Source organism: Roseovarius sp. (genome assembly GCF_048262375.1).
Classification (GTDB): domain Bacteria; phylum Pseudomonadota; class Alphaproteobacteria; order Rhodobacterales; family Rhodobacteraceae; genus Roseovarius.
Window position 1 is genome coordinate 443,100 of record NZ_JBLXFE010000001.1, and the last position, 55,293, is coordinate 498,392.

Below are 55,293 nucleotides of genomic sequence, written 5' to 3' on the forward strand. Positions count from 1 at the left end.
GACGCCATAGCGGCCGCCGCTCTGCGTGATGTAGTAATCCACCGGCACCTCCTTGCCATCGGGGCCAAGGAGGGTTGCGCACATCACATAGACCTGATCCATTTTGAGGATGATCTCGTGGTTTTCGGTGGGGTAGAATTTACTCAACTGTCCGGTGGTCAGATCGAGATGCGGTAGCGCGCCATCCATCATCGAGCGGCTCAGGCTGCGTTGCAGCGCCGCCTGAAGCTGGGTTCTGACCTCTGTCAGGGATTGGGCCTGTGCGCCCGTGCCCTGACAGAGGCCAAGCGCCAGCAGGGCGATGAGGGCTAATCGAGTCATGCGGCGTCTCCGTCATCTGGCAGGATGCGCCCATCCAACCGCATGTCGGTTACCAAAGAGTTGATCCGTGCGCGGCTCATGAATCACTTCCATGTGATCGGATGCAGAACGGCACACGCTTGTGACTTGGCTCTGGCAGGGTAGGGTACAGGCAAATCCCAATCTGTTGCAGGAGCATGTGATGCGTCTTCTTGGTGTGGTCTTGGCTCTGTCGGTGCTCTGCGGGGCGGTCCCGGCCTTGGCTTGTGGGCCCGATACCGATTGCCAGCTTGGCGACCGGCATTACCGGATTGCGATGCCGGAGGGGCAAGTGAGCGGGCCGGTCGGGGCGGTGGTGTTTGCCCATGGCTATCGCGGGTCGGCGGCGGCGGTGATGCTGAACAAGAGCCTGCGCCGGGTCGTGTCAGATATGGGGCTGGCGCTGATCGCACTCAAATCTGCCGATGACGATTGGGTAATTCCCTATGCGCCGCGCCATATGGACAGTGATGGGTCAGAGGAATTTCGGTATGTCGAGGCGGTGATTGAGGATGTCTCGGCGCGCTTTCCGATTGATACCAAGCGGTTGATGGCGGCGGGATTTTCCGCCGGGGGCATGATGGTGTGGAACCTTGCCTGCACCATGCCAGAGCGGTTTGCCGGTTTTGCCGCGATTGCCGGCACGTTCTGGATGAAGCCGCCCGAGACCTGCGCCACGCCTGCCGCGAGCCTTGTGCATATTCACGGTACGGCCGACCCGACGGTGCCTCTGGCCGGACGGCCCATTCTGGAAACCCATCAGGGCGATGTCGCAGAAGCGCTTGATATGTATCAGGCGCTGGGCAGGTTCAGCCCGAGTGGCGAGATGGCGTTCGAGGATCTCAAATGTCAGAGCCGTCGCAATCCCAAGGGGGAGGTGCTTGATTCCTGCCTGCATCCGGGCGGGCATACGTTTCGTAGCAGTTACCTGAGGTTCGCATGGGAATTGCTGCATGCAGCGGGACAGCTCTGAGGCAGCGGCTCAGCCCTTGATCTTGTGCATGTCGGGGTCATAGAGCGGTTTGAGCGACGCCACCGCCGGGAAACGCTGACCCGCCACCTCGATCGACCAGTCGCCCTTGGCCACGATCGCGGGCGTCAGGGGCTGGTCAAGTTGCACAAAGCCAAGTCCGACCGCGGCGCCGAGGCTGTGACCATAGCCCCCGACCTGAAGATAGCCGACAGGATCCGGCCCGAGATAAATGATCTCGTTGCCATGGAGCAGCGGTTCGGGGTCGCGGAGCATGAATTGCAGCATCCGGGTTTGCGGCGTGCCCCGCGCCTTGATCGCGGCGAGAGCATCACGGCCAATGAAACCACCGGGTTTGTCCAGCTTAACGGCAAAGCCCAAGCCCGCCTCGATCGGGTTGTCGGTATTGTCGAGGTCAATGCCAAAGTCGCGATAGGCCTTTTCCAGCCGCAGCGAGTTGAGCGTTTGCATGCCCGCGTTGCGCAGGCCCAGATCCTGACCGGCCTGCATCAGCAGGTCATAGGTCTGCACCGCCTGCGTGGCGGGGACGTGCAACTCCCACCCCAACTCGCCGATGAAGGTCACGCGCATCGCCAGCACCACGGCGTAGCCGAGGTCGATCTCGCGCGCAGTCATGAAGGGGAAGGCGTCGTTCGAGAGGTCCGCATGGGACACGCGCGACAGCAGATCGCGTGCCTTGGGGCCGTGCACGTTGATCTGGGTGCGGCCCGCAGTGACATCGGTGATGGTGACGAATTCATCCGCGCCGATATGGCGGTGCAGGCGCATTTCGGTATGGCCGTGCGAGTTTTCGCCGACCACAACCATGAATTTGTCGCGCGCCAATCGGGTGACAGTCAGGTCTGCCTCGAACCCGCCGCGTTCGTTGGTCCAGGCGGTATAGACCACGCGGTCGGGCGCGACATCGACTTCATTACATGACAGGCGTGACAGCAGCGCGCAGGCGTCGCGCCCCTGCACCAGAAAACAGGACATCGACGACATGTCCATCAGCACCACATCTTCGCGCGCGGCGCGGTGTTCGGCGGCGTGCCAGTCAAACCAGTTCTGGCGGAACCAGCTGTACCGCTCAATCCGGGCCTCTTCGGGTGTGGGGGCGAACCAGTCGGGCTGTTCCCAGCCGTTGCCTTCGGTGAAATAGGCCCCCGCCGCCCTGAGCCGGTCGTAGAGCACCGAGCGTTTGACGTTGCGCGCGGTCTTGGGGCTTTCGTTGTGGAAATGCTGGCCAAAGAGCTTGCCCAGCAATTCCGGTGTGCGGTCGCGGCGAAAGGCAGGGGTGGCGTAGGATTTCGAGAAACGGTTGACGTTGATCGCGGTCACATCGAGGGGTGGTAGCCCGTCCACGATCCAGTGGGCCAGCACCATGCCGGTGCCCGCGCCATTAAGGATGCCCAGAGAATTCATGCCGCAGGCGACCCAGCAATTGCGCAGTTCGGGCGTGGGGCCGACAAGGGGGGCAAGGTCTGGGGTAAAGCTTTCAGGTCCGCAAAAGAGTTTTTTCACGCCATACTTCAAGGCCTTGGGCACCCGGGTAAAGGCCTGTTCGAAGACAGGGCCGACGCGATCCCAATCCGGGTCAATCTCTCCGAACTGAAAACTGTCGGGGATGCCGCCGAGATTCCACGCAGCCGCCTCTGGCTCGAACAGACCCAGCATCATGCCGCCCACTTCCTCGCGGTAATAAGTGTAGGTCGAAGGGTCTTCGAGCACCGGCAGGTTGCGGGGCAGGCCGGGGATTGTTTCGGTGATGAGGTAATAATGTTCGGCGGCCTGCAGCGGCAGGTTGAGGCCCGCGCGCGCACCAAGCTGGCGGGACCACATGCCGCCGCAGAGGACCACGTTCTCGGCGGTGATGGTCTGCCCGTCAGCGGTGCGTACACCGGTGGCGGTGCCGTTGCGGGTCAGGATATCGGCGACCTGCACAGCTTCGAAGATACGCACGCCGCAGTTGCGCGCGCCCTTGGCCAGCGACATGGTCAGATCGACCGGATTGGCGCGGCCGTCCTCGGGAATGTAGAAGGCGGCCTTGACGTCGCTCAGATCGCCGATGGGAAACAGCACCTGCGCCTCGCGGGGTGAAATCTCGTGGCAGTTGATACCGAAGCGGCGCATGAAGGGCGCAACGCGACGCATTTCGTGCACGCGCTCTTCATTAGTGGCGATCTGGAGATAGCCGACATCGCGAAAGCCGGTCGAGATGCCGGTTTCCGCCTCGAGCCGGGCGTAGAGGTCGCGGCCGTGGGTGTAGATTTCGCACTCGACCTCGGATTTGAGCAGACCCGCCACGATCAGCCCCGCCGCATGCCATGTGGTGCCCGAGGTGAGTTGCCCCTGTTCCAGCACCACCACATCGGTTTGGCCGAGTTTGGCGAGGTGATAGGCGGTGTTGATCCCGATGGAGCCGCCGCCGATGATGACAGTCTGGGCATGGCGGGGCAGGGACTTGGACATAGTGCGCTCCGGTTGGTTTGGGATCATGTCAGGCGTAGCAAAACCGGGAGATCGACGCAATCCACTGAATGAGCATTCAGTAAGTGCGAGGGCGTAATGATCATGTGAAATTGGCCAGAGCTTGTTGTTTTGGCGTATGCTTGCCGCTTCGGTCTGACTGGGGTCGCATGGTGGCGCGCCGTCACCCCAGATTGAGCATTACGCAGCTTGGAGGCTCTGGATCTTGCGCTGGCCTCGTCCCGCATCGGATCGAGATATCGACGGTGACGGTGACGGTGACGGTTGTGCAATCAGGCCCTTTGACCCCATCCCATCCGGGGGCCAAATCGCACTGATTGCAACCGCTCAGGCGTCGAACCAATATCCATCGGGATCGCCGGGGTAGACGCCGAGATTGCGCCCGTGCCCTTGATAGCCCATCAGGCGGCGCACCGCGTCGGGGTATCTATCCGCCTTGGATTTCGGCACCGAGAGGTACATGTTTTCTTCCTGACGCAGCCAGCCCAGCGAGTAGGTGGTGATCAACCCCTTGAGCGGGCGCAGGTCTTGCGAGCCGGGCACGACGCGCCATTATCGGTGGTGAAATCATCCAGCGCCCACATGGTGGAAATCTGGAATTCCACCCCCGGAATGCGGATCGGATAGAAATCATCGTCGCGGTGCAGCACCTGCGCCTTTTCACCCTGCAGGATCTCGATCGCGGTTGATGATCCGATGCGGTAATTGATGCAATAGCGTTTCAACACGCGGTCGGCCACTTCTATGGCTACCGGATGCGCGAGGATTTCTGCTGCGGCCTCTGAAAGCTTGTGGATGCTGCCCGGACGGCGTGTCTTGTCGCCGTTGAAATCATTTGAAAACTTATGCCCCTGCACATCGAACGGGCCGCGCAGATCACAGGTGATGCGATCCAGCAGCGCAGCCCTGCCACGGTCTCGACCACCACGCCGCCATCGCGGAGCAAGGTGTCTGCGATGGTGCCGGGATCGGTATCCGCCTGCAGGCGCGCGACTTCAACCAGTGTATTCGGCGCTCAGCTGGCTCAGCCCCGCCTCCATGATATCGAACATTTCATCTATCTCATCTGTTGTGATGATCAGCGGCGGTGAGAACACCGCCATATTGCCAAACGGACGCAGCAAGAGGCCCTGCGCCTCGCAGAGGGCATCAAGCTTGACCCCGAATTGCAGGTGTTTGGCATAGGTTTCCTCGCTCAGGTCGGGTCGGCATTCGAGACAGCCCAAGAGACCCATGCCGCGCGCATCGCCGACGATTTCGAAGGTTTCGCCGATGTGGCGCAGGCGGGATTGAAAATGCGGAGTGACGCGGCGGACATGGTCCAGAATGTCTTCGCGTTCCATGATTTCGATGTTCTTGAGCGCGGCCGCGCAGGCCACCGGATGGCCGCAATAGGTGTACCCGTTGTAGAATACATCGTCGCCTTGCCCCCCGGCCAAGTGCTCCATGAGTGCATCGGACAAAATACAGGCCCCAAGCGGCACATAGCCCGAGGTCAGCCCCTTGGCGCAGGTGATGATGTCAGGGGTAATGCCGAACACATCCTGTGAGGCGAACCAATGGCCCAACCGGCCAAAGCCGGTCACGACCTCATCCGAGATATAGAGAATGTCGTGGCGGCGACAGATTTCATGGGTGCGTTGATGATAGCCGGGCGGAGGGACGATAACGCCGCCGGAACACAGAATCGGTTCCGCAATGAAGGCGCCGATATGCTCGGGGCCGATCTCGGCGATCATCTGTTCAAAGTCAGCGATTTTTGCATCGCACCAAGCCGCCATGCCCATGTCTTTGGGGCGGTGGTAGGGGTTCACATCGGGCAGAAACCGGACCAGATTATCCGCCTTGTCAAAGCGGGTCTTGAAGCGTTCCTTGCCGGTCATGGTTGCAGCGAGATAGGTGGAGCCGTGATAGGCCTTTTCCCGCGAGAGCACGATTTTCTTGTCCGGGCGGCCAAGGCGGTTGTTGAGGAACTGCATCGCGCGGATGGCCGTGTCCACAGCGGTGGACCCGCCAGCGGTGAAATGCACGGTGTTGAGATCGCCCGGCGTCATTTCGGCCAGTTTGCGCGCCAGCAGCGCGGCAGGTTCGGTGGTAAAGGACCAGGGCGAGGCGTAGGGCATCGCCATGGCCTGCGCCGCGATGGCCTCTGCCATTTCCGCGCGGCCATAGCCGATCTGCACGCACCACATGCCGCCCGGCCCGTCGATATAACGCTTGCCCTCACTGTCCCAGATATGAATGCCCTGCGCCGTGTTTACCCGCATGAAATCGGTCTTGCGCCAGTCGCGGATGTTGGTCCAGGGATGCAGGTTGTGATCTCGGTCCCATGTGTTCAGGTCATTGGGGGCGGGGGCGTTGGACTGCTTGTTCATTCTCTTCTCCGTCAGAATTCAGGTCGTATCATGTCGCGCCGGGTGGGGTGGTTCGGGCGCGCGGGGGGCGTTGTGATCCGAACAACAGGCAAAATAATCGCCATCGCGGGTAAAGCTTGCACCGCCCTCATAGGGGATGACTTGCAGGCCGTATTTTGGCAGATCGAGATCGCGCACAATCTCGCGGCGCAAGAGCGAGCAGACATAAGAACAGTTGGAATAGGTCCAGCCTGCGTGTAACGAGTGGCTGACCGCTGCGCCGCCGATCCAGCCATTCTTTTCCACCACCAGAACCTGACGGCGCGCGCGCGCCAGATAAGCGCCTGCTGTCAGGCCATTATGGCCTGCGCCGACAATTATTGCATCGAATGAGGGCTGGGGCCGCATGGGTTTGCTCCTATGCCTGATCCTAGTCACGTCGGATTTTACCGTAAAGTTTTTTTGAGCGCTCAAATAAATTTTTTGTACTGACGTTGCCTGCGGCCTGTGGCATTGATGGGAAAACCAGCGGGCACAGGGCCGGATGTGAGCGAGGCAACCAGCAGAAAACCCAGAAAAGAGCGCAAGGAGAATGCCGAGCGGCGACGCAGGCAACTCTTGGATGCCGCGCGGCGGTCTATTCTGACGCATGGTCTGGCCAAGACCACATTGGCAACGGTGGCGGATGAGGCGGGGCTGTCACAGGGCGTGGCGGTGTTCTATTTCGAATCCAAGAGCGGTTTGCTCACGCAGACGCTGCGTGATCTGTATGAGGGATATGAGACCCTCTGGATGCAGGCGTTGGAGCGGGCAAGTACGGCCCCTCTCGAGCGCCTGATTGCTCTGCTCGAGGCGGATTTCAGCGCCGATGCTTGTGGTGCGGATGTGCTGCCACTTTGGTTTGCGTTTTGGGGTGAGCTTCGCTTTACCGGGCAATATGCCGAGGTCGCGGCAGAATTTGATTCAAGGCGGCACGCGGTGCTGTCAGACATCTGGGCGCAACTTTTGCCCAAGGCGCGCTCTGCCGAGGCCGATCAACTGGCGGAGTGGATGGAATCGCTCACCGATGGCTATTGGCAGCGCCTGCACCTGGCACCCGGCAGCTACGACCGGCAACGAGCGCTCAGCGCCAGCAAGGTCTGTCTGGGGCGATTGGTGCCGGGCTTACGCTTGACCGGCGATGCTGCGAGTCATTGAGAAGAGTGCGCCCTGTCAAGCCCGTTGCTGCCGACAGATCACGCGGGGGGCTGTTGCAGGTGGATACGCCCGCCGGGCTATATGAGGCGCCACGGTCCCGCGCAGTGGCGAGCTTTATCGGTAACATGAACTTCTTTCGTGGCACGGTCTGGCGTAACGGTTCCGCCATGGCCGCGATTGAGGCTGAGGGGCTTGGTATCCTTCCGATGCCGGTGGTGCAGGTCGCAATGCCTGACGGCGCTCCGGTGCAGATTGCGTTGCGTCCTGAAAAATTTAGCCTGTCGCGGGTCAGACCGGATAGCGCCCATGCGGTTGAGGGTCATTTGCGCACGGCCGCCTATCTGGGGGAGCGCAGCCATTATTATCTGAGCATGCCGGGCAAGGCAGACCCGATTGCGGTGTCGACCCAGAACACCAACCGTCCCTTTGCGGCGCAGGATGAGCCGAACGGTTAGGCGCTCTGGTTCTCTTGGTCGTCAGATGCCATTGTCATTCTGGATGCCGATGAAACAAAGGAGAAACGGTCCATCCGCGCTGTGGATGCGGCCCTGTAACCATAATGAATGAGATTGAAACGCACGCCAAGACCGGTGCCGGGAAACCTCGGCGCACCGAACCCAAGGAGGTCCGGCGCAGTCAGTTGATCGAAGCCACGATCAATTCCATCGCCAAATACGGCATTGCCGGCACAACCATGTCGACCGTTACCGAATTCGCGGGACTGTCGATCGGGCTGGTCAATTTCCATTTCAAGAGCAAGCAAAACCTGCTGGAAGAAACCCTGATGTTTCTGGCGCGTGAGCACCATGACCAATGGCGGCGGGCCTATGAGGATGCCGGGCTTTCGGCGCGCGACAAACTCTTGGCGATTGCCGAGTCGCATTTCCACCCGAGGATCTGCACGCGCAAGAAACTGGCAGTCTGGTATGCGTTTTTCGGCGAGGCGGGTCGGCGCTCGGTCTATCGCGCACTGGTGGATGACATCGACAAGGAGCGTGTTGCCCTGTCCATAAGCCTCTGCCGCGAGATCGCTGAGGAGGGGCAGTATCAGGGACCGTCGGCCGATACGATCGCGCACACGCTCGAAGGGCTCTACGATGGGCTCTGGCTCAATATCCTGATCTACCCCGAGACCTTCAGCCGCGATGTGGCAAGGGCCAAGGTGCTTGCCTATTTGGCCCTCGCGTTCCCGAAGCATTTCGTGATGCCGCAGGGATAGGCTTGTTCAGACAGGCAAGAACGCAGGCGTGTCACCTCTGTGACCAAATGGAACCGATGAAATGAGCAGAGACCCGCGCTACGACCTTCTGTTCGAGCCTGTCCGGATCGGACCCGTGACCGCGCTCAATCGGTTCTATCAGGTACCCCATTGCACCGGCATGAGATGGAAGAGGTCCCGCGCCCTTGCCGCGATGCGCGGGATCAGCGGCTTTGACGAGCAATCAACCCGTCTGCCCTGTGTCTATGGCGGCACGGACATGACGATAGCCGCAACACATTTGGTGATGGTCAGTGCGCGCCGTCCCAATGGCGCGCTCTATCCGGATCTGCGGGCCCTGCCAGAGCCGCTGCCGTTCAGCCTGAGGCGGATCGGAGATTGCGAGGCCCCGGCGATCATCGCGGCGGCGGTTCATGCCGGGCACCGTTATGCGCGCGAACTGGATACGGTGGTCGATCCCGACCTGCCGATGTAACACGACCGGATTGACATGGGCGCGCCCGGCGATGCGGTGTAAAGAACAGGAGGACAGCAAACATGACCAGACCGGATCAAACCTATCTCGACACACTCTTGCTCTATTACGAGGAAGAGATTGAAGGAGAGGCGTATTTTGCCGAACTGGCCCGCATCTTTTCGGCCCCAGAGCAGAGCAAACGTCTTACTCTTTTGGCCGAGGTCGAGCGGCACGCAGCCCAAGGCGTGGCGCCGCTCATTGCCCGCTATGGTCTGACACCGCGCTCGGATGCCATCTTGACCCAAAGCGGTCACGGGCAGGCGCAGCGCGCGCCCGCGACATGGGCGAGCCTGCTCGATGAAATGAACCGGACCTATCCCGGCTATCTCGCGGCCTTCGAGGCGCTTGAGGCGATTGGCCCGGCTGAGGATCAGGCCCGGCTCCGGTTCCTTACGCAACATGAGGTTGCGGCGCTCGATTATCTTGCGCTGGAAAACGAGGGCGTGGCCGATTCCTATGCGCCGCTCGAGCGTTATCTTGCCTCTGCCCCCGCGCCAGCATGAGCGTCCGCTTGCTGTTCGTACTTGTGCTGTGCTCTGCCTCTGGCGTCGCGTCAGAGTAAGGCAGAGCACGACGAGCCCAGAGGAAGGGATGCAAAAGGCTCTGACGCCAGCCGGTCAGACCCGGCCCGCTAGGCGCCCCTCGGGGCTGGCATGGTGCCGTGCAGAGAGTTCCTTCTGGCATAAGAGCGGTGTGGCGGCGCTGTGCCCCCTCGTTTCATCCTGTGTTTCGCGGTGTATCAACCGTTCAGGTCCACAGACGGGTTGTTCTGCGTGCGCCCTGCCGCTCTTTAGCAAGGAACAGTGCGATAGGTGCCATCGCCGTTGGCGTAGGCGCATTGGTTTTTGGCCGTGTTGCGGGCTATGAGTGTACCGGCTGCTGCACCTGCAAGGGCGGACACAACGGTCCAGCCCGCGCTGACATCGAAGGCCGACGCGATCGCCGCGCCGCCCAAAGCTCCGATCGCACCCCCCGTCATTTCCCGGTCGCTGACGCCTTGCATACAGCCTGACAGGCTAAGGCTGGCGATGCTGGCGATGATGAGACTGCGTTTCATGAGGGTCTCCCTTCTGTTGCGTTAGAACCATAAATATAACACGACAGAGGGACCGTGGTTCCAAAAAAGGAGTCAGTGTCGGCGTGTGACTGCCGATCAGAGCATCGGTGGTGGGGGGCTGCGCCGCGCGCCCGACAGGGCGTTGCCGGCAATGGCGGCCAACAGGATCGTGCCGCCGATCAGGGTATTGAGAGTCGCGGTTTCGTTCAAGAGCAACCAAACCCAGACCGGGCCAAGCACAACCTCGGCCAAAGACAAGAGCGTCAGCTCGGCGGCGGGCACGGTTTTCGATCCGATGGTGTAGAGGATCAACCCCAAGCCTACCTGAAATACACCCATGCCCAGTGAAATTCCCATATCGTCGGGCGAGATGCTGAGGGACAGGCCGAGCCAGAGACAGGTCGCGGCCATCAGCGCCATGCCGAAGAGACCAGAGAGAAAGACGGCGGGCATCATGTCGGTCGCCTTGCCCCAACGCAATGTGATCGTAAATGTGGCAAAGCCCACCGCAGAGCCGATGGCGGCAAGATTGCCCAAGAGAGCAGCCCCCGCGAATTTGTCCCAGACCATGACCGCAATCCCACTGCCTGCGACGCCAATGGCAATCCACGTTTGTGGGCGGACATATTCGCCAAGAACCACGCGACCAAGGATGGCGGCCAAGAGAGGAGAACAGGCAAAGAGCATCATCGCATTGGCGACCGATGTGGTCTGGATGGCAAAGATCGCGCCGGTATAGGCCGCGACCAGCGACAGCCCGCCAATCACCCCCGGCCAGCCCATGCAAAGGGCCAGCCGCAGCGGATCCCGCCCACTGCGCAAGCGGATCAGCCCATAGAGCATCAAAGTCATTGAGGCAGAGCGGTAGAACAGGATTTGCCAGACCTGTGCCTCGTCGATCAGGCGAATTCCAAGGCCGACAGTGGACCAGACCAGACCGGCGAGAAAAACAAGCACATAGCCGCGCAGGTCGCGTTCGGTTCGGGTCAGGACGTTGGTCATTGGGCGCTTTCTTCCTCGGGGATCTGCGGCAGCAAGGGGCTGCCGGGGGCAAAGATCGCCTCGGCGGTGACCGGCAGCTCGTTGCTGTGGCGCGCGGCGCGCAACTCGCGCCAGCCAAGATAAAGACCGGAGGCAATGATCAGTGTCATGCCCGCGAGGACGTTCAGCGCCGGAATTTCATCCCAGAGCACATAGGCGAGGATCGCGGCAAAGGGCAGGTAGGTATAGTCGAACGGGGCCACGAGGCTTGCGTTGGCGATCTGGTACGCCCGCGAGACCAGCGAATAGGCCGCCATGCCGACGGCCCCCAAGAGGGCAAGGCGAGGCAGATCGTCAAACGCCTGAGGCGGCAATTCCCACCGCAGGTGATGGGTTGCGGGGGTGATCTCGATAATTTGATTGACCAGCCAGCCCATCGGCAGGATCAGCAGACCTGCAAAGGTCAAGGTGTATAGCCCCACCGTCAGCGTGCTCTCACGGTCACCGATCTGACGGGCGATGATCTGTGATATGGCGTAGGTGACGGCGCACAGGAGCGGCAGGATCGCTACCCAAGAGAAATTCTCTCCCGCTGGGTTCATCGCAATCAGCACGCCGATAAAGCCCACGACAAGTGCCGCGCTGCGATGTGGTCCGATGGTTTCGCGCAGAAAGAACGAGGCGAAAAGCGCGGTGATGAGCGGTGCGGAGAAAAAGATCGTGCTGACCTCGGCCAGCCCCATGAAGGGAAAGGCGGCGTAGAACATCGAAAAGCCTGAGGCGAAGAGAAAGGCGCGCAAGAGGTGCAGTGGCCAAAGTGGCGTGAGCAGGCGATGCGGCGCGCCCAGCCATAAAATCAACGGCGTCATCACCAGCAGCGTCACGATGGAGCGCACGAAAATCAGCAGCCAGACCGGATAGACGGTGAGCAGCGTTTTCATCATAGCGTCCTGCCCGACGAAGAGCAGCATGCCGATCTCGACGCAGAGAATGCCCTGAATCGCGCGCGAGGGCGCAGGGGCGGGATGTGCCGAAAGCGTGGCCATGAGAATCCAATTCTGTGAATCTGGCGCGGGCGCCGTAGACCCTCAGGCTGCGGAGATCAAAAGCGGCTGTCGCGTCTTTTTGCGACGCAGGGTGGTAAAAAACAGAGACGGGCTTTGGGTCGAGGTGACAGCAGGGCGGGACGGATAGAGGGCGCACGCGCCGTGATGGTTGTGTCGCCATTCGGTCTCGGGTAGGAACGTAAGAATATTGCGCACTGCGTCAGGTTCGTGGAATAAACGGCTTGTAAACTTATAGACAAGTCCCGCGCGGCTGTTGTAAAAAAATTCTCACACTCACTGCCTGTCCCTCCGGGAAAAGGACGCTCCAGATGCCGGACCGGCTCATGATCGGCACCAGAATTCGCGAGAGGCGGGTGCTGAACGGTATCCGGCAATCGGATCTGGCGCAGCGGGCCGGGATATCGCCGTCTTATCTAAACCTGATTGAGCACAATCATCGCCGGATCGGTGGCAAAACCCTGCTCAAGCTGGCAGAGGCGTTGAAAGTCGAGCCTTCGCAATTGACCCAAGGCGCTGAGGCCACGCTGATTTCGGGTCTGCGCGAGTCGGCTGGAAAGTCCGAGAGTGATGGCCCCGAGATCGACCGGATTGAGGAGTTCGCTGGACGGTTTCCGGGGTGGGCGGGCCTGCTGAGTGGTCTGCACCGCCGCACACAGGCATTGGAGCGTACCATCGAAACGCTGACTGATCGTCTGGCACATGACCCGTTTCTGGCAGATTCGTTGCATGAAGTGATCTCGGCGGTGACGGCGATTCGGTCGACATCATCAATCTTGGTCGAAACCGAGGCGATCGAGCCGGAATGGCAGGCGCGGTTCCATCGCAACATCAATGAGGACAGCGCGCGGTTGACCGAGGGCGCACAGGCGCTGGTGCGCTATCTGGAGGCGGCGCCGAATACCGAGGCAGAGTTGACCTCGCCGCAGGATGAAATGCATGCCTTTCTGACGGCGCGCGGCTATCATCTGGCCGAGTTGGAGCGCGAAATGGCAGGGCCACGCGATGTGGCGCGGCTGATTGAGGCGGCCGCGGTACAGGGTATGTCCGGCCCCGCGCAGAGCCTGACGCGCGAGGTACTCTTGCGCTATATGGAGGATGCGCAGGCGTTGCCCCTGCGGGCGTTTCTGGCGCGGGTGGCCACACTTGGGCCGCGCCCCGACCGTCTGGCCGAAGCGACGGGGGCGGATATGGCGCGGGTGTTCCGGCGTCTGGCGAGCCTGCCAGAAGAAGAGGTCGGCCCGGTGGGTCTTGTGATCTGCGATGCCTCGGGTACGCTGACGTTTCGCAAGCCGATTACCGGCTTTGCCATGCCCCGTATGGCGGGGGCCTGCACGCTCTGGCCGCTCTATCAGGTGCTTAGTCAGCCGCAGGTGCCAATCCGCTTCAGGCTGCGGCAGGCGGGGCGCGGCGCCGAGGTGGTCGAGGCCTTTGCTGTGGCGGCGCAGGCGGTTCCAGCCGGGTTTGACCGCCCGCCATTGATGCAGGCGCTGATGCTGCTTCTGCCCGATCCGGGCGAGGCAGGCGGTGCGCTGCGTCAGATGGGGGTCAGTTGCCGGATTTGTCCGTTGCCGGATTGTGTGGCGCGGCGTGAGCCGTCGATTGTCGCGGAGGGGATGTGACGGGATGGATAAAAAAATCAGGCGCGCGGCAGGATCGCGTGCGCAACGGAGGGGAGGCCGGTTGCATGAGTAAGAGGGTTCTGGTGATCGAGGACGAGCCGAACATCATCGAAGCTGTCAGCTTTATCCTCTCGCGGGATGGCTGGGAGGTGAAGACCCACGCGAATGGCCATGACGCGATGGAGGCTGTGCGCGCCCGCGCGCCGGATCTGATCATTCTGGACGTGATGTTGCCGGGCAAGAGTGGCTTTGACATTTTGCAGGAAATTCGTGCTGATGCGGTTTATGCCCGCACGCCGGTCTTGATGCTGACGGCGCGGGGGCAGACCAAGGATCGCGAGATGGCAGAGCGCGCCGGAGCCAGCCAATATATGACCAAGCCGTTTTCAAATGCTGATGTGCTTGCAGCGGTGCGGGCGCTGGTGGTGCCATGAGCCCCGAACGCAGCCCGCTGTTTCTGGCGCGCCGCACCTACCGTTTGCGGCGGTTGTCGGATGCGGCGCGAATGCTGCCCATCGCCGGAGCCGTGTTGTTTTGCGTGCCGCTTCTGTGGAGGACCGACGCGGTGCGCACCACGAGTGCGATGTTCTACATCTTTGGCCTGTGGGTCCTGCTGGCGGTGATTGCGGGCGTGATTTCGACCCGGTTGCTCCCCACCGGCACCGAGGCCGATCCGCCGGGATCGCAGGAGCGCTAGATGACGATCCTCAATGTCCTCATTCTTGTTTGCGTTCTTTATGTGGTGTTTCTCTTTACCGTAGCCTTTGCCGCAGATCGCGCGGCACTGCGCGGGCGCGGCAGCTGGCTCCGGTCGCCCTATATCTATACGCTGTCGCTGTCGATCTACTGCACCGCCTGGACGTTTTATGGAGCGGTGGGATTTGCCGCGCGCTCGGGGCTGGAGTTCGTGACGATCTATCTGGGGCCGACGCTGATCATGGTTGGCTGGTGGTGGACCCTGCGCAAGATGGTGCGGGTGGGCCGCAGTCAGCGGATCACTTCGATCGCGGACCTGATTTCCTCGCGCTATGGCAAATCCAACCTCTTGGCGGTGATCGTGACCGTTCTCGCAGTGATTGGCACGACGCCCTATATCGCGCTGCAATTGCAATCGGTGACGCTGTCGTTTGCCGCCTTTGCCGAAACCGATCCCACCGCCGCGACTTTGCCCGACATGCAGTCCACCGCGCTTTGGGTGGCGGGGGGCCTGGCGCTTTTTACCATTCTCTTTGGAACCCGCAATCTTGATGCGAATGAGCGCCATCATGGCGTGGTTATGGCTATCGCGCTTGAGGCGGTGGTCAAACTTTGCGCGCTGATAGCAGTGGGGATTTTCGTGGTCTGGGGACTGTCTGGTGGGGTTGCGGCGACGCTTGATCGGATCGACGCCTCGGCCATCGCGCGTTTCGAAGTTTCGGGCAGTCGCTGGGTTGGCCTGACGATGCTGTCGGCGGTGGCGTTTTTGTGCCTGCCCCGGATGTTTCAGGTGATGGTGGTCGAGAATGAGGACGAGGATCACCTGCGCACCGCCGCTTGGGCGTTCCCGACCTATCTGATGCTGATGAGCCTGTTTGTGGTGCCGATTGCGGCGGTGGGGCTTGAGATGATGCCGGAGGGGGCCAACCCGGATCTGTTCGTTTTGACGCTGCCCTTGATGGATGGGCGCGACGGTTTGGCGATCCTGTCGTTTCTGGGCGGGTTTTCCAGCGCGACGTCGATGGTCATTGTTGCGGCGATTGCGCTCTCAACCATGGTGTCAAACCATGTAGTGATGCCGCTCTGGCTGCATTTCTCGGGCAGTGCCGCGATGGTGTCCGGGGACGTGCGGCATGTGGCGCTTTTGGCGCGGCGGCTGAGCATCGCGGGGGTGGTGCTGTTAGGGTATGTGTATTTCCGCCTGTCGGGGGGTGGTACGGCGCTGGCGGCGATCGGGCTGATCGCCTTTGCCGGGGTGGCGCAGTTCATGCCGGCGCTCATGGGGGGCCTCTTTTGGCGGGGCGCGACACGCACGGGGGCCTTGGCTGGGCTTTGCGTCGGGGCTGCGGTCTGGATTTATTGCCTCTTTCTGCCCAGTTTTGGCCCTTCTGTGGTGATGCCACAGGCTGTGTTCGACAACGGGCTGTTTGGTCTGAGCTGGCTACGGCCCCGCGCGCTCTTTGGGGCTGATGGGATGGACCCGGTCGTGCATGCCGTGATGTGGTCGCTGTTGCTCAATACCGGGGCCTTTGTGCTGGGATCGTTGCTCAGCTTTCCGCAACCGGTTGAGCGGTTGCAGGGCGCGCAATTCGTCAATGTCTTTGATCATTCCGGCACGCCCGGCGGCTGGACAGGCGGCATGGCGCAGAGCGAAGATCTGTTGATCATGGCGCAGCGCATCATGGGGGCCACCGAGGCGCAGGCGCTCTTTGCCGAGGCGGCTAAACGCCAAGGGCTGGCGGGATATCTGCCAGAGCCAAGCCCCGGTTTCCTCCAAGAGCTGGAGCGCGAATTATCGGGCTCGGTTGGGGCCGCGACCGCGCATGCGATGATCAGCCAGATTGTGGGGGGAGCAGCCGTTTCAGTCGAGGATCTGATGGCGGTGGCCGATGAAACTGCGCAGATCATGGAATATTCCAGCCAGCTTGAGGCCAAATCGCAGGAACTGGCGCGCACCGCGCGGCAGTTGCGGCAGGCCAATGAAAAGCTGACGCAGCTTTCGGTGCAGAAAGACGGGTTTTTGAGCCAGATCAGCCATGAGCTGCGCACGCCGATGACCTCGATCCGCGCATTTTCCGAGATCCTGCGCGACACCGGCGATCTGACGCCAGAGGAGCAGAACAAATATGCCTCGGTCATTCATGATGAGGCGGTGCGTTTGACCCGCCTGTTGGATGATCTTCTGGATCTGAGTGTGCTGGAGAACGGGCAAGTCGTCTTGCATGTTCAAACCGGATCGCTGGCAGATTTGCTGGACCGGGCAGAGCGGGCGGCAGGGGTGCAGGGGGGCGCGCTGCGGGTGGTGCGCGACCGTGCCGCCGAAGCGGTGGAACTGACCACCGATCTGGACCGGCTGGCGCAAGTGTTCATCAACCTCATTGCCAATGCCCGCAAGTATTGTGACGGGCAACCGCCGGTGCTCACGATCCGCACCGGGACATTGGACGGGCAATTGGTGATCGATTTTACCGACAACGGTTCGGGCATTCCGCCTGCGCAACAGGCGGTGATCTTTGAAAAGTTTTCGCGCATCGGGCAGACCAAGGCTGGCGGGGCGGGGCTTGGGCTTGCGATTTGCCGCGAGATCATGGCGCGGCTTGGCGGCTCTGTTAGCTATTTGCCGGGGCAAAAAGGCGCTGCGTTTCGTCTGACCCTGCCGAAGACCGAGCGCATGGCCGCGCAATAAACCTGTGATTTTTTGATCGCATTAAAGAAAATGGTAACCAAGCCTGTCCTAGGGTTCAGGCACGAGCTTCAGAAAGGGGCGATGGCGCAAGGCATGGGATCGCAGGATCACAATTCGGTCATTCGGCGCATGGCGCAAGTGGCGCGGGATGGGTTTGAGAGCCGTGAAATGTCACCGGCCAAGGCGCTGCGGCTGGCGCTTGGGCGAGCGGTGGATACGCTTTTTGATCTTGGGGTGACGGTGGCCACGGTGGAACAACTGCGGTTTCCATTGGCTGAGGTTGGCCTCAGTCTGAACGACGAGGGGCTCTTGGTGCTCTTGGATGGGCCGGGCGGGGCGCGGGGCGCGCTCTGCCTTGATCCGCAATTTCTGGCCGGGCTTATCGAGGTGCAGACCACCGGCGCTGTGCGGCCCGGTGTGGTGCGACCGCGCGCCGCTACGCGCACGGATGCGGCGATGGTCGCGCCGCTGATCGACGCTGTCCTGACAGAATTTGACAGTCAGATGAGCAGAGGCATCGAGGGTTATGTGCCGCGCGGGTTCAGTTTCGGCGATATGGTTGAAGACCTGCGCGGTCTGTCGCTGGCGCTGGTGGCACCGGATTTCGATCTTTTGCGCCTTACGGTCGATCTGGGGCCAGGGGCCAAGACTGGGCGGCTCGACCTTGTACTGCCGGTTGAGCTGCCGCCCGCGTGCGCGGCGACGGCCAGGGGTGCGTCCGCGGAGGGGGCGGCGCGGCTGGGGGAGGTGGTGATCAGTGCGCCGGTGGTTCTTGATGCGGTGATGGCGCGGCTGCGATTGCCTTTGCGCGATGTCTGGGTGTTCAAGCCCGGCGATCTGGTGCCGATCCCGCGGGAGTCGTTGGGCGAGATGCAGCTTTTGGGCACAAAGGGACATGTGGTGGCCCTAGCGAAGCTTGGGCAAATGAACGGCTGGCGCGCATTGCGCCTGACCTCAGGGGGCACGCCGGAGATGTCGGATTTGACAGAGGGGGTGGCGCAGCCAGATCCAGCACCTTCGCCTGTTCACCCCAAGCAGGGGGCGGGTGTTGATCTCGTACCCCATGATGGAGCGCCGCAGAATCGGGTGGCGGTGTGAGACGGCGTGTTGGTGCGGGTCCGAGCGCCAAGGTTGACCTGCATCAATGACCAAAAGTTAATGCGCTGATACGGTAATTCAAACAAAGGAGAGTTCAAATGCTGGAGACAGAAAGATATCGCTCGGCGTTGATGGCGCGCTTGGGAGAGTTGGACAAACGTCTGCATGCGATTGAAGGAGAGTTGGATTCTGCCAAATCCAAGGATTGGGACGATGCCGCAGTCGAACGTGAGGGCGACGAGGTGCTGGAGCATCTGGGCCAGCATGGGCAGGATGAGATTGTGCGAATCCGGGCGGCGCTCGATCGCATCCGCAAGGGGACCTATGGCACATGTGCCAAGTGCGACGAGCCGATTTCTGCCGACCGCTTGGATATTCTGCCTGAAACACCACTCTGCCGAGCCTGCGCCGCGCGCGAATCCTGAGTGCGGTCATGCGTCTGTTACGGAGATCATATATCCTCGATCTGCGGCAAAAAGCACGCTAAGGTTGCATGGCCACCAGGGAGGACTATCATGACCAACACTCGCAACGAGCTTGACCGCCTGCAGCATCAGATTGGGCAGGCGAACCCCGAGACGCGCCACAAAATGGAGCCGCAATTGCGCCGTATGATCGAGCGGATGCGCCTTGAACAGCTGGAGGTTTCGGATCAGACAAAGCGCCTGCATGAGACGCTGCTCGCTGAGGCCATTGAGGCGCAGTTCGACAACATGCCGGTCTGAACACACCGCTTTTTCCGTCAGAAGCTTGCGCACGGGGATTTTCTTCGTAGTAGTATAGCGTTGTAAGATCTGACAGGTGGGGGCAGTGTGACTGGGCAAGTTCGCCAGGCAATACAAGACGGGGTGGCGGTGCTGCGACTGGACCGGCCCGTGGCCAACGCCCTTGCCGCCGATCTGCGCGCCGATCTGGCGGACGCTCTGACTGCAGCTGCAGCGTCTGAAGAAATACATGCGGTGGTTCTTGCGGGTGCCGGGGCAGGCTTTTCTTCGGGTGTGGACCTGACTGAATACGACGGCCGCTTGGTGGAACCGTGGATTGATGGGCTCTGTCATCTGATTGAAGAGTTTCCCAAGCCAGTGGTGGTGGCGTTGCACGGCGCTACGTTCGGTGCCGGTCTGGCACTTGCGCTGGCGGCCCATGCGCGCGTGGCACAGAACGAGGCGCGGCTGGCCTCGCCGGAGATTTCACTTGGCATGGTGCCCGGCGGTGGCGTGACCCAGCGGTTGCCGCGCCTTTTAGGCGCGCAAATCGCGTTGGAGTTGATGCTGGCGGGGCAGACCGTGCGGGCCTCGGATCCGCGCCTGCGTCGCCTGTTTTCCCAAATTACACCAGATGACCCGGTGCCCGTCGCCGTTGATCTCGCGCAGCGTCTGGCCGATCAGGGCCAGTGGTCGCGCAGTTGCGAGACCATGCGCGGGCTGTCCGACCCGGCTGGATTTCAGCGGTCCATCGCGGCGGTCGCGGCGCGGCTGAAGGGACAAGGCGGGGCCGCGATCGATATCTTGCGTGCGGTCGAGGCGGCGCAACTCTTGCCGTTCGAACAAGGGCTGGCATTTGAGGCCGCGCTGTTTGAGGATCGATTGCGCAGTCCCGAGGCGCAGGCTCAGCGGCATATCTATGCTGCAGAGCGCCGGGCAGCGGGTATGCCGGAACAGGCGCAGGGGGCGGCGCGCGAGATGGCGCAGGTCGGCCTTTTGGGAGCGGGGCTTGGCGATATCGCTCTCCTGCTGCTGGAGGGGGGCAAGACGGTGCGCGGCGATGCGCCGGACTTGTCCGCCAATGTGGCGCGCGCGCTTGAGGCGATGATGACACAGGGCAAGATTGACGCGACCACCAGTGCCGCGCGTTTGGCACGGTTGCAGGCGGAGGCCGGCGCGGTCGATCTGGTGTTGAACGCGCGGGGCTCCGAGGTGGAAGGCACGGCGCTTGATGTGCCTCTCGATACTGGGCGTGGATTGGCTGGGGCACGGCTGGGGCTGCGGCTTTACCGTCCGGCGCAGAATTTGCGACTGGCAGAGATTGCAGTATCCGAGGCAGCTGACCCCAGCGATGTCGTCAGCCTTGCGCGGGTTTGTTCCGGGGTGGGTGTAACGGCGGTGCGCGCGGCGCAGCCTGCGGCGGGGCCGGGGCTGGGGCATGTGATGATGGGTGCAGTTTGTCTGGCCGGGCTGGAGATGGTGCGCCTTGGGATATCACCGCAACGGGTGGATCAAGCGGCGCAGCGGTTGGGGTTCCGGGCTGGACCCTTCCTGATGATGGATGTCGAGGGGTTGCCGGTGGTGGCTGCACGGCTGCGTGCGGTGGCGGCGTGGTTGGGTTGTCCGGCCCCCGGTGCAGATGATCCGCTGGCCGAGCGGCTGGCCAAAGGGGCTGTGGGGCGCGCGGTTGGGCGCGGCTTTTATGACCATCCCAGCGAGGGGCCACGCCCGCCCAAGGGCATGGCCGCACCCGCGCGCGATCCGGCTGAAGTACTTGGGTCTGTGCCGCTGCGCCACGCGCTGCATGCCGCGCTGGTGGGGGCAGCGATGCAGCTTCTTATGCGAGGGGCTGTGCAGCGCGCCTCTGATCTCGATGTAGTGATGGTGCGCGGCTATGGCTATGAACGGTCGCGCGGCGGCCCGCTCTGTGCGGCGGATCAGCGGGGCATGCTGTCGGTGCTGCAAGACATCAAGTCGCTGAGCACGATGGCCTTGCCGCTTTGGCAAGTGCAGCCGATGCTGCTGGAGATGGTCAAGAACGGTGAGGGATTCTTTGGCCGCAGGGCGGTCGGGTAGGACCTTCAGCTCAGAAGGATTCCGATGACCACCATCATTAGTCCGATGACCGACAGAAAGAGCGCGCCAGTGTTGAGCGGCACGACCTTTTGCACGGCCGCGCGCAGCTCGGTTTCCGAAAGACCTGCCTTGCGGGCCTTCCAGACCTTGAGGATGCACCAGATCAACGCCGCCAGACCGGCAAGCGACAGGGCAGCCCCCAACCAGATCACGATCTCCATTTCCTGCTCCTCTTTGCATCAACGCCCCGGCGCTAGAGCAATTTTTCGAGCATTGCAAGCTGTGCGGCAGATCGCACTTGCACCGCATTCGGCACGGCGCTAGTCAGAAACCCCAACCGACCGGAGAACAGGCCATGGATGATATGAATTCCGACAGCAACTACCGCGTCACAGCCGATGAGTTGCGCCAGTTCATCGAGCGGTTCGAGCGGCTCGAAGCCGAGAAGAAAGACATTGCCGATCAACAAAAAGAGGTCATGGCCGAGGCCAAGGGGCGCGGCTATGACACCAAGGTCATGCGCAAGGTGATCGCACTGCGCAAGCGCGACAAGGACGATATCGCCGAAGAAGAAGCGGTGCTAGAGATGTACAAGGAAGCGCTTGGAATGGCGTGAGCCACCGAGTCAACCCGACATCGTAAGTATTGAAAAAAGGTGCGCCCATGGCGTGCCTTTCTTCGTTTTGCCAGAAGTTTGGACCGAGAAAAGAGGTCGGGAACCCTTCGGTTCAGGTATCACCCAAGACCCGGAGCATCATCGACTTGCACCGGTTCCACAGGCAATTTGCCGTTCAACGCAATGCTGATATGTGGTGAACGCAGTGACCAAAATCGATCAGATCGAAACGATGATCCTCGATATTCCAACCATCCGGGGCCATGTCCTGTCGATGGCCACGATGCGGGTGCAGGCCGCCGTTCTGGTACGGGTACGGTTTTCGGATGGCTCTGAGGGGGTGGGCGAAGGCACCACCATTGGCGGGCTGACCTATGGGCCGGAGAGCCCCGAGAGCATTCAATCCGCCATCGATACCTATATTGCGCCTGCGCTGGTAGGGCGGGCGGCGGATGATGTAAACGGCGCGCTGCAGTTGATCGACCATCTGGTCAAGGGCAACCGGATTGCCAAGGCGGCGGTTGAAATCGCGCTCTGGGACGGGTTGGGACGACGCTTGGGCCTACCGGTGTCGCAGTTGTTTGGCGGTGCTGTGCATCGCCGCCTGCCGGTGGCCTGGACATTGGCCTCGGGCAATTCCGACACCGATATTGCCGAGGCGCAAGAAATGATTGCGACCCGCCGCCACAATATTTTCAAGCTCAAGATCGGCAAGCGTGAGGTCGCCAAGGATGTGGCGCATGTGGCGCGGATCAAGGCCGCGTTAGGCGATGCCGCCAGCATCCGCGTCGATGTCAATCAGGCATGGTCGTTGCAGGATGCGCGCTGGGGTCTCAAAGGCTTGCAGGATGTCGGCTGCGAGTTGGTCGAACAGCCGGTACGCGCGCGCTATCTCAACGCGCTGCGGGAATTGACGCGTGACCATGAGATTGCCGTGATGGCCGATGAGGCGCTGAACGGCCCTGAGGATGCCGTGAGCATCGTGGCCAAGGGTGCCGCAGATGTGTTCGCCGTCAAGGTCGCACAATCGGGCGGGATCAAACGCGCGTCCGAAGTGGTGGCGATTGGGCAGGCGGCGGGGCTGGGTCTCTATGCCGGAACCATGCTGGAAACCGGCCTGGGTACAGCCGCAGCACTGCAACTCTTTGCCGGGGTTGAGGACTTGCGCTGGGGGTCCGAGCTCTTTGGTCCACTGCTTTTGACCGAGGATATTCTGGCCACCCCGATCCGCTACGCCGATTTCGCTGTTGAGGTGCCGCAGGGCGCGGGGCTGGGCGTGACGCTCGACCCTGACAAAATCGACTTTTTTCGCCGTGATCGCGCGCGGAATCTGAAAACCGTGGCCGGCGAATAGCCGACCCAAGACCCAAGACATTTCCGGAGGAGGAACGACGATGTTTACCCAATCCAATCTTGATGAGCTGGAAGGCCGTCTCGACGGTATCGTGCAGGAGGATGCCGAGGCGGGGATTTTCCGCGCCCGCCGCGATATGTTCACCGACGAAGAACTGTTTGAGCTGGAGATCAAGCATGTCTTTGAGGGCAACTGGATCTACATGGCGCATGAGAGCCAGATCCCCAATCCCGGCGATTATTTCACCCTGCATATGGGCCGCACTCCGGTTGTGATCACCCGCGACAAGGACGGTCAGCTCAACGCGCTGGTCAATGCCTGTTCGCATCGCGGCGCACAACTCTGCCGGTTCAAGCGGCGTAACCAGAAAACCTTTACCTGCCCCTTTCACGGCTGGACCTTTTCCAACACCGGCAAGCTCTTGAAGGTCAAGGACCCGAATGGCGCGGGCTACCCCGAGCAGTTCAACAAGGATGGCAGCCACGATCTGACCAAGGTGGCGCGTTTCGAGAATTATCGCGGCTTTCTCTTTGGCTCGCTCAATGCTGACGTCGCCCCTCTCGAAGAGTATCTGGGCGAGGCGCGCAAGATGATCGACATGATCGTCGATCAGTCCGACGAGGGGCTCGAGGTGCTGCGCGGCTCGTCCACCTACACGTTTGACGGAAATTGGAAATTGCAGGCCGAGAATGGTGCCGATGGCTATCACGTCTCAGCGGTGCATTGGAATTATGTTGCCACCACCTCGCACCGCACTGCGGATGGCAAGGAAGACAAGATCAAGGCAACGGATGCCTCCAAATGGGCCAAGCAGAAGGGTGGGTTCCATTCCTATGTGAACGGTCACCTGCTCTTGTGGACCACATGGTCGGACCCGACCAACCGGCCCAATTATCCGCGTCTGGCGGAATGGACCGAGAAATATGGCGCCACCAAAGCCGAATGGATGGTCGGCGTGCTGCGCAATCTCTGCCTCTATCCCAACGTGTTCCTGATGGATCAGTTCAGCAGTCAGATCCGGGTTTTCCGCCCCGTGAGCGTGGATAAGACTGAGGTCACGATCTATTGCATCGCGCCCAAGGGCGAAAGCCAAGAGGCCCGCGCGCGCCGCATTCGTCAGTACGAGGATTTTTTCAACGCCTCCGGCATGGCGACGCCTGACGATACCGAGGAATTTCGCGCCACTCAGCGCGGCTATGCAGGGGCCGCCCATGCCAAGTGGAATGACATCTGCCGGGGCGCGACCCAGTGGATCCACGGGCCTGACGAGGATGCCAAGGCGCTCGGGATCAACCCGATCCTGTCGGGAGCCCGCACCGAGGATGAGGGCCTCTTTGTGATCCAGCACAAGCAGTGGTCCGAGCGCATGGCGCAGGCCATCGCCAAGGAACGCGCCACCGCATCCGACGCCCAAGTCGCGGCCGAGTGAGGAGGAGAGACCATGACAACCACAACGCTTGACCGCCAGAGTGCCGAGGCAACCATGACCTATGAAGAAATTCAGGCCTTTCTCTATGCCGAGGCGCGCGCGCTCGATGATCGCGACTGGGACACTTGGCTGACCTTCTATCACCCGGATTGTCCGTTCTGGATGCCGGCATGGGATGACGAGGATCAACTGACCGAAGACCCGCAAAACGAGATGTCGCTGATCTATTATCCCGACCGTTCGGGCATCGAAGATCGCGTGTTCCGCATCCAGACGGATCGGTCTTCGGCCACCTCGTTGCCAGAGCCGCGCACCAATCACCACCTCGCCAATATCGAGGTGCTGAGCCGTGCTGGGGGTCGGATCACGCTGCGCTTTAACTGGCACACGCTGACCTATCGCTATGCCAAGACCGATCAGCATTGGGGCACGTCGTTCTATACGATTGATGCCACAGGGACGAAACCGCTGATCACAGACAAGAAGGTCGTGCTGAAAAATGACCAGATCCACCATGTGATCGACGTCTATCACATCTGAGACCATGACCGGCGCGCCTGCGGGGCGCGCCAGCATAGGGAGGAGCCCGCCATGACCAGCTACAATGTCGCCCTGAATTTCGAGGATGGCGTGACCCGCGTCATCCAATGCGAGGATGACGAGAAAGTCACCGAAGCCGCGTTTCGGCAAAAGATCAACATTCCGATGGATTGCCGCGACGGGGTCTGCGGCACCTGCAAATGCTTTGCCGAAAAGGGTGAGTATGAGCTGGAATTCTACCTCGACGAGGCGATGACCGAGGATGAGGAGGCCGAAGGCTATGTGCTGACCTGTCAGATGATGCCACAAAGCGATTGCGTGGTCCGGGTGCCTGCTTCCTCTGCCGTGTGCAAGACTGCACCCGAGGCGGTGGCGGCTGAGGTTCTGGGGGTGGACCGTTTCTCGGAGACGTCCTTTGGCCTGCGCGTCAAGCTGGCCAAGCCGATGGGGTTCCTCCCCGGTCAGTATGTGAATGTGAGCGTGCCTGGCACCGAGGCGCACCGCTCCTATTCTTTTTCGTCTGCACCGGGGTCCGATGAGGCGTCTTTCCTCATTCGCAACATTCCGGACGGGCTGATGAGCCGCTATTTGGGCGAGCGTGCCACCCCCGGTGATGCCGTCACGCTGACTGGCCCGATGGGGGCGTTTTACCTGCGACCCATCACGCGCCCGCAACTGTGGCTGGCGGGCGGTACCGGCCTAGCGCCGTTCCTGTCGATGCTGGAACAGGTGGCCGAGACCAGCTCGGATCAGCCGATCACGCTCTATTACGCTGTCACGCGCGCCGCCGATTTGGTGGAACTGGAGCGGGTGATGGCCTTGGCCGGGGCAATTGGCAACGTGACCGTGATCACCGTGCTGGCAGACAAAGACGAGGCGCACGCGCGCAAGGGGTTTGTCACCGATCACGTGACAGCCGAGGATTTGAACGCGGGCGATTGCGATGTCTATCTCTGCGGTCCGCCCCCGATGGTGGACGCCGTGCGCGCGCATTTCGCGCAATTGGGCGTAACCCCCGCCGCCTTTCACTTTGAGAAGTTCAACCCGACCGAGACAGAGGCTGCTGCCGCATGACACCGCGTTTCACAGGCAAGGTGATGGTCGTAACGGGCGCCGCCCAAGGGATCGGGCGCCGGGTGGCCGAACGCGCCGCCGCCGAGGGCGCGCGGGTTCTGGTCGTGGACCGTTCCGAGCATCGCGAGGCGGTGGTCGAGGCGATCCGTGACGCAGGCGGCGAGGCTCAGGCGCTCAACGTCGATCTGGAAACATGGGAAGGCTGTGACGCGGCCATCGCAACGGCGGTCAAGATCTGGGGGCGGATCGACATTCTGATTAACAACGTGGGCGGCACGATCTGGGCCAAACCTTATGAGCATTATGCCCCGCATGAGATCGACGCCGAGGTGCGCCGCTCTCTCTTCCCGACGCTTTATTGCTGCCGGGCGGCGATTGAGCGGATGTTGCCGCAAGGGTCGGGCGTGATCGTCAATGTCTCGTCCATCGCCACGCGCGGCCTCAACCGGGTGCCTTATGCGGCCGCCAAGGGTGGGGTGAATGCAATCACCGCCAGCCTTGCCTGGGAAGTGGGCGGGCGGGGTATTCGCGTGGTCGCCACCGCACCGGGAGGCACAGAGGCCCCGCCGCGTGTGGTGCCGCGCAACCCCAATGCAGCCGACGAACAGCGCGCCGACTGGTATCAGACCATTGTCGATCAGACGATCCAGTCGAGCCTATTGAAACGTTACGGAACACTCGACGAACAGGCAGGGCCAATCCTGTTTCTGGCGTCGGATCAGGCCTCTTACATCACGGGCGTCACGGTGCCGGTGGGCGGGGGCGATCTTGGATAGACCCTGAGGAGGGGTCTGAACACCAACTGGAGGACTACACAATGAAACGCGCAATTCTGGCGGCCCTCGGGCTTGCCACTGGCCTCGCTTTGCCTGCGAGCGCCCAAGACATCAAGGTCGGTCTGCTGCTGCCATTCTCGGGCGTTTATGCGGCGCTGGGCAATGACATCGAAGCCGGGTTTACCACCGCACTCGAACAGTTCGGAGCCGAGACCCCAGCCACATTCGAGATCGTTCGCGAGGATACCGAGGTCAAGCCGCCAGTAGCTCTGGCCAAGGCCAAGAAGCTGATTTTACAGGATAAGGTCGATGTGATCTCGGGCATCGTGAGTTCCGGCGTGCTGGGCGCTGTGCGCGACATGGTGCATGGCGCGGGCGTGCCGCTGATCGTCGCCAACGCCGGCAATGACGAGGCCACCGGCGAGGCCTGCTCGCCCTATATCACGCGCATGTCCTTTTCCAACGGGCAGGTCAACCGCCCGATGGGGCAGTGGATGTATGATCAGGGCATCCGCAAGGTCTATACGCTGGCCCCCGACTATGCCGCCGGGCGGCAGATGATCGACGGCTTTGTCCAGACCTTCACCGCCGCTGGCGGCGAGATTGTCGGGCAGGATTTCACCCCCTTTCAGAAGACACAGGATTTCGGCCCCTACATGGCGCAGGCCAAGTCAAGCGGTGCCGAGGCGGTGTTTGTGTTCTACGCGGGCGGCGAGGCGATTTCCTTTGTCAAACAATACGATAGTTTTGGTCTCAAGGCTGAGCTGCCGCTCTATGGCTCGGGGTTCCTAACCTCGTCACTCTATGTCAATGCCGAGGGACCGGCGGCGGAGGGCGTGATCACCGCGCTGCATTATGTGCCCACTATCGACACCCCTGCCAATGCGCAATTCGTCGAGGCGTTCAAGGCCAAGACCGGCCGGGTGCCGTCGGAATTCGCGGTGCATGGCTATGATGCGGGCCGCGCACTGATCGAGGCGGTCAAGACGGGGGCCACGGATCGTGAGAGCCTTGCCAATGCATTGCGACAGGTGCGTTTCGAGGGGCCGCGCGGCGCGCTGTCGATTGATCCCGCGACCAACAACATCGTTCAGCCGATCTATGTCTACGAGACTGTCGCAGGCGCGGATGGGCTGACGCAGAAAGTGTTGGCGCAACTGCCCGCCGAGGCCGATCCGGTCAATGGCTGCGAGATGGCACCGGTCAGCAACTAAGACACAAGGCTCGGCCATATCCTTGGCCGAGCCCCTTTGGGAGGAGGTTTCGCAATGTCAATCGATCTTGGGTTTTGGACGCTACAGGCGCTCAATGCGCTGCAATTGTCGATGCTACTGTTTCTCTTGTCCATCGGCCTGACCGTGATCTTTGGCCTGATGCATTTCGTCAACCTCGCCCATGGCGCGCTTTACGCGCTCGGGGCCTATTTCGCGGCCTCGGTTGCGGCGGTCGGCGGCTATTGGGCTGGGTTCTTTCTGGCCCCGGTGGCGGTCGCGGGGGTGGGCGTGCTGCTCTACTCCGGCCTCATTCAGCGGATGCGTAAATCTGGTCCGATGGCGCAGGTTCTGGTGACCTTCGGGCTGATCTTTGCGCTTCTGGACATCACCCGGATCATTTGGGGTGATCTGGCACTGGGACTTGAGGTGCCAGCGATCCTCGCGGGGCGCGTGGCGCTTCTGGGGGTGGAGTATCCGGCCTACCGCCTTTTCATAATTGCTTTGGGGCTGGCGATTTTCACCGTGCTGGCCTTTGTGCTCAACCGCACGCAGATTGGCGCTATGATCCGCGCGGGCGTGGACAATGACGCGATGGCGGCGTGCCTCGGCATCAATGTCGAGCGGCTGTTCTTTATCGTGTTTTGCGTCGGTTGTGCGCTGGCAGGGCTGGCGGGTGCTGTGGCGGCACCGCTCTTGTCGGTCACGCCGGACATGGGCCTGCAAATCCTCATTCCCACACTGATCGTGATCGTGATCGGCGGCTTGGGCTCGCTCAGGGGGGCCATCGCAGGCTCGATGATCTTTGGCTTCGTACAGACCTTTGGTGCGGTGCTGGCACCGCAACTGGCCTCGGTGCTGATTTACGCGCTCTTGGCGGCGGTGTTGGTGATCCGCCCCGTGGGCCTCTTTCCGGCGAAAGGATAAGGCGATGTTTCGACATACACCGCTCAGATATGGTGCGCTGGTGCTTCTGGCTACCGCGGCCCTGTTTCAGGCCTTTACGGCTGAATATTTCGGATTGGAGATCCTGACCGAGATCGCGATTCTCGCCATGCTGGTGATTGCACTTGATATGGTTGCAGGCTTTGGTGGCATGGTGTCGCTCTGCCACGGCGCGCTCTTGGGTGTCGGGGCCTATGGTTATGCCATTCTGACGACCAAGGTAGGGCTGACGCCGGTGGTGGCCATGGTGGGTGCGGTGGCTGTGACGGGTGTGGTGGCATGGGTCATCGGAGCAATCTGCGCGCGCAGCCACGGCATCTACTTCATCATGGCGACGCTGGCCTTTGGGCAGATGGGCTATTCCTATGTGTTCGAGGCGCCGCTTTTTGGTGGTGATGACGGGCTGGGCGGGATTGACCGGTTGGACCTCACGCTGATTGGCTTCGATCTCAACGATGGTCGCAGCTTTGCTCTGTTTACGCTCGCGGTTCTGGCGGTGATCTATGGCGCGGCGGTGCTGATCCTGCGGTCAGGGCTGGGCCGGTCGCTGTCCGGCGTCATGCATAACGAGCAGCGGATGCGAGCCCTCGGCCTGACAGTTTGGCGGGTCAAGGCGGATGTTTTCGGTCTCTCGGGTCTGATCTCGGGGTTTGCGGGTGTCATGGCGGCGCAACATGTGATGTATGTCTCGCCAGGATTGCTCAGCTGGACGGTTTCGGGAGAGGCGCTTGTTGTGGTGATCCTCGGGGGGCTCGGCACTCTGGTTGGTCCGATGCTGGGGGCTGCCGTCTTTGTGCTCCTCAAGCATGAGGTCGGTGCTCTCACGAGCTATTGGCACCTTGTGGTGGGCATCCTTCTGATCGCGGTTGTGATGAGCCGCGCCAATGGCATCTTTGGCTGGATCGAAGCGCGGTTTGGCGCGCGGATTGAACGACGCGCGGCGGATGCGGTGCGCGATATCGAACCGAGGGAGGTCAATACAGATGCTTGAGACACGCAATCTCGACAAGAGCTTTGGTGCGGTGCATGTCACGCGCGGGGTCTCGCTCAAACTGGAGCGGGGCGAGCGGCGGGTGATCCTTGGCCCGAATGGGGCGGGCAAGACGACGCTCTTCAATCTTCTGGTGGGCGAATTGAGCCCCGATAGCGGATCGGTGCATCTGGCAGGCGAGGATGTGACTGCCCTTCCGGTGGCACGGCGCGCACGGCAGGGTCTGTCGCGCAGCTATCAGAAGAACACGCTGTTTGACGGGCTGACCGTCGAGGAAAATCTGGGGCTGGCGGCGGCGATCCACACGGGAAATGCCACGCGGTTACATACCGACAGCCTCGCGCGTCCCGAGGTGCGCGAGATCGTGGCGGAGGTGGCCCAACAGGTCAATCTCATGCCCTACCTGCATGCGCGGGTGTCCGAGGTGAGCTATGGCGTGCGGCGGCAATTGGAGGTGGGCGTGGCCCTTGCCACACGGCCCCTCGTTCTCTTGATGGACGAGCCGACAAGTGGTGTGGGCCCCGAGATGGCCAAGGGTTTTCATGACCTGCTGAACAACCTGCCGCGTGATCTTACGCTTCTGATTATCGAGCATGACATGGATCTGGCGTTTGACGTGGCCGATACAATTACCGTGCTGAACTATGGCGAGGTGGTGTTTGACGGGCTGCCTGAGGCGGCGCGCGGCTCAACGCTGCTCAAGGAAATCTATCTGGGGAGTTGGGAAGATGCTTGAACTAAGCGTTGTCAATTCGGGTTATGGCGAAACCCAAGTGCTCTATGGCATGGGGTTGCGCGCTGAGGCGGGCCGGGTTCTGGCCATTCTGGGGCGCAATGGCGCGGGCAAATCCACCACGCTCAAGACGGTGATGGGGCTTTTGCCGCTGCGCGAGGGGCAGATCACCTTTGAGGGGCGTGCTATGCCCAAACGACCCTATGATATCGCCAAGGCGGGCATCGCCTATGTGCCTGAAACGCGGGATATTTTTCCCTCATTGACGGTGCGCGAAAACCTCGAGATCGCCGCCAAGCGGTTTGACGGCGCCTGGACGATGGAACGGGTTCTTGAGCTGTTTCCCCGCCTTGGAGAACGGCTGGACAATGGCGGCATGCAGCTTTCGGGAGGGGAGCAGCAGATGCTGGCGATCGCCCGCGCGCTCTTGATGAACCCGCGTCTGCTGATCCTCGATGAACCGACCGAGGGGCTGGCGCCAATTATCGTCAGGCTGATCCATGACAAGTTGATGGAGTTGAAGCGTGAAGGGTTGTCGATGGTGTTGGTTGAGCAAAATTTCGGTTTTGCCACCTCGCTTGCCGATGATGTGGTGGTGGTCAGCAAAGGGCAGGTGGTCTGGACCGGCAGTGCCGATGAAATCCGCGCGGATGCGGAGGTACAGCATCGCTGGTTGGGGGTGTGAGGCACTCTGCGGTTTTGATCCGCGCGAGTGGCATTCGAAGGGCAGAAAACGGCCAAGCTGCCCGTTTCAAAATTGCTTGCGCGCGACCCGTTGCGCGATCTTGACGAAGTTGTGGACATGCACGCCCTGTTCGTCGAGCCGATGGCTGACCGACAGGTTGGTGCGGGCGATTTCCGGCTCGATCCTGAGAAACTTCATGTTCTTGCGCGGGGCTGTCGATACTGATTCAGGCACGATACACACCCCCTCTCCAATCGCGACGAGGCTAAGCGCGGTCTGAAGATCCATACACCAGATCCGCAGGGGGGCGGTAAACCCGGCGGCCTCAACCGCCCGTAGAACGAAATCGGCATAGCTGGGCCGTGGATATTCCGGATAAAGCACGAGGTTGTGCGTCTCCAGCCGCTCAAGCTTGGCCACGGTACGCCCGCCGGTATCGACCGTGTCGGGCAGGGCTAGGATCAGCTTTTCCTCCATCAGCTCCTTGGTTGCGAATTCGGGATCGCTCAGTGCGGGCCGGGCAAAGGCCACATCGAGTTCGCGTGACACCAGAGCGCGATGCAGCTGCGCGTTGTTCATCGGATTGAGGCTCAGATTGACCTCGGGATAATTGGCTCGGAAGGATTTGATGATATTGGGCAGGATGCCAAAGGTGGCCGAGCCGACAAAGCCGATGCGCAGCCGCCCTTCCGCCCCCTGTCCCAATCGGCGCACCTCAAGCTTGGTGTCTTCAAGCTGCGCCAGAATCGAACGCCCGCGCTCTAACAGCCGCTCGCCCGCCTGCGTCAGGCTGATGGCGTTGCGACCACGGTTGAACAGGATCGCCTTCAGATCCTCTTCGATCTGCTTGATCTGACGGCTGAGCGGTGGTTGCGCCATGTCGAGCCGCTCGGCGGCGCGACCAAAGTGCAATTCCTCCGCCACTGCGATGAAATAGGTCAGTTGCTTGAAATTCATGGTGTCCTCCACCCCATGGCACAGCCTAGCCTGTTGCGGGCATAAAAAAAGCCCCAAAGATTTCCTCGGGGATCTTCCCAAGTCCCTCATTTCCATTGAGATGGCGACAATGCGGGATGGGGTCGCCGACGGTCCAGGTCGCCGCGAAGCCTGTGTTTGGCCTGTAGCTGACGCTGGCTCAAAGTAACGAGCTGCGCGGTCGCTAGGCCGCGGGACAGCCCAGAGATCGCGTGGCACCCTTCAGGCTTGGTCCCCCGCGCGTGGGTGCGTTTGACGCCCCCCTAAGACAGTTCAGGTCGAAGGGTTCGATCCGCGATCAGCCACCCTCTATGCCAGAGCGGATTCCCGCTCCAGGTCAGGCCCGGAGCGGGTGTTTTCGGTTTGATGCCACACGCCACAGGCGTTTTGAGGAAATGCGTCCGATTATTCGGCGGCCACAGCCTGTGCGTTGGCTGCGGATTTGAGCACGAAATCGAACTTGAAGTGCAGGTCTGTGCCAAGTTCTTTGGGCGCTGGTTTGAAGCTGCCGATCAGGCTGTCCTTGACCGCAAAGACGCTGTCATCATCGAGCCATTTGCTGTCGCCATCGTAGATTTGGCTGATCAACTGGCGGTAGCCGTCTTTCGAGATGATGAAATGCATATGGCCGGGACGGTAGGGGTGATGCCCCATATAGCGTAGCAATTCGCCCGCCGTTTCAGTGTCAGGGATCGGATAGGGCACCGGGCGCACGGCGACGAAGGCGTAATGACCATTCTCATCGGTCTCAAAGCGGCCGCGCAGGTTGTATTCCGGCTGATCGGGATCAAGGTTCTCATAGATACCGTTCGGAGCATCCTCCCAAACATCGAGCGTGACGCCGGCAATCCCATTGCCATCCGCATCGCGGATATAACCCTCGTAATAGGCGGTTTCCTCGTTGTCGTAATGTTTCTGGATGGTCGAGGCGCCCTTGGGCAGAACGGGCGGGTTCTCGCGATAGAACGGCCCAAGCACGGTCGACTCGCTCTCGGGTCCGTCGACCGGATTCGAGAGCATGTCCACCAGCACCTCGACACCGATGATGTCGCCCAGAAGGATGAACTCCTGTCGGTTCTCATCACAGGTTTGTCCGGCGCGCTTGAGGTATTCACAGCCCTCAAGAAATTCGCCGTGTTGCAGGTTCACATCCTTGCAAAAGGCATGCAGGTGCCGGATCAACGCGGTCATGATCTCGCGCTGGCGGTCGGTGATATCACCGTGCTTTCCAAGGCTCGCGATCACCACATCAGTGATATTTTCAAGATTGACGATTCCCATGGGTTCTCCTCCAAACGGGTGGGTTTCTGATCTCCTCAGGCTGGCCGGAGCCTGCCCCTGTGGTCCTCGTTGTCGGCCAATGCAGACGGCAAACCAATGCCGCAGGCGGTATTGCGTGATACCCCATCCGGCATGGATCAGTGATCCCCTTCAATGTCACTTCTACCACATGCGCAGCACAAAGAGGGAGGCAAAGATGATCAACAGGTTTCGGGATATTCAGGCACGGCTTGAGGATCAGCCGTATCTCATTCGTCTTGGGCGGCTGTTTTCAGAGACTGTCCTGATCGAGCTGGAGGGTGAGGAAATCTATCTGACCTTCGACAAGGGCCACATCGTTTCTGTTATTGCCGGACCAAGCCGCAAGACGCCTTGGCGGTTTGCGCTGCGCAGTGACGCGGATGCGCTGGAGCAGTTCTGGCAGCCACGCCCTGCGCCGGGATTCCACGACATTTTCGGGCTGGCCAAGATTGGACGCGGGCGGATTGACGGCGACATCTTGTGTTTGGTCAAGAACCTGCGCTTCTTCAAGGAGGTCATGGCGCTGGCCCGCGCAACAGAGGAGGTGGACGCATGACCATTGAGCCAATCACCGGGCGCTATGTGAGCATCGAGATCGCTGGCAAGCCGCAACGCATCTATTTCGAAGAGGCGGGGCAGGGGCGACCGGTTCTGTGCCTGCACACTGCCGGAGCCGATACCCGGCAATGGCGGCATCTGATGAATGATGCAGAGGTGACGGCGGGCAATCGCCTGATTGCCTTTGATATGCCATGGCACGGCAAATCCCTGCCGCCTGAGGGGTTCGAAACCGAAGAATATCTGCTCTCGACCGCAGGCTATATCGATACCGTGCTGGCGGTGGTCGCGGCCTTGGGTTTGGAACGTCCCATTCTGGCGGGCTGTTCCATGGGCGGGAGGATTGCGCTGCAACTGGCGGCGTTGAAGCCTGAGCACTTCAGCGGCTTCATCGCGATCGAGGCGTCGGACTTTCAATCCGCATGGTATGATATCGACTGGTTCCATCGGCCTGACGCGCATGGCGGAGAGATGGGAGCGGCGCTGGTGTCGGCCAATATCTCACCCTATGCCCCCAAGTCCGAACGCTGGAATACGCTCTGGATGTTCATGCAGTCTGGCCCCGGTGTCTTTCGCGGCGATCTGAGCTTTTACACCCGTGATGACAGCCTGATCGGGCGGCTGAGCCAGATCGACACTGGGCGTACCCCGGTGCATTTTCTGGTGGGGGCTTATGACCTGACCTGCACGCCTGAGGATGCAAAACGCACGGCGGCGGCCATTCCCGGTGCGACGCTTGCAGTGATGGACGAGTTAGGCCACTTTCCAATGAGCGAGCATCCGCAAGGATTCCGCCCGTTTTTCCTTGATGCCCTCGCGCGGATGCCGCGCGCGGCGGCGCAAGCGGCCTGAGAGGAGAGTCCGAGATGAGCAAACCCTGTATCATCTGTGTTGCGATCACCGGCAGCCTGCCGCAGAAATCCGACAATCCGGCGGTGCCGATCAGTGTGGCCGAACAGATCGAATCCACCCATGAGGCGTTTGAGGCCGGGGCGAGCATTGTGCATGCGCATGTGCGCAACGCCGATGGTTCGCCCTCGTCCGATCCAGAGAAATTCGCCCGCCTCAAGGACGGGTTGGAGACGCATTGCCCCGGCATGATCATTCAGTTTTCCACGGGTGGCCGGTCAGGCGCGGGGCAGACGCGGGGGGCGATGTTGTCGCTGCGCCCTGACATGGCCTCGCTCTCGGTGGGGTCCAACAATTTCCCCACTCGGGTCTATGAAAATCCGCCTGATCTGGTGGAATGGCTTGCCTCGGAAATGCGCGCGCATGAGGTTAAGCCCGAGATCGAGGCGTTTGATCTGAGCCATATCCTGAAGGCGAAAGAGATGGCAGATCAGGGGCAACTCATCGGCACGCCCTATGTGCAATTCGTGATGGGCGTCAAGAATGCGATGCCCGTCGACCGCGACGTGTTCGACTACTACATCCATACGGTGAACCGCCTGTTTGGTCCGGACGCGCCGTGGTGTGCGGCGGGGATCGGGCGGCACCAGATCATGCTGAATGACTGGGCGGTGGCGGCGGGCGGACATGCTCGTACCGGGCTTGAAGATAACGTTCGGTTGGATCGCGACAGGCTGGCCCCTTCCAATGCTGCGCTGGTGCGGCGGGTGGTCGAGTTGTGTGATCAGCATGAGCGCCCTGTCGCCACATGGGCAGAGGCGCGGCAGATGCTGGGTCTGAGGGCACCAAGCGGGCTGAAAGACGGCAAGGCAGCATGAGCGCGCGGACGGCACGGCAGGCATGGCACCGCGCTGTTCCGGCCACGGCTGTGGCCGCAGGGTTTCTTGCGGTGCTGGTGTCCTACTCCGGGCCGCTTCTGATTTATCTCAGTGCGGCGGATGCGATGTCTGTGTCAAATGGCACATTTTCATCTTGGGTCTTTGCCATTTCCATTGCGGCGGGCCTGTCGAGCATCCTGTTGAGTCTGTGGCTGCGCCTGCCGATTGCGATGGCATGGTCAGCACCGGGCACGGTGCTTTTGATCTCGGGCGGTGCGAGCTTGAGTATCCCCGAGATGATCGGGGCCTATCTCGCGGTGGCGGTGGCGCTGGTCCTGATCGGCCTCTCAGGGCTATTTGAGCGGCTGGTTGAGGTGCTGCCACCCGTGGTCACCAATGGCATGATGGCAGGCATTCTTTTTGGCTTTGGCTTGGCGGCGGCACGTGGGTTAGCCTCTGATCCGGTCACCGTCATGTCACTGCTGGCGGCCTTTGTGGTGTTTTCCGTGGCTCTGCCGCGTTACGCGATGCTGTGCCTTTTAGTCTTTGCCGTGGTTGTGACGGCGATGGAAAGCAATCTGCCCCTGGCCAGACTGGGGCTATCGATGGCATCCCCCGAAATGGCATATCCCGGCTTTTCACTGTCGGCGATGTTGGGGTTGGCGCTGCCGCTTTTGATCACCACGCTCAGCGGGCAATACCTGCCGGGAATGGCCATCTTGCGGGCGAACGGGTTTGTCGTTTCGGCGCGGCCGATTTTGATCTTTGGAGGTATCGCTTCGGCGGGGGCGGCGCTCTTTGGGGGAATCACTACGGCGCTGGCGTCGATCACAGCAGCGTTCTGTGCTGGACCGGATAGCCATGCCGACCCGGCCAAACGTTATCTGGCGGGGGTCGCCTGTGGCCTGTTCTTCTGTTTGGGTGGAATATTTTCCGGGACGATCGTTGACTTGCTGGTGGTTCTTCCGGCTGAGATAATTGCGCTCTTGGCGGGGTTGGCCCTGCTGGGGCCAATCCAGAAATTCTTGTCGGATATGGTCGCAGGTGGCGATAGTCACGCTGGGTTGCTGACCTTTCTATTCACTACATCAGGTGTCAGCCTCTATGGGATTGGCGCGGCCTTTTGGGGCGTTGCCGTGGGTTTGGCAGTCTTTCATCTGACCCGTTGGTTGCGAAAGATGCGCGCCGGGATCGAGAGGCGATAGTGTCGACGTAATTCCGAACTGACAAGGCGTGGCAATTTTCTCTCAGATCAATTTACCCGATTGGCGCACCGCAGCCCATCTCAACCGATTGGGCGGCCACGATGTGATCATGCCCTGCTGGTACAAGGGTTTATGATTGCAATGAAGACGGGCGGGACATTCAGTTCTCGGGAATGATTGCTTTGGCGGCGGCATATGCCAGCAGAACGGCTGCGCCCCGCATCTGTCTTGACGCGGTTACGCGATGTGATCGGCCAAGCAAACGCCCCATTGACCCGATTGCGATGCCACGCGCATAACTGTGATGTGTGCCTGAAACCGTCGCGTTTAATCGAAGCGCCATCCGACTGCTAAAGGCCAGATCAGCCAGAGCCCAAAGAGGAATACCATGCGAAGCAGCAAGATCATTCATGTTGTCTCTTGCCACGCCGAAGGCGAGGTGGGTGATGTCATCGTTGGTGGGGTGACGCCGCCACCGGGCGATACGATTTGGGATCAACGCAAGTGGATCGCCGAGGATCAGACACTTCGAAACTTTATGTTGAACGAGCCACGGGGCGGGGTGTTTCGGCACGTCAATCTATTAGTGCCACCCAAGCATCCGCAAGCGCAGGCGGCGTGGATCATCATGGAGCCTGAGGATACGCCGCCAATGTCGGGGTCAAATTCGATCTGCGTGTCCACGGTGCTTCTGGATAGCGGCATTATCCCGATGCAAGAGCCGGTGACGCATATGGTGCTTGAGGCACCGGGCGGTCTTGTGCGGGTGCGGGCTGAGTGCGCCAATGGCAAGGCCGAGCGTATTTTTGTGGAAAACCTGCCCTCATTTGCCAGCCGTCTCGCGGTGCCGCTTGATGTGCCGGGCTTGGGTCAGATCACGGTGGACACGGCCTTTGGTGGGGATTCCTTTGTGGTGGTCGATCCAGTAGCCCTCGGTGTTGATCTGATTGAGGATAACGCACGGCAAATCGCAGAGCTTGGTATTCGCATCACCAATGCCGCCAATGCGCAATTCCGGTTCGAGCATCCGGAAAAACCTGATTGGGCGCATCATTCTTTTTGCCTCTTTGCCGGTCCGATCACCCGTGAAGGCACCACGTTGCGTGCGCAATCGGTGGTAGCGATTCAACCCGGCAAGCTCGATCGCTCTCCCACCGGCACAGCGGTATCGGCGCGGATGGCCATTCTCGCGGCGCGCGGCGAGATGGGCGAGGACGACCGCTTTACCGGACTGTCGATCATTGGGTCTGAGTTTCATGGGCGCATTCTCGGGCGCGTGAAGGTTGGCGGGCAAGAGGCTATCCGCCCTGAGATCAGTGGGCGGGCGTGGATCACCGGTACGGCGCAACACATGCTCGACCCGAGCGATCCGTGGCCGGGGGGATATCGGCTGTCGGACACTTGGCCAAGGATTGGCTGAAGAGGGCGCGGTGGCTGGCCTGAAGGGGATATTTGGGATGCCGCTCGCGCGGCTTGACACTCGAGGCGATGGTGCTCTTCACACCAATCGCCCCTAAAACCGCCCCGCGTCAAATGCCCCAAGGTCTATTGCCGGATCACGCCGCCCGGCGAGCGCCGCCACCAATTCCGCTGTGCCCGCCGATTGCGTCAGGCCCAGATGGCCATGACCAAAGGCATAGATGACCCGATCCGCACGCGGCGCGCGCGAGATGATCGGCAGGCTGTCGGGTAGCGAGGGGCGAAAGCCCATCCATTGCGTGCCGCCTGTCGGATCGAAACTGGGCAGAAAATCACGGGCCTTGCGCACGAGGGTTTCAGCGCGTTTGTAATTGGGAGCAAGGCGCAGGCCCCCCAGTTCCACCGCGCCGCCCACGCGCAGGCCCTCACCGATTTTGCTCACGACAAAGCCGTGATCGGCAAAGGTCAGATGGGTGCGCAGATCAAAGCTGGCGGTTGGGAATGTGGTGTTATAGCCGCGCTCGGTTTCCAGCGGGATGGTGTCGCCCAGTGTGCGTGCCAGTTGGTGCGACCATGCGCCAGCCGCCAAAACGACCTGATCGGCGCGGACCGTGTCACTCGCGGTTTCCACTTCTATGCCATTCCCCACCTGTCGCAACGCGCGAATGTCGGCGATTTCGATTGTTCCGCCTGCGGTGATGAACAGTTGTGCCAAATGCTCGGTCCAGCGCGCTGGATCGACGGTGTTCATCCAGTCCGGTGTGAAACCGGCATGGGTGAAACGTGGATTGAGCCCCGGTTGGATTTCGGCAATCGCGGCGGGGCTTTCGAGCAGGTCAAAACGCACGCCATGCTGGCGGCGCAGATCCCAAGCAGGCAGACTGGCGCGATAGGCGGCCTCTCCTTCATAGACCTGCAATTGCCCCTCGCGGCGCATCAACGGCTCGCCTGACACATCCGCGATCAAACGCTCCAGCGCGGCGCGGGACTGGTGCATCAGGCTGGCCTGTGCCGCCACCGCCGCCGCGTAGCGATCCTGCCAGCTTGCCCGCCAGAAGCGCAGCATCCACGGCAGGAGCGGCAGCGCATAGGCAGGCGGAATGGACAGCGGTCCCAGCGGATCGAGCAGCCATTTGGGGGCCTTGCGCAGGATGCCGGGTGTCGCCAGCGGTTCGATGTCAGTATAGGCAAAGGCCCCGGCATTGCCGCGCGAGGTTTCTGCTGCCACGCCCTTGCGATCGAGGATGCGGACGCTGTGCCCGTCGCGTTGCAAGGCAAGGGCGCTGGTCACACCGATGATGCCGGCGCCGATGACAATGATTTCAGAGCGGGCCATAGAGCACCTTTGCCGTTGAGGTCAGAGACAGATGCCGTTGCGGAACGGGTCGCGCGGGTCAAATAGGAGCGTGCTTTCGGCCATCACATAGGCCTGCCCGGTGATCGACGGGATCACGCCGCCGGTGGGGCCGGGGGTGTAGGACAGCCGGTAGGTGCTGCCGATCACGCTTTCCTGCACGATCTCTTGACCTGCGCTCAGACGCCCTTCGGCAGCGAGGCATGCCAGCCGCGCAGAACAGCCGGTGCCGCAGGGCGAGCGATCATAGGCATTGTCGGGACACAGAACAAAGTTGCGGCTATGCGCCGCCGCGTCATCCGATGGGCCGTAAAAGATCACATGATCCACCTCGATCCCCTGCGCCTGCACCGCCGCGCGCACTGCGATGGTGACATCGGTCAGCGCCCGGATATTGCCCGAATGGACAGGAATGGGGCTGGGATCGACAAGGAAAAAGAGATTGCCGCCATAGGCCACATCGCCAGAGACCGCGCCGATACCCTCAATCTCGACCGTGACGCCGGTATGGGTGCGGTGGCTCTCGATATTGGTAACGGTGACGGTATTGGCGTCTGTCAGATCGACGGTGACGATGCCGACGGGGGTTTCAATCCTGTGCGTGCCGGGTTTGATCCGTCCCATATGCGCCAGCGTGACCACCAGGCCAATGGTGCCATGGCCGCACATGCCAAGCACCGCCTCGGCGTCAAAATAGATCACGCCGGTGACGCAGGTCGGATCGGTCGGCGGCACCAGAAGGGCGCAGACCATCGCCACCTGACCGCGCGGCTCCAGACTGATCGACTGATAAAAATCGCGATGCTCGGAGGCCAGTAGCCGCGCGCGGTCTGACAAAGGCCCGGACCCAAGGTCCGGCCCCCCATCCAAGATCACGCGCGTCGGCTCGCCGCCTGTGTGGCTGTCGATCACATGCATTCAGCGATCACCCCGCCCTGTTTGACCCAATTGGCAAACCATGTGTTGAACTGATGAAACTGCGCCTCGCAGAACCGCGCCTGCGATGCGGAGAGCGCATCGGTTTCGTTGATGTTGAGGCGGTATTCCTCTTCGCCTTTCAGCACCATCATATGCTTGAAATAGAGCACGAGATCCACGCCCTCGTCGAACTTGGCGATGACATGCAGCGCATCGGCCAATTCACGGGCGCGCATATCGGCCTCGGGACAGCCCTCCGCCGCACGACGTGACAGCGCCACCTGCAAGAGCGCCTCCTTGGGGAACATGGTGCCAATACCGGTGATCGCCCCCACCGCCCCGCATTTGACAAAGCCGTGGTAAACTTCGGTATCCACACCCACCATCAGGATCACATCATCATCCTGAGAGGTGATGTGCTCTGCGGCATAGCTCAGATCATTCTTGCCGCCGAATTCCTTAAAGCCGATGAGGTTCTTATGCTCGGCGCGCAGGGCAAAGAAGAGGTCGGCCTTGGTCGAATAGCCATAATAGGGGCTGTTGTAGATGATCGCAGGCACGTCCGGCGCTGCTTCCAAAATGGCCTTGAAATGGTTGCGCTGTGCGGCCACCGACAGGCCGCGCGACAACACGCGGGGGATGACCATGAGGCCAGCGGCACCGACTTTTTGCGCGTGTGCAGCATGGGCTACGGCGGATTTGGTGTTGATCGCCCCGGTGCCCACGACCACGGGTACGCCCGCCGCAGTCAGGCGCGCGACACCCTCCATGCGTTCTTCATCCGTCAGGAGCGGCCAGTCGCCGCAAGAGCCACAATAGACCACGCCCGACATGCCCGCCGCGATCATCTCCTGCCCCTTGCGCACCAGTGCGTCGAAATCAGGTTTACGGTCCGGGGTGCAGGGGGTCAGCAGGGCGGGGATGGTGCCGTGAAACACGTCTTTGTTCATGGGTAAACTCCTTTGAATGAGCGTCTTTTGGTGCCGGATGCGGCGGGTCAGTGGCCTGCAAGGGCGGGTGCCGGGGTGATCCACGGCGGTGGGGTTGTGGGCGCGATGCCGGATTGCGCGGTCAGGGCGCATTGCGCGAGCGCGCCAAAGCGCACGGCGCGGTTGCTTAATCCCGGCGCATAATGCGCGTACTTGCCGGAATTTGTCATCAAAACCTTTGCTGAGGGCGGAAAGACCGGCTCGGAGATCGAGCACCAGCAAATATCTGGCACGATGGTGACGCCAGAGGCCTCCAGCCGCGCCTTGACGCCATTTGCGCTGATCGTGGTCAATGTGCCACGTCCCAGCGTGATAATGGTGGCGACATCCGGGTTGACATGCCGTCCCTCCATCAGATCGGCAAAGGCGTTGCACTCAGCGGCAGAAAAATGCGGACTGCCGAGCGCCACCAGATCGACCTTGTCGGCCCCCTGATTGAACCCTTGCCAGAGCCGGGCAAAATCCTGTGCCGTGAGGCTCGCCTGATCAGCATCCGGGGTGGGGGGCATATCCGCCTCGGGCGTGATCCCGGCAATATGCATCATCGGAGAGGCAGAGGTGGTACCATAGGCAGCGCACAGCGCCTTGAGATCATCCTCGGAGGGCTGCGTGTTCTCTAACCCACGCAGCAGCGGAATGCGATCTGGGGCGACCTGTCCCACCAGCCAGCCCAGCATCGGCCAGAAGGCATCATCGATCCCTTCGGGCACCTCGACGTTGATGATCCGGCGCGGGGCGCGGTTCTGGTCAAGATAGACACCAGAGCGTGCGGCGCGCCCCGTGAGCGCGATGCACAAATCCATGAAATCGGCGTGTTTCACGGTGCGCGCGCCCAGAACCGTGTTGGCGTAGATCACGGCATTGCTCTCGGCCCAGGCGATGTCTTCACCAGCGCCCGGTTTATCCTCAAGCAGGTAGGGGGCACAGGTGAAACTGGGGCGCGCGCCCATTTCAACATAGGCATCAGCCAATTGGCTGGCGGGCAGGCCGAAATCCTCGGCCACGCCTTGGGCGCGCCAGTTGCCATGATCGACGGAAATCGCATTCATCGTGGTGGGCACGCGCACCCGCCCGCCCTTGTCGGCCATGGCGCGGGCAAAGGTCAAAAAGGCGGGGCTGGCATAGATGCAGCCGTCGATATGCACGCGGGTCACGTCTGTGAGGCTCGGTGCCCCCTGTGCGGCGGCCAGAGTGGTGATGATCTCCATCGCCAGTTTCGCGGCCTCGCCATGCGTCCCGGCAAGAAAGGCGCGGTCAGTATCGCTGAGGGTCAGTCCCTCAGACGCGACGGGGGTGAGCGGGAAATCCAAATCGCCCGCTCTCAGATGCGCGGCGGTGATCGTGGCATGGCTTTCTCGTGCCAGTTGTTCATATTCAGTGGCAGAGAGACGCACAACAGCGATGGGATGCTGGAAGAGACGGGTTGCGACAAGCGCGCCAAGCGTCAGAATGTCTTCTCCCTCTCGGAACACCAGCGCCTTGGGGGCGGCCCCGGCAAAGGCGAGACCCAATAGCACGCCGCTGCCCGTGCAAGAGCCGCGACTTGTGGGCATCATCACAACATGTCCGGCCAGTGATTTTCCATGCTGCGGATGGTGGGCGTCGATGATCCGACCGGTTTTCGGATCAACGCCGCCCCAAACGCTGAGGCCTTCTTCACAGAGCAATATCGGCCCATCCACCTCGGCGGCAACGATCAGGTCCGGCATGAGATCACCCTTTGTTGAAGTCTGTTTCCGAGCGAGCCGGTTGGGATGGAGGAAAAATCCGATATTCGGTCTCCCCCTTCGTTATCCGGATTGCTATTGTTGTGCTTAACCCAAATATATGCTTAAACAGTCATGACTGGTAAGAAAAGAAAAATTATGGCCGAAACGGAAAAAACCTCTACCGCAATCGCGCCGGATGATTGGGATGTAGAGCGCCATCAACTGCGCGCTGATCTTGGAGCCAGAATGAAGGCTGTGCGCCAATCCTGCGGCTATACGCTTGAGGTGGCGGCACAGCGCACAGGTCTTGCCCTCTCGACCATCCACAAAATCGAGAACGGGCGCGTGTCGCCCAGCTATGAGAATCTGATCAAGATTGCCCGCGCCTATGACATCGGGATGGAACGACTCTTTTCAGCCGACCACGACGCGATACAAACCACGCGCATGACGGTGACGCGGGCGGGTCAGGGACGCAAAGTGCGGTCCAAGAACTTTGAATACGAGGTGCTGTGCAACGCATTGGCGGAGAAAAAGATCATCCCGCTGGTGACTTTGGTTGAAAAGCGCGCACCGCTTACGCGCGACGAGCTTGAATCGCATGACGGTGAGGAAACGCTCTATGTGCTCTCGGGCCGGGTTGAACTGACGGTCGAGCATTACGAACCTGTCATTCTTGAAATCGGGGATTGTGCCTATTTCGACAGCACCATCCGACATGGCTTGCGGGCTCTTGATGACACCGAAACCAAGGTGTTCTGGGCTTGCACCTATACTGACGTCGACAAGTGAACGGATCGCGTCCAACCATCTGAGACAGACAAAGAGGAGAACGCCGCATGGCCGAACCGCATATGATTTCCGTTGATGACCTGTTGGCGCGCGTGACGTCGATCTTTGAGCGCAGCGGTGTGCGCCCCGAGAGTGCCGCCGCCGTAGCGCGGGTGATCGTCGCGGGCGAACGGGATCAGTGCAAGTCACATGGGATTTACCGGATCGAGGGGTGTTTGCGGGTGATTTCGGCAGGCAAAGTGGTGCCGGATGCCGTCCCAGTGCTGCATGACACGGGTAAGGCGGTGATCGAGGTTGACGCGGGCGGCGGGTTTTCCAATCCTGCGTTTTATGCGGCAAAGGATATTCTGGCGGCGCGGGCAAGGGAAACCGGGCTGGCCGCTCTGGTGATCCGTGATTGCTTGCATTTCTCGGCTCTCTGGCATGATGTCGAATCCTTGGCTGCGGACGGGCTTGCGTCGTTGTCGATGTGTCCCAGTTATTCGTCGGTGGCGCCTACGGGGGGCAAAGAGCCCCTGTTGGGTACCAATCCGATCGCCTTTGGGTGGCCGCGCCTTGGACCCAACCCGTATGTGTTCGATTTTGCTACAAGCGTGGCGGCGCGCGGCGAGATCGAATTGCACCGCCGCGCGGGCACCCCAATCCCTGAGGGCTGGGCGATGGACTGCGACGGCAATCCCACCACAGACCCCGAGGCGGCGCTGGCGGGTGCGATGCTGCCGTTTGGCGGGCATAAGGGGTCCGCGATTTCGACCATGGTCGAACTGCTGGCCGGCGCGATGCTGGGCGAATTCATGAGCAAGGAGGCTCTGGAGTTTTCGGGCGGAACCAGCCTTTTGCCGCGTCACGGCGCGCTGGTTCTGGCGCTGGACCCTGCCACCTTTGCAGCGCGGAGCGGGCGTGATCCGATTGCCGAGGGTGAGCGGCTCCTGAGCGCCATCGGGGCGCAGGGCGCGCGTCTGCCCTCGCAGCGGCGGTTCGCCGCGCGCGCGGTATCTTTGCGCGACGGGATCACGCTCAGTGCGGCGGAAATGGAGCAGTTCGAGCGGTTCGAGGCCGAAGGGCTGGCGGCGGTCGCAGGTTGATCGCATTGGCGAAATTGGAAAGGCGCAGGGATCTTCCTGCGCCTTTTTCATGCTCTCAACGTTAGCGCACGTTGGCCAGAAACTTTTGCGTTTCAGGGTGCTGCGGATCGCCAAAGAGCTGATCCGGTGCACCGATCTCCGCCATGATACCCTGATGAAAAAACGCCACCCGGTTCGACACATCACGGGCAAATCCCATCTCATGCGTCACGCAGATCATCGTCATGCCTTCTTCGGCCAGCATCTTGAGGGTTTCCAGAACCTCGCCCACAAGCTGCGGATCAAGTGCTGATGTCACCTCGTCAAAGAGCATGTAATCGGGCGACATCGCCAGAGCGCGGGCAATCGCCATGCGCTGTTGTTGGCCGCCCGACAGGCGCGCGGGATAGGTCGTCAGCTTGTCACCCAAACCCACATGGCGCAGTTGTTTTTCTGCAATCGCCTCGGCCTCTGCATTGGCCATGCCCAGCACCTTGCGCGGGGCCAGCGTGACATTCTCCAGCACGGTCAGATGCGGAAAGGCGTTCCATTGCTGAAACACGATGCCCACCTTGCGGCGCAGCTTGTTGAGGTTGGTCGACTTGGCATGCACCTCGGTGCCGTCGATGGTGATCTTACCGCTATTGATAGGCTCTAACCCGTTGATGCAGGTCAGCAGTGTCGATTTTCCCGAACCTGAACCGCCGATCACGGTCACCACCTCGCCGCGCTGAACCGTCAGGTCGATCCCCTTGAGAACCTCCAGATCACCAAAGGATTTACGGACATTCTGGATCTCAATCATTGGACCACCTTTTTTCGAGATAGCCGCCGAAACGGGCAAGCGGGAAGCTGATGACAAAGTAGAAAGCGCCACAGATCAGCAGCAGGAATAGCGGCTCTTGCAGGCGCGTGATGAGGATCTGGGTCGATTTCAGAAGTTCCGTGACCTGCACCACATAGACAAGCGCCGAGTCCTTCATCACGCCAAGGGCCAGACCGATCCACGACGGAAGCGCCACGCGGGTGGCCAGCGGCAGCACGATATAGCGCATATCTTGGCCCCATGTCAGCCCGAGCGAGCGTGCGGCGCGGCGGGTGATTTCGGGCACCGCGTCAATGCCGCCGCGCACGATTTCGGCACAATAGGCCGAGGTGTAGAGCGACAGCACAATGCAGGCCACGGTAAAGCCGGAAATCTGAAGCTGTAGCACCATGCCAACAAAGGCATTGCCCAGGACAAGCTGAATCAGCAGCGGCACCGAGCGGAAGATATCGAGAAAGAAGGTCAGCGGCGCAGCCAGCACCGGGCCAAGCTGCATTCGGATCACCCCAAAGAGGATGCCAAGCAGCGTTCCGATGACCACGGAAATTGCGGTGACAAGGATCGTGATCCCCGCACCCTTGGCGAGAAAGACCAGATCGTTGGCGGTGAGGGCGGTATCAAACATTGGTTTTCCCCCTCAATACCGGAACAGGCGTGCCGCGATCAGGCGACCGCCAAAGGTGATGACCTTGGTGATCGCATAAAAGATCACCGCCGCCAGCGCGAATAGCTCAAAGGTGCGGAAGGTCAGCGCATTGAGATCCTGCGTCACGCCGTACAGGTCGCTATTCATACCCACGGTGACACCGAGCGAGGTCATCAGGATGGCCCAGACCATCTGGTTCGTCATCGGCAAGAAGGAAATGCGCAGCATCTGCGGCAGAATAATGTAGCGGAACGATTGCAGTTGCGTCATGCCCAAGGACCGACCCGCACGCGCCTGCGTGTCAGGGATCGCCTTGAGGGCCCCGCGAAAATTCTCGGTCAGATAGCCCGCGTTGTTAAAGGTGATGCCAATCAGCAGTGATACGAAGGGGCTGAAATGGATGCCGAAACTCGCCACGCCAAAATGCGCCATATAGATCTGAAAGAGCGCGGGCGTGTTGCGTGCAATCTCGACCCACGTTGTGGCGATTGCCATCAATGGCCGGGATCCGGACAGCCGCAGCACGGTCAGCAGAATGGCGAACAGTATGCCCAAGGCCATCGACAGGATCGCGATTTCCATCGTGACCATCGCACCGTCCAGCATCTGCGGAAGCCGGTTAAGCGCCTGTTTCCATTGGAAGGTGTAATCGAACATCTGGGTGTCGCGTCCCTTGGAGGTAGCAAAAAGGGGGCGCGGGTGATCCGCGCCGCCAATTGGGTAGAACGATATCAGCGATAAACGTTCGGCACCATCAGTTTCGGAACTTCTCCGCCGACCCACTTTTCATAAAGCTCGTCATAGCGGCCGGTGCGCACCTGCTGATTCACGAAGAGATTGAGATAGTTGAGAAACCCATACTCATCCCGCTTGGCAAAGAGCGCCACATAATCGGTGTCAAAGGGGGCAAATCCCACAACCGAGATATCCCCGAAGTTGCCCGACTGCACATTGGCCTGTGCGACGGTCGAGGTCGAGACGGTAGCATCAAGCTGACCTTGGCTGAGGGCCAGGAAAACGTCGGCTTGGGTCTGATATGGGCGGAACTCTCCTTCGCCCCATTCCTTGACCTGCGCTTCAAGTGCAATTGCCTCGTAGGTGCCCGCAACGGCGCCTACGGTAAAGCCTTTCATGCCCTCATAGGACGAAATGCCGGTCGCGTTGTTAGAGGTGACCGCCATTTCAAAGGCAAAGTAAGGAACCGAGAAGCCAACCGTCTTGGCCCGCTCCAGCGTGTCCGAGGTCGAGGCAACACCTACATCGACGCGGCCCGACATCAGGGCCGGGATACGTTCGGGGAAGGGGGTCTCGACAATCTCTGCCTCCACGCCCAGAGCGGCCGCCAGATCATTGCAGTAATCGACGTCAAAGCCGATCGGCACGTTGCTGGCATCGCGCATCCCCATCGGTGGGAAGTCGAGCACAACGGCGCAGCGCAGTTTGCCCGAGGAAATGATGTCATCAAGCTTATCAGCCTGAGCGGTGCCGGCGATGCTGGTCATCCCCAGCAGGGCGGCGATCAGTGTCAGTTTTTTCATTGGTGGTGACCTCTCTGTTGATTCTTTGTTCAGCATGCGGCGTTTTGTTCTTTTTTGCAATAATTCTCCTATAAGAAAAATAATAGCATGTTTGGAGAAAAAGCGGTAAACCATGAAAAACGCTATCGGAACGGATAGAGCCGTGCCCACGGCCTCTGACGTTCCCCAGACTGAAAGGACCCTTCACATGAGTTTGAGCTCTCACGGCCAGCATCTGATAGCAGGCGACTGGACCCGGACGGCAGAGACATTTCTGTCGGAACCGGCGCGTGGCGCGGCGCGGGCGTTTTCGGTTGGGACGCCTGAATTGGTGGATCGCGCGGTGCAGGCGGCGGAAGAGGCGTTCTGGTCCTATGGGTGGTCCAGCCGGGCGGAGCGTGCGGCCTTTCTCAACGCCATCGCCGATGAGATTGAGGCGCGGGGCGCGCAGATCACCGAGATCGGCTGTGCCGAGACCGGCCTGCCCGCCGCGCGGCTGGAGGGCGAGCGCGGGCGCACCACGGGGCAATTGCGGCTTTTCGCCGGGCATATCCTCAAGGGTGAGTATCTCGACCGTCGCCATGATGCGGCCTTGCCCGAGCGCAGCCCCCTGCCGCGCCCCGATCTGCGGATGATGCAGCGGCCCATCGGCCCGGTGGCAGTGTTTGGCGCGTCGAATTTTCCGCTGGCGTTTTCGACCGCTGGCGGCGACACGGCGGCGGCGCTGGCGGCGGGCTGTCCGGTGGTGGTCAAGGGCCACGGCGCGCATCCCGGCACCTCCGAGGTGGTGGCCGAGGCCATTCATGCAGCGATTGCCAAATGCGGGCTGCCAAAGGGCGTCTTCAGCCTTGTGCAGGGCGGCAATCGCAGCGTCGGAGAGGCGCTGGTTCAGCATCCGCTGATCCGGGCAGTGGGCTTTACCGGCTCGCTCACCGGGGGCCGCGCGCTCTTTGATCTGTGTGCAGGGCGGCCCGATCCGATCCCGTTCTTTGGCGAGTTAGGCTCGGTCAATCCGATGTTCCTGCTGCCCGAGGCCATGGCGGCGCGCGGGGTTGATCTGGGCCGGGGCTGGGCCGGATCGCTGAGCCTGGGGGCGGGGCAGTTCTGCACCAACCCCGGCATCGCGGTGGTGATTGCGGGGCCAGAGGCGGACGCCTTCGCCGAGGCGGCGCGCGCAGGCCTGAGTGAGACCGGCGCGCAGGTGATGCTGACGACAGGCATCGCTGCGGCCTATGCGGCGGGGGCGCAGGCGATGGCCACGCAGCCCGGCGTTCAGGACCTGCTGAGCGCGACGTGTAACCCGCGCGAGGCGAAACCGTTTCTCTACAGGGTCGCGACGCAGGACTGGCTGGGAAATCACGCGCTCTCAGAGGAGGTGTTCGGCCCGCTCGGGTTGATCGTGGTTGTGCGGGATGCGGCAGAGATGGTGGCGGTGGCGCGCTCTTTCGTGGGCCAGTTGACCGCGACCCTGCAGATGGACGCGGGCGATACCGCCCTCGCGCGCCGCCTCTTGCCGGTGCTCGAGCGCAAGGCAGGCCGGGTGCTGGTCAATGGCTTTCCCACCGGGGTCGAGGTCTGCGACGCGATGGTCCACGGCGGGCCTTATCCCGCCTCAACCAATTTCGGCGCGACCTCGGTCGGAACTCTCTCCATCCGTCGGTTCCTGCGCCCCGTCTGCTATCAGAACATGCCTGAGAGCCTCTTGCCAGAGGACCTTGGCTAGGTCCGCCACCGGCCCCGCGCACCTAGCCTGTGAAAGCATCAGGCCGGGAATTTCCCGGCCTGAACTTCTACAAATCGACGGAGCGGATCAGGGCTTGCCGCGTTTGGGCGGTGTGCTGCCGCCAAAGCCTGCGCGGGCCTTGGGAGCAGCCCCCTTGCCCTTGGGCTTACCCATGCCCGGTTTTCCGGTTCCGGGTTTGCCAGCAAAGGGTTTCCCCGCCCCCGGCTTGCCCGGCTTTCCGGGCGGAACAAAGCGTTTGGAGGTGTCCGCTGCCAGATTCGGCTTGGGCGCTGCAGGCTCGGCGTCTCGGGGCGCAGGACGGGCCCGGGGCTTGTCGAATGGCTTGTCAAAGGATTTGGCAGCCGGCTTGCCGTGGGGCTTGGCACCGGGTTTTGCCCCCGGCTTTGCCTCGGATTTTGTATAAGGCCTGCCCTCGGGCTTGCCAAAGGGCTTGCCGGGCTTGCGATCCCCCGCAGGTTTTCCTGCGGGTTTGTCGCCCGACCATGCCTTTTTGGCCGGTCGCGGGGCGTCGCCTGCATCAGAGCGCGGCTTGCGGTAGGCGGTCACGGCCCCATCCTCGACCGCGCGGGTCATCGCAGCAGGGGGAGCCCCCATTGGTTTGGAGTGCGATTTGGCGGCGGGGCGAGGCGCGCTGTCGCGCGGGGCATGATGCTCGCGGGGGGCGCGCGGTGCACGTTCGGGACGGTCCGCACGCGGGGGACGCGGCGCACGCTCGGGACGGTCCTCGCGCGGGGCACGCGGGGCAAAACCCAGATCGGGCGCGCTGTCCAGTTGTCGGGCGGTGATGCCCTCATCCAGTTGCCCGTCCTCGCCAAGCGCCGACAGAAAGCCCGGAACGGCGGGCTCGGCCAGTTCCACAAAGGTCTCGGACGCCTGTACGCGAATGGCACCAATCGCGGATTTGTCGATATTGGCGGCGCGGCACAAGAGCGGCAGCAGCCAGCGCGCCTCGGCGCGGTCATTGTTGCCCACCGACAGCGCAAACCAGCGGCTCGGACCAAAGGCGGCGCGCTCGCGCGCGGGGGCAGGTGTGCCCGGTGCGCTCAGTTCCTCGGGTGCAGACCAGCGCGACTGGTAGAGCCGCAGATAGGCGGCGGCGATCTGCTCGGGGCTGTGCAAATCAAGCAATTCCGCAGCGAAGGCGGTCTCGGTCTCGCTCGGGCTTTCGGACCACACTGGATCGGAAAGCAACCGCTCGCGATCCTTGGCCTCGATATCCTCGGGCGTGGGGGGGGTGGTCCATTCCGCTGTGATCTTGGCGAATTTCAGCAGACGCTCGGCCTTTTTGGCCGCCTTGACCGGGACGATCAGGGCAGAGATGCCTTTGCGTCCGGCCCGGCCCGTGCGCCCAGAGCGGTGCAACAGGCCTTCTGAATTGGTGGGTAATTCGGCATGCACCACCAGATCGAGATTGGGCAGGTCGATTCCGCGTGCTGCCACGTCAGTGGCGACGCAAACCCGCGCCCGCCCGTCGCGCATCGCTTGCAGGGCATGCGTGCGTTCGGATTGGCTGAGTTCGCCCGAGAGGGAGACCACGGCAAAGCCCCGGTTGGACAGCCGTGCGGTCAGCCGCGCCACCATCGCGCGGGTATTGGCAAAAACGATGGCGTTTTGCGCATCGTGATAACGCAGCAGGTTGATCACCGCACCTTCGGCGTCATGTGGCACCACGGTTAGTGCCTGATAGGCGATATCGGCGTGTTGTTTGGCCCCGGTGAGGGTGGTCACGCGCTGCGCATCGCGCTGGAATTTTTCGGCCAGTTTGGCGATCATCGGCGGCACAGTGGCCGAGAACATCAATGTGCGGCGCTCTGCCGGGGCGGCGGCGAGCATGAATTCAAGGTCTTCGCGAAAACCGAGATCAAGCATCTCATCGGCCTCATCAAGCACGATCGCGCGCAAGCTGGTCATGTCGAGCGCGCCGCGATTGATATGGTCACACAGCCGTCCGGGTGTGCCGACGACGATATGCGCGCCGCGTTCCAGTGCGCGCCGTTCGTCGCGGGCATCCATGCCGCCGACGCAGGTCACCAACCGCGCACCGGCCTCGGCATAAAGCCAGCTCAGTTCGCGCATCACCTGCAGCGCCAGTTCGCGCGTTGGTGCCACGATCAGGGCAAGGGGGGCTGCGGCAGGCGGCAGGCGGTCAGCTCCGTCCAGCAGGGTCGGCGCAATTGCCAGGCCAAAGCCCACGGTCTTGCCCGATCCGGTCTGGGCCGAGACCAGCAGGTCAGAGCTCGAGAGCGCGGGATCAGTCACCGCTTCTTGCACAGGCGTCAGGGTTTCATAGCCGCGCGCGGCAAGAGCATTGGAGAGGGCAGGCAGGATCATGGGGGAGGTCGGTTCCGAAAAGGGGTGCGGCTGGCGCGTCAAGCCGCGACGCATACCTCAGTCGCGCACTCTTGTATATGGCAAATGCACCTGTGCGACCGTGCCCCTTGTGGTCCCGTCGGGTTTGCGCCACGGTGGGGCAAATCCCGAATTTGAGAACAGGAGTCTGACCCCATGCCCGTCAAGAACCGCTTTGCCGAATTGCACAATGATATAACGGAATGGCGTCGTGACATCCACAGCCATCCTGAAATCCTGTACGAGACCCATCGCACCAGCGCGTTGGTCGCCGAAAAGCTTAAGGCTTTTGGTTGCGACGACGTGGTCACCGGCATCGGCCGCACCGGTGTGGTGGGCGTGATCAAGGGCCGCAGCACCGCCTCGGGCCGAGTGGTCGGCCTGCGTGCCGATTTGGACGCACTTCCCATTCATGAGGCGACCGGCGTGGATTATGCCAGCAAGACCCCCGGCGCGATGCATGCCTGTGGTCACGACGGGCATACCGCCATGTTGCTTGGCGCGGCGCAGTATCTGGCGGAGACCCGCAACTTCGATGGCACCGCCGTGGTGATTTTTCAGCCAGCCGAAGAAGGCGGCGCAGGGGGCCGCGAGATGTGCGAGGACGGGATGATGGACCGTTTCGGTATTCAGGAGGTCTACGGCATGCACAACTGGCCGGGGCGCCCTGTAGGCAGCTTTGCCATTCGGCCTGGTGCGTTCTTTGCCGCGACCGATCAGTTCGACATCGAATTGACAGGCAAGGGCGGCCATGCCGCCAAGCCACATGAGACCGTCGATACGACCGTCATGGCCGCGCATCTGGTAACGATGCTGCAGACCATTGCCAGCCGCAATGCCGATCCGGTGGATCAGGTTGTCGTGTCGGTCACATCCTTTCAGACCTCATCGACAGCGTTCAATGTGATTCCGCAAGGCGTACACCTTCGTGGTACAGTGCGTACCATGAGTACGCAGATGCGCGATTTGGCCGAGACCCGTCTTCGTGCGCTTTGCGATCATGTGGCGGCAGGCTTTGGCGGTCGCGCCGAGGTCAGCTATCATCGCGGCTATCCGGTGATGATCAATCACGAAGAACAAACCGAGTTTGCGGCAAGCATCGCGGCCAAGGTCAGCGGTGCCTGCGAGGAGGCGCCTTTGGTGATGGGGGGCGAAGATTTCGCCTTCATGCTCGAAGAACGGCCGGGGGCCTATATTCTCGTAGGTAACGGCGATACGGCGATGGTGCACAGCCCCGATTACAATTTCAATGATGAGGCCATTCCGGCAGGCTGTAGCTGGTGGGCGGGCATCGTCGAAGAGCGTATGCCGGCCTGAAGCGAGCCGATCACATCGGTTCGGCCATGAGCCAGACGCCGCCTTGGGGCCGCAGGGTCAGGATCATCACCGGGTCGGGGTCACGCCCCGGCACCGGAGTAAAGCGAAACCGTGAGAGCAGCGTGGCAAGGATGATCACCGCCTCTTGCAGCGCGAAACTTGCGCCGATGCAGATGCGCGGCCCGTCGCCAAAGGGCAGGTAGGCGTAGCGCTCAATGCTCTTGCGGTCAGCGAAACGGTCGGGGTTAAACCTGTCTGGGTTAGGCCACAGGAGGTGGTTGCGGTGCAGGGCATAGATCGGAATGATCACCGTATCTCCGGGGCGAATTTCCCGCCCGCAGAGCGTATCGGCAGTTTGTGCGGTACGAGAAATGATGCCCGCAGGCGGGTAAAGGCGCAGCGCCTCATCGATGATCTGGCGGATATAGGGCAGGCGGGCGACATCTTGGCCAGTGGCCGCCCGGCCCTGCAACACGGCTTGCGCCTCGGCGCGGGCGCGGTCCTGCACCGCTTGATCATACGCACAAAGATAGAGTGACCAGCCCAAAGTGAGCGCGGTGGTTTCGTGCCCCGCCACGATGAAGGTCAAAAGATTGTCGCGCAGTTCGGCGGTGTTCATACGGCGCCCGGTCTCGGGGTCTTCGCCCTCCAGCATGAGATCGAGCAGATCGGGCACTCGCTTCGGCCCGCGTGTGCGGCGCGCGTCCACGGCCTGATCGGCCACGCGCTTCATCTCAGCGATAGAACCGCCGGACATGATGCGCCCCGGACGCGGCACCCAGTCGGGAAATCCGAGAATATCAAAGAGCGAGATTCTGCCGGCCTCGGAGATATAGGCATCAATGCCGCGATGCACGGAGTTCACGTCGAACATGCCATCGCCGGAAAAAGTCACATCGGCGATGACGTCAAAGGTGGTGCGCACCATATCTGCGGCCATATCCACTGCGTGCGATCCGGCGGCGGCGACACGCGCGGCGCTCTGTTCCGCGGCGGCAGTCATGATCGGCGCGAGGTTCATCACGTTACGATGCGAAAACACCGGCGCCGCCGTGCGCCGCTGCCAGCGCCAATGCGCGCCCTCGGCGATAAAGAGGCTTTCGCCGATGGCGGGGCGCAGGAGGTTCTTGGTGACGATGGATTTGGGGTAATTGTCCAGTTCTTCCAGCAGCATGCGCCGGATCGCGCCGGGATCCATGACCATATGCCAGCGCTTGCCGGTGCGCCCCGAGACCATGGGCTGGCGGGTGGCGATGGCCGGGATGATCGACAGGATGTTGCGCCGCGCCGCGCGCAGGCTGGCCAGCACGCCCATCGGCTCTGTCACCAAAGGCACATGCACAGGCGGTTGGGTCGGGGTTTGGCCGGGTATCTGCGTCATGACGCACCTCTTGCGGGTTTCCTAAGACATAGGGCGCTGGACGCATTCGGGCAAATGATTGCGCGAGGGCTGCTGCT

The 55,293-nt window shown here is 61.5% G+C and carries 56 protein-coding genes (1 of these 56 cut by a window edge); 34 read left to right on the plus strand and 22 right to left on the minus strand.

Translation table 11 applies throughout. From position 1 onward, the window contains the following. Positions 1-321: the 5' portion of a hypothetical protein gene (locus ACN0SW_RS02225; RefSeq protein WP_417726249.1), read on the minus strand. The gene continues 75 nt to the left of window position 1, outside the view; the window shows 321 of its 396 coding nt (coding positions 1-321); the start codon lies at positions 319-321; the stop codon falls past the left edge of the window. A 181-nt stretch (positions 322-502) separates the two neighbouring features. Between ACN0SW_RS02225 and ACN0SW_RS02230 the strand changes: the two genes are divergently transcribed. Further along, positions 503-1,312 carry an alpha/beta hydrolase family esterase gene (locus tag ACN0SW_RS02230; protein WP_417726250.1) on the plus strand — a complete coding sequence of 270 codons (810 nt, stop codon included), beginning with the start codon at positions 503-505 and terminating at the stop codon, positions 1,310-1,312. 9 nt (positions 1,313-1,321) lie between these two features. Here the strand turns inward: ACN0SW_RS02230 and ACN0SW_RS02235 are convergent, their stop codons facing one another. The 5 genes from ACN0SW_RS02235 to ACN0SW_RS02255 all read right to left on the minus strand — a co-directional run bounded on the left by ACN0SW_RS02235 (position 1,322) and on the right by ACN0SW_RS02255 (position 6,561). Then, positions 1,322-3,781: a GcvT family protein gene (locus ACN0SW_RS02235; RefSeq protein ID WP_417726251.1), complete on the minus strand. Its 2,460-nt coding sequence runs from the start codon at positions 3,779-3,781 to the stop codon at positions 1,322-1,324. Between the two features lie 345 nt (positions 3,782-4,126). Next, positions 4,127-4,342, minus strand: coding sequence for a hypothetical protein (locus ACN0SW_RS02240; protein ID WP_417726252.1), 216 nt, complete (start codon positions 4,340-4,342; stop codon positions 4,127-4,129). After that, on the minus strand, positions 4,303-4,656 hold the full coding sequence (locus ACN0SW_RS02245; protein WP_417726253.1) for a phytanoyl-CoA dioxygenase family protein: 354 nt from the start codon (positions 4,654-4,656) through the stop codon (positions 4,303-4,305). The genes ACN0SW_RS02240 and ACN0SW_RS02245 overlap by 40 nt, the downstream gene beginning before the upstream one ends. A gap of 138 nt (positions 4,657-4,794) precedes the next feature. Continuing rightward, a complete protein-coding gene (locus tag ACN0SW_RS02250) occupies positions 4,795-6,174 on the minus strand; it encodes an aminotransferase (protein ID WP_417726254.1) in 1,380 nt (459 codons plus the stop codon). Positions 6,175-6,192: 18 nt separating this feature from the next. After that, entirely contained in the window at positions 6,193-6,561 is a 369-nt protein-coding gene (locus ACN0SW_RS02255; protein WP_417726255.1) for an FAD-dependent oxidoreductase, read from the minus strand. A gap of 108 nt (positions 6,562-6,669) precedes the next feature. Between ACN0SW_RS02255 and ACN0SW_RS02260 the strand changes: the two genes are divergently transcribed. The 5 genes from ACN0SW_RS02260 to ACN0SW_RS02280 all read left to right on the plus strand — a co-directional run bounded on the left by ACN0SW_RS02260 (position 6,670) and on the right by ACN0SW_RS02280 (position 9,589). Beyond that, positions 6,670-7,350, plus strand: a complete 681-nt coding sequence (locus ACN0SW_RS02260; protein ID WP_417726256.1) for a TetR family transcriptional regulator C-terminal domain-containing protein — start codon at positions 6,670-6,672, stop codon at positions 7,348-7,350. 59 nt (positions 7,351-7,409) lie between these two features. Continuing rightward, on the plus strand, positions 7,410-7,805 hold the full coding sequence (locus ACN0SW_RS02265) for a TOBE domain-containing protein (RefSeq protein ID WP_417726257.1): 396 nt from the start codon (positions 7,410-7,412) through the stop codon (positions 7,803-7,805). Between the two features lie 104 nt (positions 7,806-7,909). Next, entirely contained in the window at positions 7,910-8,569 is a 660-nt protein-coding gene (locus ACN0SW_RS02270) for a TetR family transcriptional regulator C-terminal domain-containing protein (protein WP_417726258.1), read from the plus strand. 61 nt (positions 8,570-8,630) lie between these two features. Next, positions 8,631-9,044, plus strand: coding sequence for a hypothetical protein (locus ACN0SW_RS02275; RefSeq protein ID WP_417726259.1), 414 nt, complete (start codon positions 8,631-8,633; stop codon positions 9,042-9,044). Between the two features lie 62 nt (positions 9,045-9,106). Beyond that, the gene (locus ACN0SW_RS02280; protein WP_417726260.1) at positions 9,107-9,589 is read left to right on the plus strand and encodes a hypothetical protein; all 483 of its coding nucleotides are present in this window, start codon (positions 9,107-9,109) and stop codon (positions 9,587-9,589) included. A gap of 287 nt (positions 9,590-9,876) precedes the next feature. Here ACN0SW_RS02280 and ACN0SW_RS02285 read toward each other — a convergent pair whose 3' ends face one another. The 3 genes from ACN0SW_RS02285 to ACN0SW_RS02295 all read right to left on the minus strand — a co-directional run bounded on the left by ACN0SW_RS02285 (position 9,877) and on the right by ACN0SW_RS02295 (position 12,170). After that, positions 9,877-10,143: a glucose-6-phosphate isomerase gene (locus ACN0SW_RS02285; protein ID WP_417726261.1), complete on the minus strand. Its 267-nt coding sequence runs from the start codon at positions 10,141-10,143 to the stop codon at positions 9,877-9,879. A gap of 96 nt (positions 10,144-10,239) precedes the next feature. Next, positions 10,240-11,145: a DMT family transporter gene (locus tag ACN0SW_RS02290; RefSeq protein WP_417726262.1), complete on the minus strand. Its 906-nt coding sequence runs from the start codon at positions 11,143-11,145 to the stop codon at positions 10,240-10,242. Beyond that, positions 11,142-12,170, minus strand: coding sequence for a DMT family transporter (locus ACN0SW_RS02295; RefSeq protein WP_417726263.1), 1,029 nt, complete (start codon positions 12,168-12,170; stop codon positions 11,142-11,144). Before ACN0SW_RS02295 ends, ACN0SW_RS02290 begins: the two co-directional genes overlap by 4 nt. Before the next feature lie 329 nt (positions 12,171-12,499). Here ACN0SW_RS02295 and ACN0SW_RS02300 point away from each other — a divergent pair, with 329 nt between their 5' ends. The 8 genes from ACN0SW_RS02300 (at position 12,500) to ACN0SW_RS02335 (ending at position 21,070) form a co-directional block, all read left to right on the plus strand. Then, entirely contained in the window at positions 12,500-13,810 is a 1,311-nt protein-coding gene (locus tag ACN0SW_RS02300; RefSeq protein WP_417726264.1) for a helix-turn-helix domain-containing protein, read from the plus strand. A 65-nt stretch (positions 13,811-13,875) separates the two neighbouring features. Beyond that, the gene (locus tag ACN0SW_RS02305) at positions 13,876-14,244 is read left to right on the plus strand and encodes a response regulator transcription factor (protein ID WP_417726265.1); all 369 of its coding nucleotides are present in this window, start codon (positions 13,876-13,878) and stop codon (positions 14,242-14,244) included. Then, a complete protein-coding gene (locus tag ACN0SW_RS02310) occupies positions 14,241-14,507 on the plus strand; it encodes a hypothetical protein (RefSeq protein ID WP_417726266.1) in 267 nt (88 codons plus the stop codon). The genes ACN0SW_RS02305 and ACN0SW_RS02310 overlap by 4 nt, the downstream gene beginning before the upstream one ends. Continuing rightward, positions 14,508-17,192 carry an ATP-binding protein gene (locus ACN0SW_RS02315; protein WP_417726267.1) on the plus strand — a complete coding sequence of 895 codons (2,685 nt, stop codon included), beginning with the start codon at positions 14,508-14,510 and terminating at the stop codon, positions 17,190-17,192. It begins immediately after the preceding gene. Between the two features lie 30 nt (positions 17,193-17,222). Beyond that, positions 17,223-18,290, plus strand: a complete 1,068-nt coding sequence (locus ACN0SW_RS02320) for a FliM/FliN family flagellar motor switch protein (RefSeq protein ID WP_417726268.1) — start codon at positions 17,223-17,225, stop codon at positions 18,288-18,290. A gap of 98 nt (positions 18,291-18,388) precedes the next feature. Continuing rightward, a complete protein-coding gene (locus ACN0SW_RS02325) occupies positions 18,389-18,715 on the plus strand; it encodes a TraR/DksA family transcriptional regulator (RefSeq protein WP_417726269.1) in 327 nt (108 codons plus the stop codon). 90 nt (positions 18,716-18,805) lie between these two features. Then, complete coding sequence (locus ACN0SW_RS02330; protein ID WP_417726270.1) at positions 18,806-19,015, plus strand: hypothetical protein; 210 nt, start codon at positions 18,806-18,808, stop codon at positions 19,013-19,015. A gap of 87 nt (positions 19,016-19,102) precedes the next feature. Further along, positions 19,103-21,070 (plus strand): enoyl-CoA hydratase-related protein, encoded by a 1,968-nt coding sequence (locus ACN0SW_RS02335; RefSeq protein ID WP_417726271.1) that lies wholly within the window; start codon positions 19,103-19,105, stop codon positions 21,068-21,070. A 5-nt stretch (positions 21,071-21,075) separates the two neighbouring features. On the opposite strand, the gene ACN0SW_RS02340 is transcribed toward ACN0SW_RS02335, so the two are convergent. Next, positions 21,076-21,291 carry a hypothetical protein gene (locus tag ACN0SW_RS02340; RefSeq protein WP_417726272.1) on the minus strand — a complete coding sequence of 72 codons (216 nt, stop codon included), beginning with the start codon at positions 21,289-21,291 and terminating at the stop codon, positions 21,076-21,078. A 134-nt stretch (positions 21,292-21,425) separates the two neighbouring features. On the opposite strand from ACN0SW_RS02340, the gene ACN0SW_RS02345 reads away from it, so the two are divergent. From ACN0SW_RS02345 to ACN0SW_RS02395, 11 genes are all read left to right on the plus strand, one after another. Continuing rightward, the gene (locus ACN0SW_RS02345; RefSeq protein WP_296633826.1) at positions 21,426-21,686 is read left to right on the plus strand and encodes a DUF2312 domain-containing protein; all 261 of its coding nucleotides are present in this window, start codon (positions 21,426-21,428) and stop codon (positions 21,684-21,686) included. 205 nt (positions 21,687-21,891) lie between these two features. Continuing rightward, positions 21,892-23,040, plus strand: coding sequence for a muconate/chloromuconate family cycloisomerase (locus tag ACN0SW_RS02350; protein ID WP_417726273.1), 1,149 nt, complete (start codon positions 21,892-21,894; stop codon positions 23,038-23,040). A 40-nt stretch (positions 23,041-23,080) separates the two neighbouring features. Further along, positions 23,081-24,469, plus strand: coding sequence for a benzoate 1,2-dioxygenase large subunit (benA, locus tag ACN0SW_RS02355; protein ID WP_417726274.1), 1,389 nt, complete (start codon positions 23,081-23,083; stop codon positions 24,467-24,469). 12 nt (positions 24,470-24,481) lie between these two features. Further along, entirely contained in the window at positions 24,482-25,009 is a 528-nt protein-coding gene (gene benB, locus ACN0SW_RS02360) for a benzoate 1,2-dioxygenase small subunit (RefSeq protein ID WP_417726275.1), read from the plus strand. 51 nt (positions 25,010-25,060) lie between these two features. Next, on the plus strand, positions 25,061-26,083 hold the full coding sequence (gene benC / locus ACN0SW_RS02365) for a benzoate 1,2-dioxygenase electron transfer component BenC (RefSeq protein WP_417726276.1): 1,023 nt from the start codon (positions 25,061-25,063) through the stop codon (positions 26,081-26,083). Next, positions 26,080-26,859, plus strand: coding sequence for a benzoate diol dehydrogenase BenD (benD, locus tag ACN0SW_RS02370; RefSeq protein WP_417726277.1), 780 nt, complete (start codon positions 26,080-26,082; stop codon positions 26,857-26,859). The genes benC and benD overlap by 4 nt, the downstream gene beginning before the upstream one ends. A gap of 41 nt (positions 26,860-26,900) precedes the next feature. After that, complete coding sequence (locus ACN0SW_RS02375; protein WP_417726278.1) at positions 26,901-28,073, plus strand: ABC transporter substrate-binding protein; 1,173 nt, start codon at positions 26,901-26,903, stop codon at positions 28,071-28,073. A gap of 54 nt (positions 28,074-28,127) precedes the next feature. Then, positions 28,128-28,997, plus strand: coding sequence for a branched-chain amino acid ABC transporter permease (locus ACN0SW_RS02380; protein WP_417726279.1), 870 nt, complete (start codon positions 28,128-28,130; stop codon positions 28,995-28,997). A gap of 4 nt (positions 28,998-29,001) precedes the next feature. Continuing rightward, positions 29,002-30,006 (plus strand): branched-chain amino acid ABC transporter permease, encoded by a 1,005-nt coding sequence (locus ACN0SW_RS02385; protein ID WP_417726280.1) that lies wholly within the window; start codon positions 29,002-29,004, stop codon positions 30,004-30,006. After that, complete coding sequence (locus ACN0SW_RS02390) at positions 29,999-30,742, plus strand: ABC transporter ATP-binding protein (protein WP_417726281.1); 744 nt, start codon at positions 29,999-30,001, stop codon at positions 30,740-30,742. The genes ACN0SW_RS02385 and ACN0SW_RS02390 overlap by 8 nt, the downstream gene beginning before the upstream one ends. Beyond that, on the plus strand, positions 30,735-31,424 hold the full coding sequence (locus tag ACN0SW_RS02395) for an ABC transporter ATP-binding protein (RefSeq protein WP_417726282.1): 690 nt from the start codon (positions 30,735-30,737) through the stop codon (positions 31,422-31,424). Before ACN0SW_RS02390 ends, ACN0SW_RS02395 begins: the two co-directional genes overlap by 8 nt. Before the next feature lie 66 nt (positions 31,425-31,490). Here the strand turns inward: ACN0SW_RS02395 and ACN0SW_RS02400 are convergent, their stop codons facing one another. After that, positions 31,491-32,381 carry a LysR family transcriptional regulator gene (locus tag ACN0SW_RS02400; RefSeq protein WP_417726283.1) on the minus strand — a complete coding sequence of 297 codons (891 nt, stop codon included), beginning with the start codon at positions 32,379-32,381 and terminating at the stop codon, positions 31,491-31,493. Between the two features lie 423 nt (positions 32,382-32,804). After that, the gene (locus tag ACN0SW_RS02405; RefSeq protein ID WP_417726284.1) at positions 32,805-33,680 is read right to left on the minus strand and encodes a dioxygenase; all 876 of its coding nucleotides are present in this window, start codon (positions 33,678-33,680) and stop codon (positions 32,805-32,807) included. A 196-nt stretch (positions 33,681-33,876) separates the two neighbouring features. On the opposite strand from ACN0SW_RS02405, the gene ACN0SW_RS02410 reads away from it, so the two are divergent. The 5 genes from ACN0SW_RS02410 to ACN0SW_RS02430 all read left to right on the plus strand — a co-directional run bounded on the left by ACN0SW_RS02410 (position 33,877) and on the right by ACN0SW_RS02430 (position 38,611). Beyond that, positions 33,877-34,257, plus strand: a complete 381-nt coding sequence (locus tag ACN0SW_RS02410; RefSeq protein ID WP_417726285.1) for a hypothetical protein — start codon at positions 33,877-33,879, stop codon at positions 34,255-34,257. Further along, complete coding sequence (locus ACN0SW_RS02415; protein ID WP_417726286.1) at positions 34,254-35,111, plus strand: alpha/beta fold hydrolase; 858 nt, start codon at positions 34,254-34,256, stop codon at positions 35,109-35,111. The genes ACN0SW_RS02410 and ACN0SW_RS02415 overlap by 4 nt, the downstream gene beginning before the upstream one ends. Before the next feature lie 14 nt (positions 35,112-35,125). Beyond that, the gene (locus ACN0SW_RS02420; RefSeq protein ID WP_417726287.1) at positions 35,126-35,986 is read left to right on the plus strand and encodes a 3-keto-5-aminohexanoate cleavage protein; all 861 of its coding nucleotides are present in this window, start codon (positions 35,126-35,128) and stop codon (positions 35,984-35,986) included. Then, entirely contained in the window at positions 35,983-37,191 is a 1,209-nt protein-coding gene (locus tag ACN0SW_RS02425) for a benzoate/H(+) symporter BenE family transporter (RefSeq protein WP_417726288.1), read from the plus strand. The genes ACN0SW_RS02420 and ACN0SW_RS02425 overlap by 4 nt, the downstream gene beginning before the upstream one ends. 388 nt (positions 37,192-37,579) lie before the next feature. Next, on the plus strand, positions 37,580-38,611 hold the full coding sequence (locus ACN0SW_RS02430; protein WP_417726289.1) for a trans-3-hydroxy-L-proline dehydratase: 1,032 nt from the start codon (positions 37,580-37,582) through the stop codon (positions 38,609-38,611). 93 nt (positions 38,612-38,704) lie between these two features. Here the strand turns inward: ACN0SW_RS02430 and ACN0SW_RS02435 are convergent, their stop codons facing one another. Genes ACN0SW_RS02435 through ACN0SW_RS02450 form a run of 4 tightly spaced genes read right to left on the minus strand, consistent with a single transcriptional unit; the run spans position 38,705 to position 43,580 of the window. After that, the gene (locus ACN0SW_RS02435) at positions 38,705-39,946 is read right to left on the minus strand and encodes an NAD(P)/FAD-dependent oxidoreductase (protein ID WP_417726290.1); all 1,242 of its coding nucleotides are present in this window, start codon (positions 39,944-39,946) and stop codon (positions 38,705-38,707) included. A 21-nt stretch (positions 39,947-39,967) separates the two neighbouring features. After that, the gene (locus ACN0SW_RS02440; RefSeq protein ID WP_417726291.1) at positions 39,968-40,882 is read right to left on the minus strand and encodes a proline racemase family protein; all 915 of its coding nucleotides are present in this window, start codon (positions 40,880-40,882) and stop codon (positions 39,968-39,970) included. Then, entirely contained in the window at positions 40,873-41,832 is a 960-nt protein-coding gene (locus ACN0SW_RS02445; RefSeq protein WP_417726292.1) for a dihydrodipicolinate synthase family protein, read from the minus strand. Before ACN0SW_RS02445 ends, ACN0SW_RS02440 begins: the two co-directional genes overlap by 10 nt. 47 nt (positions 41,833-41,879) lie before the next feature. Next, positions 41,880-43,580, minus strand: a complete 1,701-nt coding sequence (locus ACN0SW_RS02450) for an aconitase X (protein ID WP_417726293.1) — start codon at positions 43,578-43,580, stop codon at positions 41,880-41,882. Between the two features lie 156 nt (positions 43,581-43,736). On the opposite strand from ACN0SW_RS02450, the gene ACN0SW_RS02455 reads away from it, so the two are divergent. Together ACN0SW_RS02455 and ACN0SW_RS02460 are read left to right on the plus strand one after the other, a co-directional pair. After that, complete coding sequence (locus tag ACN0SW_RS02455) at positions 43,737-44,372, plus strand: helix-turn-helix domain-containing protein (RefSeq protein WP_417726294.1); 636 nt, start codon at positions 43,737-43,739, stop codon at positions 44,370-44,372. Between the two features lie 47 nt (positions 44,373-44,419). Continuing rightward, on the plus strand, positions 44,420-45,457 hold the full coding sequence (locus ACN0SW_RS02460; protein ID WP_417726295.1) for an Ldh family oxidoreductase: 1,038 nt from the start codon (positions 44,420-44,422) through the stop codon (positions 45,455-45,457). Between the two features lie 61 nt (positions 45,458-45,518). Here ACN0SW_RS02460 and ACN0SW_RS02465 read toward each other — a convergent pair whose 3' ends face one another. The 4 genes from ACN0SW_RS02465 to ACN0SW_RS02480 all read right to left on the minus strand — a co-directional run bounded on the left by ACN0SW_RS02465 (position 45,519) and on the right by ACN0SW_RS02480 (position 48,446). Continuing rightward, on the minus strand, positions 45,519-46,241 hold the full coding sequence (locus tag ACN0SW_RS02465; protein WP_417726296.1) for an amino acid ABC transporter ATP-binding protein: 723 nt from the start codon (positions 46,239-46,241) through the stop codon (positions 45,519-45,521). Next, on the minus strand, positions 46,234-46,887 hold the full coding sequence (locus ACN0SW_RS02470; protein ID WP_008282006.1) for an amino acid ABC transporter permease: 654 nt from the start codon (positions 46,885-46,887) through the stop codon (positions 46,234-46,236). Before ACN0SW_RS02470 ends, ACN0SW_RS02465 begins: the two co-directional genes overlap by 8 nt. Before the next feature lie 12 nt (positions 46,888-46,899). Next, entirely contained in the window at positions 46,900-47,565 is a 666-nt protein-coding gene (locus ACN0SW_RS02475; RefSeq protein WP_417726297.1) for an amino acid ABC transporter permease, read from the minus strand. A 74-nt stretch (positions 47,566-47,639) separates the two neighbouring features. Then, positions 47,640-48,446 carry a transporter substrate-binding domain-containing protein gene (locus tag ACN0SW_RS02480; protein ID WP_417726298.1) on the minus strand — a complete coding sequence of 269 codons (807 nt, stop codon included), beginning with the start codon at positions 48,444-48,446 and terminating at the stop codon, positions 47,640-47,642. A 187-nt stretch (positions 48,447-48,633) separates the two neighbouring features. On the opposite strand from ACN0SW_RS02480, the gene ACN0SW_RS02485 reads away from it, so the two are divergent. Further along, a complete protein-coding gene (locus ACN0SW_RS02485) occupies positions 48,634-50,148 on the plus strand; it encodes an aldehyde dehydrogenase (NADP(+)) (RefSeq protein WP_417726299.1) in 1,515 nt (504 codons plus the stop codon). Positions 50,149-50,235: 87 nt separating this feature from the next. On the opposite strand, the gene ACN0SW_RS02490 is transcribed toward ACN0SW_RS02485, so the two are convergent. Then, positions 50,236-52,500, minus strand: coding sequence for a DEAD/DEAH box helicase (locus ACN0SW_RS02490; protein ID WP_417726300.1), 2,265 nt, complete (start codon positions 52,498-52,500; stop codon positions 50,236-50,238). Between the two features lie 174 nt (positions 52,501-52,674). Between ACN0SW_RS02490 and ACN0SW_RS02495 the strand changes: the two genes are divergently transcribed. Further along, positions 52,675-53,835 (plus strand): M20 aminoacylase family protein, encoded by a 1,161-nt coding sequence (locus ACN0SW_RS02495; RefSeq protein ID WP_417726301.1) that lies wholly within the window; start codon positions 52,675-52,677, stop codon positions 53,833-53,835. A gap of 10 nt (positions 53,836-53,845) precedes the next feature. Here the strand turns inward: ACN0SW_RS02495 and ACN0SW_RS02500 are convergent, their stop codons facing one another. Further along, positions 53,846-55,216, minus strand: coding sequence for a cytochrome P450 (locus tag ACN0SW_RS02500; RefSeq protein WP_417726302.1), 1,371 nt, complete (start codon positions 55,214-55,216; stop codon positions 53,846-53,848). Positions 55,217-55,293 lie beyond the last annotated feature (77 nt).

What these genes read in the sequence shown, in the direction of transcription:
- benB (WP_417726275.1), top strand. Translation starts at nt 24,482, where the DNA reads ATGACAACCACAACGCTTGACCGCCAGAGTGCCGAGGCAACCATGACC.
- ACN0SW_RS02300 (WP_417726264.1), top strand. Translation starts at nt 12,500, where the DNA reads ATGCCGGACCGGCTCATGATCGGCACCAGAATTCGCGAGAGGCGGGTG.
- ACN0SW_RS02415 (WP_417726286.1), top strand. Translation starts at nt 34,254, where the DNA reads ATGACCATTGAGCCAATCACCGGGCGCTATGTGAGCATCGAGATCGCT.
- ACN0SW_RS02385 (WP_417726280.1), top strand. Translation starts at nt 29,002, where the DNA reads ATGTTTCGACATACACCGCTCAGATATGGTGCGCTGGTGCTTCTGGCT.
- benA (WP_417726274.1), top strand. Translation starts at nt 23,081, where the DNA reads ATGTTTACCCAATCCAATCTTGATGAGCTGGAAGGCCGTCTCGACGGT.
- ACN0SW_RS02440 (WP_417726291.1), bottom strand. Translation starts at nt 40,882, where the DNA reads ATGCATGTGATCGACAGCCACACAGGCGGCGAGCCGACGCGCGTGATC.
- ACN0SW_RS02320 (WP_417726268.1), top strand. Translation starts at nt 17,223, where the DNA reads ATGGTAACCAAGCCTGTCCTAGGGTTCAGGCACGAGCTTCAGAAAGGG.
- ACN0SW_RS02400 (WP_417726283.1), bottom strand. Translation starts at nt 32,381, where the DNA reads ATGAATTTCAAGCAACTGACCTATTTCATCGCAGTGGCGGAGGAATTG.
- ACN0SW_RS02230 (WP_417726250.1), top strand. Translation starts at nt 503, where the DNA reads ATGCGTCTTCTTGGTGTGGTCTTGGCTCTGTCGGTGCTCTGCGGGGCG.
- ACN0SW_RS02500 (WP_417726302.1), bottom strand. Translation starts at nt 55,216, where the DNA reads ATGACGCAGATACCCGGCCAAACCCCGACCCAACCGCCTGTGCATGTG.
- ACN0SW_RS02395 (WP_417726282.1), top strand. Translation starts at nt 30,735, where the DNA reads ATGCTTGAACTAAGCGTTGTCAATTCGGGTTATGGCGAAACCCAAGTG.
- ACN0SW_RS02405 (WP_417726284.1), bottom strand. Translation starts at nt 33,680, where the DNA reads ATGGGAATCGTCAATCTTGAAAATATCACTGATGTGGTGATCGCGAGC.
- ACN0SW_RS02255 (WP_417726255.1), bottom strand. Translation starts at nt 6,561, where the DNA reads ATGCGGCCCCAGCCCTCATTCGATGCAATAATTGTCGGCGCAGGCCAT.
- ACN0SW_RS02450 (WP_417726293.1), bottom strand. Translation starts at nt 43,580, where the DNA reads ATGCCGGACCTGATCGTTGCCGCCGAGGTGGATGGGCCGATATTGCTC.
- benD (WP_417726277.1), top strand. Translation starts at nt 26,080, where the DNA reads ATGACACCGCGTTTCACAGGCAAGGTGATGGTCGTAACGGGCGCCGCC.
- ACN0SW_RS02280 (WP_417726260.1), top strand. Translation starts at nt 9,107, where the DNA reads ATGACCAGACCGGATCAAACCTATCTCGACACACTCTTGCTCTATTAC.
- ACN0SW_RS02445 (WP_417726292.1), bottom strand. Translation starts at nt 41,832, where the DNA reads ATGAACAAAGACGTGTTTCACGGCACCATCCCCGCCCTGCTGACCCCC.
- ACN0SW_RS02410 (WP_417726285.1), top strand. Translation starts at nt 33,877, where the DNA reads ATGATCAACAGGTTTCGGGATATTCAGGCACGGCTTGAGGATCAGCCG.
- ACN0SW_RS02495 (WP_417726301.1), top strand. Translation starts at nt 52,675, where the DNA reads ATGCCCGTCAAGAACCGCTTTGCCGAATTGCACAATGATATAACGGAA.
- ACN0SW_RS02310 (WP_417726266.1), top strand. Translation starts at nt 14,241, where the DNA reads ATGAGCCCCGAACGCAGCCCGCTGTTTCTGGCGCGCCGCACCTACCGT.
- ACN0SW_RS02485 (WP_417726299.1), top strand. Translation starts at nt 48,634, where the DNA reads ATGAGTTTGAGCTCTCACGGCCAGCATCTGATAGCAGGCGACTGGACC.
- ACN0SW_RS02455 (WP_417726294.1), top strand. Translation starts at nt 43,737, where the DNA reads ATGGCCGAAACGGAAAAAACCTCTACCGCAATCGCGCCGGATGATTGG.
- ACN0SW_RS02305 (WP_417726265.1), top strand. Translation starts at nt 13,876, where the DNA reads ATGAGTAAGAGGGTTCTGGTGATCGAGGACGAGCCGAACATCATCGAA.
- ACN0SW_RS02285 (WP_417726261.1), bottom strand. Translation starts at nt 10,143, where the DNA reads ATGAAACGCAGTCTCATCATCGCCAGCATCGCCAGCCTTAGCCTGTCA.
- ACN0SW_RS02235 (WP_417726251.1), bottom strand. Translation starts at nt 3,781, where the DNA reads ATGTCCAAGTCCCTGCCCCGCCATGCCCAGACTGTCATCATCGGCGGC.
- ACN0SW_RS02390 (WP_417726281.1), top strand. Translation starts at nt 29,999, where the DNA reads ATGCTTGAGACACGCAATCTCGACAAGAGCTTTGGTGCGGTGCATGTC.
- ACN0SW_RS02270 (WP_417726258.1), top strand. Translation starts at nt 7,910, where the DNA reads ATGAATGAGATTGAAACGCACGCCAAGACCGGTGCCGGGAAACCTCGG.
- ACN0SW_RS02465 (WP_417726296.1), bottom strand. Translation starts at nt 46,241, where the DNA reads ATGATTGAGATCCAGAATGTCCGTAAATCCTTTGGTGATCTGGAGGTT.
- ACN0SW_RS02250 (WP_417726254.1), bottom strand. Translation starts at nt 6,174, where the DNA reads ATGAACAAGCAGTCCAACGCCCCCGCCCCCAATGACCTGAACACATGG.
- ACN0SW_RS02480 (WP_417726298.1), bottom strand. Translation starts at nt 48,446, where the DNA reads ATGAAAAAACTGACACTGATCGCCGCCCTGCTGGGGATGACCAGCATC.
- ACN0SW_RS02330 (WP_417726270.1), top strand. Translation starts at nt 18,806, where the DNA reads ATGACCAACACTCGCAACGAGCTTGACCGCCTGCAGCATCAGATTGGG.
- ACN0SW_RS02345 (WP_296633826.1), top strand. Translation starts at nt 21,426, where the DNA reads ATGGATGATATGAATTCCGACAGCAACTACCGCGTCACAGCCGATGAG.
- ACN0SW_RS02435 (WP_417726290.1), bottom strand. Translation starts at nt 39,946, where the DNA reads ATGGCCCGCTCTGAAATCATTGTCATCGGCGCCGGCATCATCGGTGTG.
- ACN0SW_RS02490 (WP_417726300.1), bottom strand. Translation starts at nt 52,500, where the DNA reads ATGATCCTGCCTGCCCTCTCCAATGCTCTTGCCGCGCGCGGCTATGAA.
- ACN0SW_RS02460 (WP_417726295.1), top strand. Translation starts at nt 44,420, where the DNA reads ATGGCCGAACCGCATATGATTTCCGTTGATGACCTGTTGGCGCGCGTG.
- ACN0SW_RS02425 (WP_417726288.1), top strand. Translation starts at nt 35,983, where the DNA reads ATGAGCGCGCGGACGGCACGGCAGGCATGGCACCGCGCTGTTCCGGCC.
- ACN0SW_RS02470 (WP_008282006.1), bottom strand. Translation starts at nt 46,887, where the DNA reads ATGTTTGATACCGCCCTCACCGCCAACGATCTGGTCTTTCTCGCCAAG.
- ACN0SW_RS02380 (WP_417726279.1), top strand. Translation starts at nt 28,128, where the DNA reads ATGTCAATCGATCTTGGGTTTTGGACGCTACAGGCGCTCAATGCGCTG.
- ACN0SW_RS02375 (WP_417726278.1), top strand. Translation starts at nt 26,901, where the DNA reads ATGAAACGCGCAATTCTGGCGGCCCTCGGGCTTGCCACTGGCCTCGCT.
- ACN0SW_RS02430 (WP_417726289.1), top strand. Translation starts at nt 37,580, where the DNA reads ATGCGAAGCAGCAAGATCATTCATGTTGTCTCTTGCCACGCCGAAGGC.
- ACN0SW_RS02325 (WP_417726269.1), top strand. Translation starts at nt 18,389, where the DNA reads ATGCTGGAGACAGAAAGATATCGCTCGGCGTTGATGGCGCGCTTGGGA.
- ACN0SW_RS02340 (WP_417726272.1), bottom strand. Translation starts at nt 21,291, where the DNA reads ATGGAGATCGTGATCTGGTTGGGGGCTGCCCTGTCGCTTGCCGGTCTG.
- ACN0SW_RS02315 (WP_417726267.1), top strand. Translation starts at nt 14,508, where the DNA reads ATGACGATCCTCAATGTCCTCATTCTTGTTTGCGTTCTTTATGTGGTG.
- ACN0SW_RS02475 (WP_417726297.1), bottom strand. Translation starts at nt 47,565, where the DNA reads ATGTTCGATTACACCTTCCAATGGAAACAGGCGCTTAACCGGCTTCCG.
- ACN0SW_RS02275 (WP_417726259.1), top strand. Translation starts at nt 8,631, where the DNA reads ATGAGCAGAGACCCGCGCTACGACCTTCTGTTCGAGCCTGTCCGGATC.
- benC (WP_417726276.1), top strand. Translation starts at nt 25,061, where the DNA reads ATGACCAGCTACAATGTCGCCCTGAATTTCGAGGATGGCGTGACCCGC.
- ACN0SW_RS02295 (WP_417726263.1), bottom strand. Translation starts at nt 12,170, where the DNA reads ATGGCCACGCTTTCGGCACATCCCGCCCCTGCGCCCTCGCGCGCGATT.
- ACN0SW_RS02420 (WP_417726287.1), top strand. Translation starts at nt 35,126, where the DNA reads ATGAGCAAACCCTGTATCATCTGTGTTGCGATCACCGGCAGCCTGCCG.
- ACN0SW_RS02290 (WP_417726262.1), bottom strand. Translation starts at nt 11,145, where the DNA reads ATGACCAACGTCCTGACCCGAACCGAACGCGACCTGCGCGGCTATGTG.
- ACN0SW_RS02260 (WP_417726256.1), top strand. Translation starts at nt 6,670, where the DNA reads ATGGGAAAACCAGCGGGCACAGGGCCGGATGTGAGCGAGGCAACCAGC.